48 protein-coding genes and 1 tRNA gene (2 of these 49 cut by a window edge) are annotated in these 57,671 nt (G+C 65.8%); 28 read left to right on the top strand and 21 right to left on the bottom strand.

Going from position 1 to position 57,671, the window contains the following annotated elements:
• Together ACSFA3_RS10215 and ACSFA3_RS10210 are read right to left on the bottom strand one after the other, a co-directional pair.
• Window positions 1–1,297 carry the 5' portion of an ABC transporter substrate-binding protein gene (locus ACSFA3_RS10215; protein WP_435505332.1) on the bottom strand. It extends 290 nt beyond the left edge of the window, so 1,297 of the gene's 1,587 nt are visible here — the first part of the coding sequence; it begins with the start codon at window positions 1,295–1,297; its stop codon lies off the left edge, out of view.
• A 103-nt stretch (window positions 1,298–1,400) separates the two neighbouring features.
• A complete protein-coding gene (locus ACSFA3_RS10210; RefSeq protein ID WP_435505331.1) occupies window positions 1,401–2,513 on the bottom strand; it encodes a porin in 1,113 nt (370 codons plus the stop codon).
• Between the two features lie 264 nt (window positions 2,514–2,777).
• Between ACSFA3_RS10210 and coq7 the strand changes: the two genes are divergently transcribed.
• Window positions 2,778–3,416: a 2-polyprenyl-3-methyl-6-methoxy-1,4-benzoquinone monooxygenase gene (coq7, locus tag ACSFA3_RS10205; protein WP_435505330.1), complete on the top strand. Its 639-nt coding sequence runs from the start codon at window positions 2,778–2,780 to the stop codon at window positions 3,414–3,416.
• Between the two features lie 2 nt (window positions 3,417–3,418).
• Here coq7 and ACSFA3_RS10200 read toward each other — a convergent pair whose 3' ends face one another.
• Window positions 3,419–3,868, bottom strand: a complete 450-nt coding sequence (locus ACSFA3_RS10200; RefSeq protein ID WP_435505329.1) for an OsmC family protein — start codon at window positions 3,866–3,868, stop codon at window positions 3,419–3,421.
• 234 nt (window positions 3,869–4,102) lie between these two features.
• Here ACSFA3_RS10200 and ilvA point away from each other — a divergent pair, with 234 nt between their 5' ends.
• Complete coding sequence (gene ilvA / locus ACSFA3_RS10195) at window positions 4,103–5,647, top strand: threonine ammonia-lyase, biosynthetic (RefSeq protein WP_435505328.1); 1,545 nt, start codon at window positions 4,103–4,105, stop codon at window positions 5,645–5,647.
• A gap of 19 nt (window positions 5,648–5,666) precedes the next feature.
• On the opposite strand, the gene ACSFA3_RS10190 is transcribed toward ilvA, so the two are convergent.
• Complete coding sequence (locus tag ACSFA3_RS10190; RefSeq protein WP_435505327.1) at window positions 5,667–6,161, bottom strand: type II secretion system protein N; 495 nt, start codon at window positions 6,159–6,161, stop codon at window positions 5,667–5,669.
• Between ACSFA3_RS10190 and gspG the strand changes: the two genes are divergently transcribed.
• The 13 genes from gspG (at window position 6,160) to ACSFA3_RS10125 (ending at window position 19,864) form a co-directional block, all read left to right on the top strand.
• Window positions 6,160–6,636: a type II secretion system major pseudopilin GspG gene (gspG, locus tag ACSFA3_RS10185; RefSeq protein WP_435505326.1), complete on the top strand. Its 477-nt coding sequence runs from the start codon at window positions 6,160–6,162 to the stop codon at window positions 6,634–6,636. The two genes, ACSFA3_RS10190 and gspG, sit on opposite strands and share 2 nt — an antisense overlap.
• Window positions 6,611–7,117 (top strand): prepilin-type N-terminal cleavage/methylation domain-containing protein, encoded by a 507-nt coding sequence (locus tag ACSFA3_RS10180; protein WP_435505325.1) that lies wholly within the window; start codon window positions 6,611–6,613, stop codon window positions 7,115–7,117. Before gspG ends, ACSFA3_RS10180 begins: the two co-directional genes overlap by 26 nt.
• Window positions 7,114–7,488 (top strand): type II secretion system minor pseudopilin GspI, encoded by a 375-nt coding sequence (gspI, locus tag ACSFA3_RS10175; protein WP_435505324.1) that lies wholly within the window; start codon window positions 7,114–7,116, stop codon window positions 7,486–7,488. The genes ACSFA3_RS10180 and gspI overlap by 4 nt, the downstream gene beginning before the upstream one ends.
• A complete protein-coding gene (locus ACSFA3_RS10170; RefSeq protein ID WP_435505323.1) occupies window positions 7,488–8,162 on the top strand; it encodes a PulJ/GspJ family protein in 675 nt (224 codons plus the stop codon). Before gspI ends, ACSFA3_RS10170 begins: the two co-directional genes overlap by 1 nt.
• Window positions 8,159–9,229, top strand: a complete 1,071-nt coding sequence (gene gspK / locus ACSFA3_RS10165) for a type II secretion system minor pseudopilin GspK (protein WP_435505322.1) — start codon at window positions 8,159–8,161, stop codon at window positions 9,227–9,229. Before ACSFA3_RS10170 ends, gspK begins: the two co-directional genes overlap by 4 nt.
• A 183-nt stretch (window positions 9,230–9,412) precedes the next feature.
• Window positions 9,413–10,609 carry a type II secretion system protein GspL gene (gene gspL, locus ACSFA3_RS10160; RefSeq protein ID WP_435505321.1) on the top strand — a complete coding sequence of 399 codons (1,197 nt, stop codon included), beginning with the start codon at window positions 9,413–9,415 and terminating at the stop codon, window positions 10,607–10,609.
• A complete protein-coding gene (gene gspM / locus ACSFA3_RS10155; RefSeq protein ID WP_435505320.1) occupies window positions 10,606–11,256 on the top strand; it encodes a type II secretion system protein GspM in 651 nt (216 codons plus the stop codon). The genes gspL and gspM overlap by 4 nt, the downstream gene beginning before the upstream one ends.
• A 4-nt stretch (window positions 11,257–11,260) precedes the next feature.
• A complete protein-coding gene (gene gspN / locus ACSFA3_RS10150) occupies window positions 11,261–12,064 on the top strand; it encodes a type II secretion system protein N (protein ID WP_435505319.1) in 804 nt (267 codons plus the stop codon).
• 2 nt (window positions 12,065–12,066) lie between these two features.
• Window positions 12,067–14,364 (top strand): type II secretion system secretin GspD, encoded by a 2,298-nt coding sequence (gspD, locus tag ACSFA3_RS10145; protein ID WP_435505318.1) that lies wholly within the window; start codon window positions 12,067–12,069, stop codon window positions 14,362–14,364.
• A 10-nt stretch (window positions 14,365–14,374) separates the two neighbouring features.
• The gene (gene gspE / locus ACSFA3_RS10140; RefSeq protein ID WP_435505317.1) at window positions 14,375–15,796 is read left to right on the top strand and encodes a type II secretion system ATPase GspE; all 1,422 of its coding nucleotides are present in this window, start codon (window positions 14,375–14,377) and stop codon (window positions 15,794–15,796) included.
• 10 nt (window positions 15,797–15,806) lie between these two features.
• Window positions 15,807–17,042 carry a type II secretion system inner membrane protein GspF gene (gene gspF, locus ACSFA3_RS10135; RefSeq protein WP_435505316.1) on the top strand — a complete coding sequence of 412 codons (1,236 nt, stop codon included), beginning with the start codon at window positions 15,807–15,809 and terminating at the stop codon, window positions 17,040–17,042.
• 4 nt (window positions 17,043–17,046) lie between these two features.
• Complete coding sequence (locus ACSFA3_RS10130) at window positions 17,047–17,949, top strand: 5'-nucleotidase (RefSeq protein WP_435505315.1); 903 nt, start codon at window positions 17,047–17,049, stop codon at window positions 17,947–17,949.
• 91 nt (window positions 17,950–18,040) lie between these two features.
• Window positions 18,041–19,864: an ABC transporter ATP-binding protein/permease gene (locus tag ACSFA3_RS10125; protein ID WP_435505314.1), complete on the top strand. Its 1,824-nt coding sequence runs from the start codon at window positions 18,041–18,043 to the stop codon at window positions 19,862–19,864.
• Here the strand turns inward: ACSFA3_RS10125 and queC are convergent.
• The gene (queC, locus tag ACSFA3_RS10120; RefSeq protein ID WP_435505313.1) at window positions 19,822–20,544 is read right to left on the bottom strand and encodes a 7-cyano-7-deazaguanine synthase QueC; all 723 of its coding nucleotides are present in this window, start codon (window positions 20,542–20,544) and stop codon (window positions 19,822–19,824) included. The genes ACSFA3_RS10125 and queC overlap by 43 nt on opposite strands.
• Window positions 20,545–20,654: 110 nt before the next feature.
• Between queC and ACSFA3_RS10115 the strand changes: the two genes are divergently transcribed.
• From ACSFA3_RS10115 to ACSFA3_RS10100, 4 genes are all read left to right on the top strand, one after another.
• Window positions 20,655–22,112: an alkaline phosphatase gene (locus ACSFA3_RS10115; protein ID WP_435505312.1), complete on the top strand. Its 1,458-nt coding sequence runs from the start codon at window positions 20,655–20,657 to the stop codon at window positions 22,110–22,112.
• 37 nt (window positions 22,113–22,149) lie between these two features.
• Window positions 22,150–23,691, top strand: a complete 1,542-nt coding sequence (locus tag ACSFA3_RS10110) for an alkaline phosphatase (RefSeq protein ID WP_435505311.1) — start codon at window positions 22,150–22,152, stop codon at window positions 23,689–23,691.
• A 110-nt stretch (window positions 23,692–23,801) separates the two neighbouring features.
• Window positions 23,802–24,536: a hypothetical protein gene (locus tag ACSFA3_RS10105; protein WP_435505310.1), complete on the top strand. Its 735-nt coding sequence runs from the start codon at window positions 23,802–23,804 to the stop codon at window positions 24,534–24,536.
• Between the two features lie 40 nt (window positions 24,537–24,576).
• The gene (locus tag ACSFA3_RS10100; protein ID WP_435505309.1) at window positions 24,577–25,011 is read left to right on the top strand and encodes a DUF1841 family protein; all 435 of its coding nucleotides are present in this window, start codon (window positions 24,577–24,579) and stop codon (window positions 25,009–25,011) included.
• A 49-nt stretch (window positions 25,012–25,060) separates the two neighbouring features.
• Here ACSFA3_RS10100 and ACSFA3_RS10095 read toward each other — a convergent pair whose 3' ends face one another.
• On the bottom strand, window positions 25,061–25,744 hold the full coding sequence (locus ACSFA3_RS10095; protein WP_435505308.1) for a c-type cytochrome: 684 nt from the start codon (window positions 25,742–25,744) through the stop codon (window positions 25,061–25,063).
• Window positions 25,745–25,870: 126 nt separating this feature from the next.
• Between ACSFA3_RS10095 and ACSFA3_RS10090 the strand changes: the two genes are divergently transcribed.
• The 7 genes from ACSFA3_RS10090 (at window position 25,871) to ACSFA3_RS10060 (ending at window position 35,856) form a co-directional block, all read left to right on the top strand.
• Window positions 25,871–26,725: an AAA family ATPase gene (locus ACSFA3_RS10090; RefSeq protein ID WP_435506196.1), complete on the top strand. Its 855-nt coding sequence runs from the start codon at window positions 25,871–25,873 to the stop codon at window positions 26,723–26,725.
• Between the two features lie 13 nt (window positions 26,726–26,738).
• Window positions 26,739–27,335, top strand: coding sequence for a GNAT family N-acetyltransferase (locus tag ACSFA3_RS10085; RefSeq protein ID WP_435505307.1), 597 nt, complete (start codon window positions 26,739–26,741; stop codon window positions 27,333–27,335).
• A 5-nt stretch (window positions 27,336–27,340) separates the two neighbouring features.
• On the top strand, window positions 27,341–28,528 hold the full coding sequence (locus ACSFA3_RS10080; RefSeq protein WP_435505306.1) for a vWA domain-containing protein: 1,188 nt from the start codon (window positions 27,341–27,343) through the stop codon (window positions 28,526–28,528).
• A gap of 151 nt (window positions 28,529–28,679) precedes the next feature.
• Window positions 28,680–29,573 (top strand): 2OG-Fe(II) oxygenase, encoded by an 894-nt coding sequence (locus tag ACSFA3_RS10075; protein ID WP_435505305.1) that lies wholly within the window; start codon window positions 28,680–28,682, stop codon window positions 29,571–29,573.
• A 105-nt stretch (window positions 29,574–29,678) separates the two neighbouring features.
• Window positions 29,679–31,580 (top strand): autotransporter assembly complex protein TamA, encoded by a 1,902-nt coding sequence (locus ACSFA3_RS10070; protein WP_435505304.1) that lies wholly within the window; start codon window positions 29,679–29,681, stop codon window positions 31,578–31,580.
• A 45-nt stretch (window positions 31,581–31,625) separates the two neighbouring features.
• Window positions 31,626–35,741 carry a translocation/assembly module TamB domain-containing protein gene (locus tag ACSFA3_RS10065; RefSeq protein ID WP_435505303.1) on the top strand — a complete coding sequence of 1,372 codons (4,116 nt, stop codon included), beginning with the start codon at window positions 31,626–31,628 and terminating at the stop codon, window positions 35,739–35,741.
• A gap of 40 nt (window positions 35,742–35,781) precedes the next feature.
• A tRNA-Arg gene (locus tag ACSFA3_RS10060) sits at window positions 35,782–35,856 on the top strand.
• 30 nt (window positions 35,857–35,886) lie between these two features.
• Here the strand turns inward: ACSFA3_RS10060 and ACSFA3_RS10055 are convergent.
• The gene (locus ACSFA3_RS10055; RefSeq protein ID WP_435505302.1) at window positions 35,887–36,513 is read right to left on the bottom strand and encodes a glutathione S-transferase family protein; all 627 of its coding nucleotides are present in this window, start codon (window positions 36,511–36,513) and stop codon (window positions 35,887–35,889) included.
• A 42-nt stretch (window positions 36,514–36,555) separates the two neighbouring features.
• Window positions 36,556–39,300, bottom strand: coding sequence for a hybrid sensor histidine kinase/response regulator (locus ACSFA3_RS10050; protein WP_435505301.1), 2,745 nt, complete (start codon window positions 39,298–39,300; stop codon window positions 36,556–36,558).
• 129 nt (window positions 39,301–39,429) lie between these two features.
• Between ACSFA3_RS10050 and ACSFA3_RS10045 the strand changes: the two genes are divergently transcribed.
• Window positions 39,430–40,005: a GAF domain-containing protein gene (locus ACSFA3_RS10045; RefSeq protein ID WP_435505300.1), complete on the top strand. Its 576-nt coding sequence runs from the start codon at window positions 39,430–39,432 to the stop codon at window positions 40,003–40,005.
• Window positions 40,006–40,021: 16 nt separating this feature from the next.
• Here the strand turns inward: ACSFA3_RS10045 and ACSFA3_RS10040 are convergent, their stop codons facing one another.
• The 11 genes from ACSFA3_RS10040 to ACSFA3_RS09990 all read right to left on the bottom strand — a co-directional run bounded on the left by ACSFA3_RS10040 (window position 40,022) and on the right by ACSFA3_RS09990 (window position 50,110).
• Window positions 40,022–40,231 (bottom strand): hypothetical protein, encoded by a 210-nt coding sequence (locus tag ACSFA3_RS10040; protein ID WP_435505299.1) that lies wholly within the window; start codon window positions 40,229–40,231, stop codon window positions 40,022–40,024.
• Between the two features lie 56 nt (window positions 40,232–40,287).
• Complete coding sequence (locus ACSFA3_RS10035) at window positions 40,288–40,473, bottom strand: DUF3606 domain-containing protein (protein ID WP_435505298.1); 186 nt, start codon at window positions 40,471–40,473, stop codon at window positions 40,288–40,290.
• A gap of 107 nt (window positions 40,474–40,580) precedes the next feature.
• Window positions 40,581–44,615 carry a trifunctional transcriptional regulator/proline dehydrogenase/L-glutamate gamma-semialdehyde dehydrogenase gene (gene putA, locus ACSFA3_RS10030; RefSeq protein WP_435505297.1) on the bottom strand — a complete coding sequence of 1,345 codons (4,035 nt, stop codon included), beginning with the start codon at window positions 44,613–44,615 and terminating at the stop codon, window positions 40,581–40,583.
• A gap of 137 nt (window positions 44,616–44,752) precedes the next feature.
• Window positions 44,753–44,959, bottom strand: a complete 207-nt coding sequence (locus tag ACSFA3_RS10025; RefSeq protein ID WP_435505296.1) for a hypothetical protein — start codon at window positions 44,957–44,959, stop codon at window positions 44,753–44,755.
• Between the two features lie 32 nt (window positions 44,960–44,991).
• The gene (locus ACSFA3_RS10020) at window positions 44,992–45,183 is read right to left on the bottom strand and encodes a hypothetical protein (RefSeq protein WP_435505295.1); all 192 of its coding nucleotides are present in this window, start codon (window positions 45,181–45,183) and stop codon (window positions 44,992–44,994) included.
• Between the two features lie 337 nt (window positions 45,184–45,520).
• Entirely contained in the window at window positions 45,521–46,300 is a 780-nt protein-coding gene (locus ACSFA3_RS10015) for a lysophospholipid acyltransferase family protein (protein ID WP_435505294.1), read from the bottom strand.
• A 20-nt stretch (window positions 46,301–46,320) separates the two neighbouring features.
• Complete coding sequence (locus ACSFA3_RS10010) at window positions 46,321–47,625, bottom strand: dihydroorotase (RefSeq protein ID WP_435505293.1); 1,305 nt, start codon at window positions 47,623–47,625, stop codon at window positions 46,321–46,323.
• Entirely contained in the window at window positions 47,622–48,584 is a 963-nt protein-coding gene (locus ACSFA3_RS10005; RefSeq protein WP_435505292.1) for an aspartate carbamoyltransferase catalytic subunit, read from the bottom strand. The genes ACSFA3_RS10010 and ACSFA3_RS10005 overlap by 4 nt, the downstream gene beginning before the upstream one ends.
• Window positions 48,584–49,084: a bifunctional pyr operon transcriptional regulator/uracil phosphoribosyltransferase PyrR gene (gene pyrR / locus ACSFA3_RS10000; RefSeq protein WP_435505291.1), complete on the bottom strand. Its 501-nt coding sequence runs from the start codon at window positions 49,082–49,084 to the stop codon at window positions 48,584–48,586. The genes ACSFA3_RS10005 and pyrR overlap by 1 nt, the downstream gene beginning before the upstream one ends.
• Entirely contained in the window at window positions 49,081–49,518 is a 438-nt protein-coding gene (gene ruvX / locus ACSFA3_RS09995; RefSeq protein ID WP_435505290.1) for a Holliday junction resolvase RuvX, read from the bottom strand. The genes pyrR and ruvX overlap by 4 nt, the downstream gene beginning before the upstream one ends.
• Window positions 49,511–50,110: a YqgE/AlgH family protein gene (locus tag ACSFA3_RS09990; RefSeq protein ID WP_435505289.1), complete on the bottom strand. Its 600-nt coding sequence runs from the start codon at window positions 50,108–50,110 to the stop codon at window positions 49,511–49,513. Before ACSFA3_RS09990 ends, ruvX begins: the two co-directional genes overlap by 8 nt.
• Between ACSFA3_RS09990 and ACSFA3_RS09985 the strand changes: the two genes are divergently transcribed.
• Window positions 50,109–51,614: a cryptochrome/photolyase family protein gene (locus tag ACSFA3_RS09985; protein ID WP_435505288.1), complete on the top strand. Its 1,506-nt coding sequence runs from the start codon at window positions 50,109–50,111 to the stop codon at window positions 51,612–51,614. The genes ACSFA3_RS09990 and ACSFA3_RS09985 overlap by 2 nt on opposite strands.
• Here the strand turns inward: ACSFA3_RS09985 and ACSFA3_RS09980 are convergent.
• Window positions 51,611–57,211 carry a hybrid sensor histidine kinase/response regulator gene (locus ACSFA3_RS09980; RefSeq protein WP_435506195.1) on the bottom strand — a complete coding sequence of 1,867 codons (5,601 nt, stop codon included), beginning with the start codon at window positions 57,209–57,211 and terminating at the stop codon, window positions 51,611–51,613. The genes ACSFA3_RS09985 and ACSFA3_RS09980 overlap by 4 nt on opposite strands.
• 9 nt (window positions 57,212–57,220) lie before the next feature.
• Window positions 57,221–57,671, bottom strand: partial view of a methyl-accepting chemotaxis protein gene (locus ACSFA3_RS09975; RefSeq protein WP_435506194.1) — the end only. Its footprint extends 1,607 nt past the window's final position; 451 of the gene's 2,058 nt are visible here — the last part of the coding sequence; the start codon falls outside the window, past its right edge; it ends in the stop codon at window positions 57,221–57,223.

Here is a 57,671-nt window from a genome sequence, read left to right as displayed (position 1 = left end):
CGTGGGCATCATAGGTACCGGGCGTCCAGCCGAGCATGTAGAAGCTGGTGTCTCGCCGCAGCACCTTGGGGAAGTAGGTCCGCTTGCTCTCGATCGCCAGATTGACCTTGACGCCGACTTTTCCGAGATGTGCAGCCACCGCTTCGCAGATCTGCCAGTCGTTCACATACCGGTCGTTCGGACAATTCAGCGTCACCTCGAGACTATTGGAATAGCCCGCGTCGGACAACAGCTTGCGGGATGCTTCGGGATCGAACGGCAGACGCTTGTCCTGTTCGGCCGTCCAGCCGTTGATGCCGGGGCCGATCAACAGCGCGGTGGGGTGCGAGGCGCCGCGCATCACATTGCGCTGTATGCCGGCGATATCGATGGCCTGATAGAAGGCCTGGCGAACACGCTTGTCCTTGAACGGGTTTTTTCCCTTCACGTTCGAATAGAGCAATTCATTGCGCTTCTGGTCCATGCCCAGAAAAATAGTGCGCAATTCGGGCCCGGCGACGACACGAGCAACGGCACTGGAATTGATACGTGGAATATCCGCGACCGGCACCGGCTCGACCACGTCGACTTCCCCGGCCAGCAGCGCATTGACACGCATGATCGGATCGGCAATCGGAAGAAAAACGATTTCCTGCGCATTGCCTTCTATCTTTCCCCAATAGGTCGCGTTGCGAAAGAACACGGTGCGCACATTGGGTTGCCGCTCGCGGACGCGGTAGGGGCCTGTGCCGTTGGCTCGGAAAGACGCCGTGTTTTCAGTTCCGGTACGCCGGTCCACAGGTAATACGGCCTCGTTTTCCTCGCTCCACTTGCGATTCACGATCAGCAGTTCGGTGATCGAATCAGGCAAGGTCGGAAAAGGAAACTTCGTCTCGATCTCGACGGCGTTGTCGCCGGCTTTTCGAACTTCCTTGATTTCCAGCGTATTGGACTTGAGGTCAGAACTTTCTCCCGCGGCACGCGCGAAGCTGAAGATCACGTCCTCGGGTGTCAGGGGTTTGCCGTCGTGGAACTGGACATTCTTGCGCAGTTCGAAATACCAGACTGTCGTCGATATCTGGCGCCAGCTCGAAGCGAGCAACGGGGCAAGGCTCTGGTCCTTGTTGCGTCCGATGAGTGGCTCATACACATTCGACATCACATTCAACTGGAGCGACTCATTGAGCGAATGCGGGTCCAGCGAAAGAATATCGCCCTGATTGGCGATGCGCAGCATCTGCGCAGCAGCATTGCCTGCCAGGAAGAACCCGGCAGCAGAGATGACAGCTGCAGCAAAGGCGCGGGAAATGGATTTCATGACGAACGCCATTGGCTCCTAGTCAAAAGAAAAAAGCCGCCTGACTCTCGTCAGACGGCTTTTCTTGTTTTCTCAATCCTGACTGGCTTGCGCCAGCGTCAGATTAGAAAGCGTGGCGCAGGCCAACGTCGAAACCGTTGGATTGCAGGCCAGCCTGGCCGCGGGTCACGACACGAGCGTAGTTCGTGTACAGGGCGGTACGCTTCGACAGGTTGTGGATGTAACCAACAGCCAGCTTGCGCGACAGTGGGTCAGCACCAGCCAGATCGCTGCTGTACTTGACTTGCGAGTAGGCAAGGCGAACCAGGCCTGGGCCGACCGGAGCGGTAGCGCCGAGCAGGAAGCCGTAGGCGTTGTTGTTGTTGTTCAGCACGACCAGATCGTTGTTGATCTTGGTGCGCATCACTTCACCGAATGCCTTGGCAACGCCGAAGTCATACGAAGCGCCGAGGTTCAGTTCCTTGACCGAAGTCGTGTCGCGGTTTGCCAGAGCCAAGCCAGCGCCGGTAGCAGCGCCGAGGTCGGTCTGACCGTAGGCAACAGCAACGTCCAGCGGGCCATTGGCGTAGCCGAAGCGGCCGCCGATGTTGCGGTTGGAGTTGTTGGTTGCGAAACCGTCGGTCTTTGGCTGCTCGCCGAAAGCGTACTGAACTTGGCCGTAGAAACCGCCGAGGTTCGAAGGCAGGAAGTAGCTGACTGCGTTGTTCGTACGAACGTACAGGTTGTTAGCCAGTGGGTTGCCCGTCAGCGTGTAGCCAGCGCGCGTTGCGTCCATCAAGCTGCCGCCGATGCCGGTGGTAGCGAACGGGTCGAAGTTGGTGTCGTTCAGGTACGTGGTGTTGAAGTCACGGCCCAGACGGATTTCACCGAAACCGCCAGACAGGCTCACGGTCGAACGGCGGTTGAAGTTGAAGCCGGAGTCAGCAGCTGCGTCGCCGCGACCACCATTGCCCAGACCGGTGTCTGCGTTGTAGCCGGCTTCGAGCCAGAAGCTTGCAGCCAGGCCGCCACCGAGGTCTTCAGTGCCGCGGAAACCGAGACGGCTGGTGGTGATGCCACCCGAAGCGAGTTGCCAGTTCTTGGTCTGGACGCCGTTGACCTTGGTTTCGGTGTAGCGAACACCAGCGTCAACCACACCGAACAACGTGACCGACGACTGAGCCGAAGCGATGCCGGCGACAGCCAGGGCAGCCAAAGCAACTAGGGATTTTTTCATTGCGAGTTTCTCCAAGGTTAAACATAGGGCTCCGGTGCAGAGGGCTCACTGTGCTGCGCACTTTTGTGCTCCCACCGGACCCCGGGCCAACCTCCTTTTGGGAAGTTGTAGCTATTGCACCAGAGCCGCCGAAGCAGAGCAAAAGAATTCAGTTGAAATGTCGATAACGCAGAGAGTTTCGTTGCAGACATGCAACAGAGCCCGGCGTGGTGCTTCTCACGGCTTGCTCCGCCGCCACCTGCGCAGCTCGGCCAGAATGCAGGCATGACCCGCTCGTCCCACCCTCTAGATCCGTTGCTCGTGGCCGCCGATTCGGCGCTGCGAACCCTGTTCGCCCGACCGCACGGGAGTCGCGCCATGCCACCGCCGGCTACGGAGCCGATCGCGCTGAACGAGGCAGATCGTCGCGAAGCCGGCGCATTGATGCGCGTCAATCACGTCGGCGAGGTCTGCGCGCAGGCGCTTTACGTGGCGCAGGCCGCATCGACGCCCGACCCCGCTTTGCGCGCACATTTCATGGAGGCCGCGCGTGAAGAAACCGACCACCTCGCCTGGACCCGGCAGCGGCTCGACGCACTGGGCGCCAAGCCGTCGATGCTCAATCCGCTGTGGTTCGCCGGCGCTTTCGGGCTGGGTCTGGTAGCCGGACGGCTGGGAGATCCGGTCAGTCTCGGCTTCGTTGCCGAAACCGAACGGCAGGTCGAGGCGCATCTGGCCAGCCACCTCGGCCGACTTCCGGCAGGAGATACCGAATCGCGCGCCGTCGTCGAGCAGATGAAGACCGACGAGGCACGACACGCGGCCGAAGCGGTGAGTGCCGGCGCCGCCGAACTGCCGGCGCCGGCCAAGGCGCTGATGCGACTGACCGCCCGCATCATGACGACGGTCGCGCACCGGATCTGATTTCAGCTCTCGATCAGGTCGAAGCTGGTCGTGATTTCGGCCATTTTGCCCAGCATGATGCTGGCGGAGCAGTAGGTGTCGTGACTCAGCGCAATCGCGCGTTCGACTGCGGCGGCCGGAATGCCTTTTCCGGCGACGGTGAAGTGCATGTGGATCTTCGTGAACACCTTCGGGTCGGTTTCCGCACGTTCGCTGGTCAGCTTCACGCTGCAGCGCTCGACGTTGTGGCGACCGCGCTTCAGGATCAGCACCACGTCGTAGGCCGTACAGCCGCCCGTGCCGGCGAGCACCGTTTCCATCGGTCGAGGCGCGAGGTTCTGGCCTCCGTTCTGCGGCTTGGCCGCATCGGGCGCGCCGTCCATCGTCAACACGTGGCCGCTGCCTGTTTCGGCGACGAAGCCCATCGACGAGCGCGCGCCTGCGTTGCCGGTCCAGCTGACTGTGCATTCCATATATCTGTGACTCCGAGGGTGGGGCATGCGGAAATCCGCCAAAATCGCCCCGTTTTGTGTGGGAAAAACGTCAGTGCTTGTTGCAATGCAACAAACAGCCGATATACTTTATTTCATCGCACATCACCGATGTGCACCGGTTGTCTCCTCCACCCTCTCAATTGGTGGATTTAGCCCCGAGTCGCAAGACTCGGGGCTTTTTTATTGGCCGTAACTCGACGTTCGCGATTGCCCATGACCTCTCCGCTCACCCCCGCCGACTACCTCAAGAAGATTCTCACAGCCCGCGTCTACGACGTGGCGGTCGAGTCGGCTCTTGAGAAGGCGAAGGCACTCAGCGAGCGCATCGGCAACACGGTTCTGCTCAAGCGCGAAGACCAGCAGCCCGTTTTCAGCTTCAAGCTGCGCGGTGCATACAACAAGATGGTCCACCTCACGCCGACGCAACTGGCAGCAGGCGTGATCTGCGCTTCGGCCGGCAACCATGCGCAGGGCGTGGCACTCGGCGCGCGCAAGCTCGGCGCCCGCGCGGTCATCGTGATGCCGGTAACGACGCCGCAGCTCAAGGTCGACGCGGTGCGCGCACTCGGCGGCGAAGTGCACCTGCACGGCGACAGCTATTCGGATGCCTACGTCTACGCGCTCGAGCAGCAGAAGCAGAACGGCCTGACCTTCGTTCATCCGTTCGACGATCCGGATGTGATCGCCGGCCAGGGCACGATCGCGATGGAAATCCTGCGCCAGCATCAGGGCCCACTCGACGCGGTGTTCGTCGCCATCGGCGGCGGCGGGCTCATCTCCGGCGTGGCCAACTACATCAAGGCGGTGCGGCCGGAGATCAGGGTGATCGGCGTGCAGATGAACGACTCCGACGCCATGATGCAGTCGGTGGCTGCGCACCAACGCGTGACGCTGCCCGATGTCGGCCTTTTCTCCGATGGCACGGCGGTGAAGCTGGTCGGCGAGGAAACCTTTCGCATCGCCAGCGAACTGGTCGACGAGTTCGTCACCGTCGACACCGACGCGGTCTGCGCAGGCATTAAGGACGTGTTCATCGACACGCGCAGCATCGTCGAACCGGCCGGCGCGCTGGCCGTGGCGGCGATCAAGCAGTACGTCGAAAAACATGGCAAGCGCGGCGAAACCTATGCAGCGATCCTGTGCGGCGCCAACATGAACTTCGATCGGCTGCGCTTCGTGGCCGAGCGCGCGGAGGTCGGCGAAGAACGCGAAGCGCTGTTCGCCGTGACGATTCCCGAAGTGCGCGGGAGTTTCCGCCGCTTCTGCGAGGTGGTCAGCGCGCTGCCGGGCGCGTCGCGCAGCGTGACCGAGTTCAACTACCGCATCAGCGACACCAGCGAAGCGCATGTGTTCGTCGGCCTGACGACCACGGTTCGCGGCGAATCCACGACCATCGCCGATACCTTCGTGCAAAACGGATTCGGCGCCATCGACCTGACGCACGACGAACTCGCCAAGGAGCACATCCGCCACATGGTCGGGGGTCGAACCGGGCTGGCGCAGGACGAGCGCTTGCTGCGCTTCGTGTTCCCGGAACGTCCGGGCGCGCTGCTGAAATTCCTGAGCCTGATGCGACCGAACTGGAACATCAGCCTGTTCCATTACCGCAACCAGGGCGCCGACTACGGTCGCATCCTGGTCGGCCTGCAGGTGCCGGTCGCCGACCATGCGGCGTTCGACGAATTCCTGCACACGCTGGCGTATCCGTTCGTCGAGGAGACGAACAATCCGGTGTACCGACTGTTCCTGCAGAAGTAACGCCGGCAAGAAGAGGCGTCTACCGTGGCGCCATCGCCGGCAGAGGCTGCTGCACCGGTATCGCCATCGGCCGCGCCGGCAACTGGAGAATCATCGCGGTCGGCGCGTCGATGCCGGCTCCGAGCGAGGCCGAGCGCGTCGACACCGACTGCAGCACATAGCCTTCGCCGACCGCACTCCCGACGCGGAACGGCCGTGCCGGCCTGCCGTCGACGGCGATCAACGCCGCACCGCGCTGCATCACATCGGCAACCACGCCCACCAACGAGAAACGGCTAGCGGCGTCAGGAGCGAGCGCGACCTGCGATTCGGCCGAAACCGCGCCGAGCAGCTTGCCGACAGCCACCGGATCGACCGCGGCAGCCGGCGCAGCGACGACGGCAGGAGGCGGTGTCGCGTCCGCAGGCGCAGCCAGGCGAAAGGCCCAGAAGGCGATGCCGGCCACGGCCAGAACCCATATCAGGAAGGTGGTCAGGGCTGCGGGCCAGCGGGCGGACGGAGAAGTGAGCGTCATGAGGGCGGATTATCATGCAGCCATGCTTTCTTCATGCCGACCTCTCAAACGCGTTCTCCGGCGCGGTGCCCAGCGCGGTTTCACGCTGATCGAGCTGATGGTGGTGCTCGTCATCATCGGCGTGCTGGCTGCGCTGATCGTGCCGAACGTGATCGGCCGCGCCGACGACGCCCGCGCCACGGCCGCCAAGACCGACGTCAACAACATCATGCAGGCGCTCAAGCTGTACCGGCTAGACAACCAGCGCTACCCGACGGCCGAACAGGGCCTGCAGGCACTCATCACGCGACCGACCTCGGGTCCTTCGGCGCCGAACTGGAAGACGTACGTCGAAAAGCTGCCGAACGACCCGTGGGGCCGGCCTTACCAGTATCTGAACCCCGGCATCAAGGGCGAGATCGACGTGCTGTCGCTGGGCGCCGACGGGCAGCCGGGCGGCGAAGGCAACAATGCCGACATCGGCAGCTGGCAATAGGCTTCGGCGCCTCCGCAGGCCGCATGCTTTCACGGCGCGCCCGGCGGGATTCACGCTGCTGGAAATGATCGTGGTGATCGCCGTCGTCGCGATCGCCACCGCCGGTGTAGCGCTTTCGCTGCGTGATTCGGGCCAGGCCGGCCTCGAGCGCGAAGCCGACCGGCTGGCTGCGTTGCTGGAAGCCGGACGCGCCCAGTCGCGCGCCAGCGGCGCCGTCGTGACCTGGCGCCCGACCATTCAAGGCCCGCCCGGCTTCACCTTCGAAGGCTTGCCGCGCGGCACGCTCCCGACCGGCTGGCTGACGACCAACATCAACGCACAGCCCATCGGTCCGGGCGGCAACGCCATCGACACGCTGGTGCTCGGGCCGGAACCCATCATCGCGCCGCAGCAGGTGGTGCTGACCGTCAACGGCACGCCGCCGCGCAGTCTGCGACTCTCGACCGACGGCTTGCGTCCCTTCACCGTGACAGCACCATGAAGCAGCGTCATGACAGAGGCCAGCGCGGCTTCACGCTGATCGAAGTGCTGGTCGCACTGGCGATCGTGGCAATCGCGCTGGCTGCGGGAACGCAGGCTACTTCGGCGCTGACGCGCAACGCGCAACGGCAGTCCGATGTGATGCTGGCCCAGATCTGCGCCGAGAACGAGCTGGTCAAGGCACGGCTGTCGCGGCAGATGCCGCCGGTCGGACTCAGCACCTTGTCCTGCACACAGGCCGGCGTGCTTTTCGCGCTGACGATCAACACCGTGCAGACCCTCAACCCGAATTTCCGCCGGGTCGACGTCGGCGTGCGGGACGCCTTCGACTCCCCGGTACTTCAGGTCTCGACGATCGTCGGGCGCTACTGATGAGCATGCGCAAATCCCGGGCCGGCGGTTTCACGCTGATCGAACTGATGGTCGCCATCGCGGCCATGGCGCTGCTCGCGCTCATGAGCTGGCGCGGGCTCGACGGCATGACGCGCGCGCAGTCGCTGAACAGGGACCGTGGCGACGCCGTGCTCACGCTGCAGACCACGCTGTCGCAGTGGGGCGCCGACCTCGACGCCATCGTGGCGCCGGCACAGATCCAGCCGATTTCATGGAACGGTCGCGTGCTGCGCCTGACGCGCCGCAGCACCAACGGCGAAAGGCCTGCGCTGCAGGTCGTCGCTTGGAGCGTTCGTACCGATGCCGGCAGCGGTCCCGGCGCCGGCACGCGCTGGCGCCGCTGGCAATCGCCCGACATCGACACCCGCGCCGGCTGGCAGCAAGCCTGGGACCAGGCCTCCGCCTGGGCGCAGGACGGCAATGGCTCGGCGCTCGGCGGCGAGGTCGCGCTGATGCCGGTCGATGCCTGGCAGATGTTCTATTACAACGGTACGGGCTGGATCAACGCAGGCTCGGACGGCGGTTCTTCGAACTCTGCCTTCGTGATTCCGGAAGGTGTCCGGCTGGTTCTCACCCTGCCGCCGGGGCCTGGCCTCGCCGGCGTGCTGACACGCGACTGGGTGCGACCGACCGCGACAGTGGCGAAATCATGACGCGACGCGACCGCCTTCGCATCGCGGAACGCGGCGTCGCGCTGCTGGCGGCGATGCTGACCGTCACGCTGGTCGCGACCTTCGCGGCTGCGGCGCTCTGGCAGCAATGGCGCGCGGTGGAGGTCGAGACGGCCGAGCGGGCGCGCATGCAGGCGTCCTGGGTGCTGATCGGAGCGATCGACTGGTCGCGGCTGATCCTGCGCGAAGACGGTCGCGGCGCCGGTCAGGCGACCGACAACCTCGGCGAGCCGTGGGCGATACCGCTCGAGGAAGCGCGGCTCACGAGCTTCCTGGCAGCCGACAAGAACGTGTCGAGCGATGCACTGGAAGGTCTGCCGGACGCTTTCCTGTCGGGCCGCATCGTCGATGCGCAGTCGAAGCTCAACGTGCTGAATCTGGTGAGCGGCGGCAAGCCCTTGCCGGCGGCCGTGGCCGCATTCACCAAGCTCTTCTCCATGCTGGGCCTGCCACCGCAGGAACTCTCCGCCATGACATCCAGTCTGGCGCGTGCGCTTCCGGTCCAGTCGACGATCACCAATACGACGACGACCACCACCACGACGACGGGAACCGCGACAGCGACATCCACGGCAACGACATCGGTCGAGAGGAGCAGTGCCACGGCCCCATCCGCCGACGCGCCGCTGCTGCCGCAGCAGGTGTCGCAGCTCGTGTGGCTGGGCCTGTCGAGCTCGACGGTGAAGGCGCTCGAGCCCTATGTCACCATCCTGCCGGTAGCGACGCCGGTCAACGTCAACACCGCCGGACCCGAAGTTCTCTTCGCCAGTATTCCGAAACTCGACATGGCCGGTGCGCAGCGGCTCGTGTCGATGCGGGCGCGTGGTCCGTTCCAGAATCTGGGCCAGATGACCGAAGCGGTTTCCAACGCGCAGATCGTCGATGGCCAGCAAAGCGTCACCACCGACTACTTCGAGATCCTCGGCAAGCTGCGGCTCGATCGCACCTGGGTCGAGGAACGTTCGCTCGTACAGCGAAAAGGCACGGACGTCATCATTCTTTGGCGCGAACGTGGTGCGGGAACGACAGTTCCTCCGCTCCGACCGTGACCGCGACGTGCTGTTACGTTATTCGGTTAAAAGACCTTTTGGAGTGATGCACCGGGCGTTCTTAGCTATCGAATTGATAGCATAAAGCGTCGGTCCGCTCCTACAATGAATTCGATCTGCTGTGGTCTTTAGCATTCCTTTCACTCTTCCCGCCTCCTCCGAGGCCCGTCCCGATTCATGTCGATGCTGCTCGTAACCCTTCCGCTCCCGCCGGCGTCTGCCAGCGGAGAGTACGGCTGGACGCTCTGGTCGGCCGACGGCTCGCTGCGTTCCAGCGGCAACGCGCGCCTCCAGCTGCTTCCCGCCGGCGAGGAGATCACGCTGGCTGTGCCGGCAGCCGCGCTGTCGTGGCACCAGGTCACGCTGCCGCAGGGCAGCATGGGCGGCGCGGTGCGGCTGCGCTCGGTGCTCAACGGGCTGCTAGAAGACCGCGTGCTCGACGAACCCGAGATGCTGCACTTCGCGCTGGCGCCCGACGCCGCCGTCGGTAGACCGGTCTGGGTCGCGGCCTGCAACCGCATCTGGCTGCGCTCGGCGGTCCAGGCCTTCGAAGCCGCCGGTCGGCGGGTCGGCCGCATCGTCCCCGAATTCGTTCCCGCTGCGCCCGATGCGCCGATGTCCCTGTTCGTGACCGGCGAGCCTGCCGATGCGCAGATCACCGTCTGCGATGCCGGCGGCGTGCTGACGTTGCCGCTCAACACGGGCGGCGTGGCGGCGCTCGGACTTTTGCCCGACGACACGCTGGCGCAGGCCGAGCCGGCTGTCGCCGCCATCGCGGAAGATCTTCTGCAGCGGCAGATGCCTATCGTGCTGCCAGCCGAACGCTGGCTGCAGGCCACGCGCTCGGACTGGGATCTGGCGCAGTTCGGGCTGGCATCGACCGGGCGCGCGCGTGCCGGCAAGAAAGCGACTGCACTGCTTCAATCGCTTTGGCTCGGTCCGCAGTGGCGTGCTGCCCGCTGGGGCGTGGCGGTGCTGCTGCTGGCACAGCTGATCGGCGTGAATGCCTGGGCCTGGAAGGAGCAGCGTGCGCTGGATGCCAAGCGCGCGTCCATCGGTGCGATCCTGGTGCAGACCTTCCCGACGGTGAAGCCGTACGAGCCTCAACTGCAGATGGTGCGCGAAGTCTCGATCCTGCAGCAGGCGACCGGCGGCGTCGCGCCGAGCGATCTCGAACCCATGCTCGGCGCGCTGGCGGTGAGCCTGCCGCCCGGCCGCACGCCGTCGGCGATCGATTACAGCGGCGGACAGCTGCGGCTGCGCGGCCTCGGGCTGGCGATGTCGGACATGAGCGGCATCTCGACCGCCATGGCCGCACGCGGCTACGGAGTGCGCAGCGAAGGCGACCTGTTGCTGGTACAGGCCGAGGCCCCACGATGAGCACGACCACACGCACCAACATGCGCCAGAACCTGCAACCGAGGCCCGCGGGCAACCTGCGCGCGCGCGCAAACGCCTGGTGGAAAGAACTCGGCGCCCGCGAGCGGCAGCTGGTCATGGCGGCTGGCGCGCTGGTGCTGCTGGCGCTGCTCTGGTGGGTCTGCCTCGCACCGGCATTGCGCACGCTTGCCAGCGCGCCGGCCGCGCATGCCCAGCTTGACGTCCAGCTCCAGCAGATGGTCACGCTGCAGGCACAGGCCCGCGCATTGCAGGCGCAGCCGCGAGTCAATCGCGACGACGCGCTTCGTGCGCTCGAGAGCACGGTCAGGCAAGGGCTCGGCGCGAACGCGCAGATGCAGGTGGCCGGCGGCAGCGCCGGCGACGGCGTGCTGGTCACGCTCGGCGGCACGCCGCCGGACGCGCTGGTGCAGTGGCTGTCGCAAGCGCGCGGCAATGCGCGTGCCGTGCCGCGCGAGGTTCATCTGACGCGGTCGCAGGTCAGCGTGGCGAGGCCGATCGCCTTCACCCCCGCCGCCGCGCCCGGCGCGATGCCGGGTCTCGTTCCGGCACCTGCCGCTGCAGCTTCCGGTCCGACGCGCGCGCGCTGGGACGGCACGCTGGTGATGAGCCTACCCGCCCCTCGCTGAGCCGATGGTCACGCACAACGCCTTCCGACCTCCCCGGCCGGCCTCCCACGGCTGGCGCTGGGCGCTGCTCGGCGGACTTCTGGGCGGATTGCTGGCGCTCTCGGTCTTCGCACCGGCACGCTGGCTGGCTTCGGGCCTGGCGAGCGCGACCGGCGGCCGGCTGCAGCTGGTCAACGCGCGCGGCACGGTCTGGAACGGAACTTCGGGCGTCGTTTTCTCCAGCGGTGCAGCGGGCGCCGAATCGATTTCATTGCCCGGCGCGCTGGCCTGGACGCTGCGTCCCGGCTGGGGCACGGTGAACGCATCGCTCGACCTGCCCTGCTGCGCAGCCCAACCGCTGCTGCTCAAGGCGCGTCCTCACCTCGACGGCGTCCAGCTCGACTGGGGCGACGGCCGTTCGCGCTGGCCGGCCGCCATGCTCGCCGGCTTCGGCGCGCCATGGAACACGCTCAAGCCCGAAGGCACGCTCGAACTCTCGACGCAGGCCTTCACGATGCATATGCAACGTGCGCAACTGGCACTGGCCGGCCGCGCCACGCTCGACGCGACCGACATCTCGTCGAGCCTCTCCACGCTGCGCCCGATGGGCAGCTACAGAGTCACGATCGAAGGCGGCCCTGCGCCGACCCTGCTCCTCACCACCCTCGAAGGCAGCCTGCAGCTCAACGGCAACGGCCGCTGGAACGGCAGGGCCATGCGCTTCGACGGCGAAGCCAGTGCGGCACCGGGACGCGAAGACGCGCTTTCGAATTTACTGAACATCATCGGGCGACGCGACGGCGCGCGCTCGCTCATCACACTGGGTTGACCATGAAGAACCTGTCTTCTCACGGCGTCCGTCTCGGCATCGCCGCCCTCGCGGCGCAACTGCTCATGACGACCTGCCTGCCTGCCGCACTCGCACAAGACGGCGCACCGCGTCGCGGCGAACCGATCACGCTGAATTTCGCCAATGCCGAGATCGAATCCGTGGCGCGCACGATGGCCGTCATCACCGGCCGCGACGTGGTCGTCGATCCGCGCGTCAAGGGCACCCTCAACCTCACGACCGATCGCGCCATCGCGCCGGCTGCCGCCTTCAACCAGTTCGCAGCGGCGCTGCGGCTCCAGGGCTTCGCCATCGTGCAGGCCGACGGCCTCTACAAGATCGTGCCCGAGGCCGACGCCAAGCTGCAGAGCAGCACCGTCGCCACCTCGACCAGCGGCATGGCGGCCCTGAGCGGCAACCAGATCGTGACGCAGGTCTTCAAGCTGAACTACGAGTCGGCCAACAACCTGCTGCCGGTGCTGCGTCCGCTGATCGCGCCCAACAACACCATCAACGTGAACCCCGGCAACAACTCGCTGGTGATCACCGACTACGCCGAGAACATGCGACGCCTGGCCCGCATCGTCGCCTCGCTCGACGTGCCGAATGCGTCGGACATCGAGGTGATCCCTCTCAAGCATTCGATAGCCAACGACATGGTGCCGCTGATCACGCGCCTGCTCGACGGCGGTTCGAGCACCGGAGCCGGCGGCGTCGCGGGCGGCGTGCCCGGCGCGGTCGATTCGACCTTCCGCACCGCGCTGCTGGCCGACACGCGCAGCAACTCGCTGATCCTGCGCGCAGCCAATCCGGCGCGCGCGCAACTGGTCCGCACGCTGGTCGACAAGCTCGACCGGCCACCGATCGAGGGCGAGAACGGCGCGTCCGGCAATATCTATGTCGTCTACCTGAAGAATGCCGATGCAACGAAGCTGGCGACGACCCTGCGCGCGGCGATCTCGAACGAAGCGCGCGGCGTATCGGCGACCGGCGGGCTGACCGGCGGCACCGGCACGGGCGTGAACCAGAACCAGCAGCAGCAGAACAACAACAACGCGAGCGGCCAGAACAGCTCGGCCGCCACCGCGCCGCTGAACAACAACAACGCCATCTCCACCGGTGGCCAGATCCAGGCCGACCCGACCACCAACTCGCTCATCATCACCGCCGCCGAACCGCAATACCGGCAGATCCGCGCCGTGATCGACCGGCTCGACGGCCGGCGTGCACAGGTGATGGTCGAGAGCCTGATCATCGAAGTCAACGCCGACAAGGCAGCCGAGTTCGGCGTGCAGTGGCAGACCGCCATCGGCGGCACCGGCGCGGTCGGCAACAACTCCAGCCTGGCCGGCACCAACATCTTCAACCTCGCGGCAGGCACGTCGAGTACCGGTGTCGCGGCGCAACCCTCGAGCGGCTTCAACATCGGCCTGGGCACAACCATCGGCGGCGTGAGCGCGCTCGGACTGGTGGCCCGGTTGCTGCAGAGCAACGGCGAAGGCAACGTGCTTTCCACGCCCAACCTGCTGACGCTCGACAACGAGGAAGCCAAGATCGTGATCGGCCAGAACGTGCCCTTCGTGACCGGCCAGTACACCAACACCGGCAGCAGCAGCACGGCAGTCAGCCCGTTCCAGACCATCGAGCGCAAGGACGTCGGCCTGACGCTGCGCGTGCGCCCGCAGATCAGCGAGAACGGCACGGTGAAGATGCAGATCTTCCAGGAGGTGTCGAGTGTGGTTCAGTCGACGGTGAACAATTCGAACGGCCCGACGACCAGCAAGCGTTCGATCGAATCGAACGTGCTGGTGAACGACGGCAGCATCATCGTGATCGGCGGCCTGCTGCAGGACCAGTATTCACGCAGCGACGAGAAGGTGCCGGTGCTCGGCGACGTGCCGATCCTGGGCAATCTTTTCAAGAGCGAAGTGCGCACCCGCAGCAAGACCAACCTGATGGTGTTCCTGCGCCCGGTGGTGATGCGCGACGCTGCGGGCAGCGAAGCCGTCGCCATCGACCGCTACGACTCGCTGCGCCTCTTGCAGCAGACATCGCAGCCGATCAACGACAACCCGATGCTGCGCAACGTCGGCGAGGCGCCCGTCATTCCGCCGATCACGACCACGCTGCCCGCACTGCTGGCCGTTCCGCCCGCAGCCGACGGCAGTCGCCGCATCATTGGCACGCAGCTGATTCCGCCGCCGATGATCGACAGCGTGCCGCCGGCGCCGCCAAGCCCGATCAAGGGTGCGCCGCCGCCGACCGGCGATCCGATGAGCCGGCGCGAATTCGTCAACTGAGGTCATTGCCGTGCGCTATCCCCTGCCCTATGCGTTCGCGCGTACACAGCAACTGCTGCTGGAACAGGCCGACGACGGCAGCTGCACGCTCTGGATGCCGCGCTCGCCGCCGCGCAGTGCGCTGAGCGAAGTCGCCCGCCGGTTCGACGTCAAGGCGTTCGAGGCGCTCGACGGACCGCAACTGGCCCAGCGCATCAGCGCGGCCTACGCGCATGGCGAATCGAATGCCGCCGCGGTCGTCAGCGAAGTCCAGGGCGAAGCCGACCTGTCGCGGATGATGCAGGAGCTGCCCGCCGTCGAGGACTTGCTGGAATCGGCCGGCGACGCGCCGATCATCCGCATGCTCAACGCGCTGCTGACGCAGGCGGCGCGCGACGGTGCGAGCGACATCCACATCGAGCCCTACGAGCGCACGTCGTCGGTGCGCTTCCGCATCGACGGCACGCTGCGCGAAGTGGTGCAGCCCAACCGGGCGCTGCATGCGGCGCTGATCTCACGGCTGAAGATCATGGCCGACCTCGACATCGCCGAAAAGCGCCTGCCGCAGGACGGCCGCATTTCTCTGCGGATCGGTACGCGCGCGGTCGACGTGCGCGTTTCCACTCTGCCAAGTGCCCACGGCGAACGTGCCGTTCTGCGACTGCTGGACAAGAACGAAAGCAAGCTCACGCTCGAGGCCGTCGGCATGCAGGGCGACACGCTGGACCGTTTCGAGACGCTGATCGGCCAGCCGCACGGGATCATCCTGGTGACCGGCCCGACCGGTTCCGGCAAGACGACCACGCTGTATGCGGCGCTGAGCCGGCTCGACGCCGGGCGCAGCAACATCATGACGGTGGAAGACCCGATCGAGTACGAGCTGCCGGGCGTCGGCCAGACCCAGGTCAACGCGAAGATCGAGCTGACCTTCGCCAAGGCGCTGCGAGCCATCCTGCGGCAGGACCCGGACGTGATCATGATCGGCGAAATCCGCGATTTCGAGACCGCGCAGATCGCCATCCAGGCCTCGCTCACCGGCCATCTCGTGCTGGCCACGCTGCACACGAACGACTCGGTCAGCGCCGTCACGCGGCTGACCGACATGGGCGTCGAACCCTTCCTGCTGAGCTCGTCGCTGCTGGGCGTGCTGGCGCAACGGCTGGTGCGCAAGCTCTGCCCGGTGTGCGCGGTGCATTCGAGCGTCGAAGGCGAAGCGACGCCGGTCGGATGCGATGCCTGCGGCCAGACCGGCTACCAGGGCCGGACCGGCATCTTCGAACTGCTGGTCGCGGACGATGCGGTGCAGTCGCTGATCCACAGCCGCGCACCCGAGAGCCAGATCTTCACGGCCGGCGAACGCGGCGGACTGCGCTCGATGCGCGCCGACGGCGAACGGCTGGTGGCGGCCGGGATCACGTCACGCGCCGAATTGCTGCGCGTGACACGCGACTGAGCGGGACGCGATGCCCGCCTATTCCTTCGAAGCGATCGACGAACAGGGCCAGGCGCGCAAGGGCGTGCTGGAGGCCGACACCGCCCGCGCCGCACGCGGCATGCTGCGCGCGCAGAAACTGATTCCGCTCGACGTCGCGGTGGTCGGCCAGCCGGGCGTGCTCAAGGCGGACGGCACGGCAGCCAGACGCCCGCTGTTCAGCCGCGGACGCGCCTTCAATTCGACCGGCCTCGCCGTATGGACACGGCAGATCGCAGGACTGGTTTCCGCCGGCCTGCCGCTCGAACGCGCGCTGACCGCCCTCACCGACGAAGCCGAAACCGAGCCCCAGCGCGACCTCATCGCTTCGCTGCGCGCCGAAGTCAATGCCGGTTCGCCTTTCGCGCGTGCGCTGGCGCAGCATCCGCGCGAGTTCTCGCCGATCTACACGGCTGTGATCGGTGCCGGCGAGCACAGCGGCAATCTCGGGCTGGTGCTCGACAAGCTGGCCGACGACCTCGAACAGCGCCAGGCGCTGCAGCAGAAGCTGGTCGGTGCCGCGCTGTATCCGGCCATCGTCACGCTGGTGGCGATCGTGATCGTGATCTTCCTGGTCAGCTACGTCGTGCCGCAGGTGGCGAACGTTTTCGCCGGTACCAAGCGCGCGCTGCCGGTATTGACCGTCGCGATGCTGGCGCTTAGCGCTTTCGTGCGCAGCTACGGCTGGCTCGCGCTGATCGTGCTGGTCGTCGGCGGCTTCGCGATGCGCGTCGCGCTGGCCCGCGACGCCTTCCGCGAGAAGTTCGATGCCGCCTGGCTCAACCTGCCGCTGATCGGAAAGCTGGCACGCGGCTACAACGCCGCGCGCTTCGCCAGCACGCTCGCGATGCTGGCGACCGCCGGCGTGCCGATCCTGCGTGCATTGCAGGCGGCAGCCGAAACGCTGGGCAACCGCGCGATGCGGGCCGATGCGCTCGACGCGCTGGTGCTGGTGCGCGAAGGCGCGCCGCTGGCCTCGGCGCTGGCGCAGAAGAAGCGCTTCCCGGGCATCGTCTCGATGTTCGCGCGGCTCGGCGAGCAGACCGGCACGCTGCCGCTGATGCTGCAGCGCGCATCGAACCAGCTCGGCGCCGAAGTGCAGCGCCGCGCACTGCATCTGGCGACGATCCTGGAGCCGCTGCTGATCGTGGCGATGGGCGGCGTCGTGATGCTGATCGTGCTGGCCGTGCTGATGCCGATCATTCAGCTGAATCAATTCGTCAAATAGACAGATGGCCGTCTCGCTCGACGACAAGCTGGTGGTGGCGATCTCGTCGCGAGCGCTGTTCGACTTCGAGGAAGAAAACCGCATCTTCGATGCCGCCGACCCGAAGCCCTACATGCAGCTGCAGCAGCAGCGGCTGAAGGAACCGGCCAAGCCGGGCGTGGCTTTTCCGCTCGTGCACAAGCTGCTGCGCTTCAACACAGCCACAGCGCGCCGTGTCGAAGTGGTGCTGCTGTCGCGCAACGACCCGGTCACCGCACTGCGCATCTTCCATTCGGCGCAGGACGCCGGACTGGAATTGCAGCGCGGCGTGTTCACGCAGGGGCGCGATCCGTTCAGGTACCTGCGGCCGCTCGGCGCGCACCTGTTCCTTTCGGCCAACGAGCAGGACGTGAACGAGGCGCTGCAGCTGGGATTTCCAGCGGCGCGCGTTTTGACGGCTTCCGTCGCTGCCGGCATGAACTATCCCGGCGAACTGCGCATCGCGTTCGACGGCGACGCCGTGCTGTTTTCCGACGAGGCGGAGCGCGTCTACCAGACCGACGGCCTCGCCGCGTTCCAGTCGCACGAGAGCGACAAGGCTGCGCTGCCGCTTTCGGGCGGCCCTTTCAAGCCGCTGCTCGCTGCGCTCTATCAACTGCAGCAACAGGCCGGCATCTCCGGCATGCGCATCCGCACGGCGCTGGTCACTGCCCGAAGCGCACCGGCCCACGAGCGCGCCATCAACACGCTCATGAACTGGGGCCTCGCGGTGGACGAGGCGATGTTCCTCGGCGGCCTCGAAAAAGGCCCGTTCCTGCGCGAGTTCGAGCCCGACTTCTTCTTCGACGACCAGACCGGGCATGTCGATTCGGCGTCGCGGCACGTGCCGTCGGGTCATGTGTCGAGCGGCATCAGCAACCTGCGCTGACGGTTTCAGTTTCGTCTAAGGCTGGCGGAGGTTCGGTGGCTAGGATGGCGAGATCCACGACTCCCTGGCGCGCAACTTGCGCGGTGCCTGCATGCCCTCCACGACCGACACGACCGACACGACGACACCGAAAAAGCCGCCACTCATCGAAACCATCCGCCGCGTCGCCTCGCTGACGGCGCCGTATTTCCGCTCGGAGGAGAAGTTGAAGGCGCGCGGCATGCTGCTCGCCATCGTGCTGCTCAACCTCGGCGCGGTCTACATGCTGGTGCAGATCAACGAGTGGTATCGCGTCTTCTACGATGCGCTGCAGAACAAGGACCAGGCAGTGTTCTGGCAGCAGATCGTCCGTTTCTGCTGGCTGGCGCTGATCTACATCGTGATCGCGGTCTACAAGTTCTACCTGACGCAGGTGCTCGAATTGCGCTGGCGCGCCTGGATGACCGACCACTACCTGTCGCGCTGGCTGGCCCACAAGGCCTTCTACCGGATGGAGCTGGCGCGTTTCACGAACGATTCCAACCGCAGCCCGGACAACCCGGACCAGCGCATCCAGGAAGACCTGAACCTGTTCACCAGCTACACCGTGACGCTGAGCATGGGCATGCTCAATTCGCTGGTCACGCTGCTGAGCTTCGTCGGCATCCTGTGGTCGCTGAGCGGGTCGCTCGAATTCACCGCGCCGGCATTTCTCGGCGGCGGCGCATGGACGATTCCGGGCTACATGCTGTGGGCGGCGGTCGCGTATTGCGGCGTCGGCAGCGTGATCGCGCACTTCATCGGACGTCCGCAGGTCAGGCTCAATTTTCAGCAGCAGGCGATGGAAGCGAACTTCCGCCATCACATGGTTCGGGTGCGCGAATACAGCGAATCCATCGCGCTCGACGGCGGCGAGCCGGTCGAGCGTCGGCAGCTCGACACACGCTTCGGTGCCGTGATGGGCAATTATTTCAAGCTCGTCAAAAGCCAGAAGAACCTCACCTGGTTCAGCAGCTTCTTCGGTCAGGCTGCCGTGATCTTTCCGCTCATCGTCGCGTCGCCCCGCTATTTCAGCGGCGCGATCCAGCTGGGGCAGCTGATGCAGATCAACTCGGCATTCGGCCGCGTGCAGGATTCGCTGAGCTGGCTGGTCGACAACTACATGTCCATCGCGATCTGGAAAGCCACCACCGACCGGCTCGCCGGCTTCGAGGAAAGCCTGAGTGCCGAGTCGCGCGAAAACCCGGCCTTCGCTTCGCAGCGCTCGGGCAACGCCATCGATGCGAACGGGCTGACAGTCGATCTGCCGGACGGTTCGACGCTGCTCGCGGGCACCGATCTGCATGTCGCACCGGGCGACACGGTGCTGGTCCATGGTCCGTCGGGCAGCGGCAAATCCAGCCTGTTCCGCTCGCTCGCCGGGATCTGGCCGCATGCGCGCGGCAACGTCGCCCTGCCCGTCGACACCATGTTCATCCCGCAACGACCGTACTTTCCGGACGGCCCGCTGCGCGATGCGCTGGCCTATCCGCAGCCGGCCACGGCGTTCGGCGACGCCGCACTGAAGCAGGCGTTGCGCGATGCGCTCCTGCCGCAACTGATCGACCAGCTCGACCGCCCCGACGCCTGGAGCCAGAAGCTGTCGGGAGGCGAACAACAGCGCCTGGCCATCGCCCGCGTGCTGCTGAAGAAGCCGGCCTGGGTGCTGGCCGACGAAGCGACCAGCGCGCTCGACGAAGACGCCGAAGCCACGCTGTACGAGCGGCTCGTGGCGCAGGCCAAGGAACGCGGCGGCGCCATCGTGTCGATCGCGCATCGCTCGACGCTGGGGGCGTTTCATGGCCGGCGCTGGCAGTTCAGGACAGCCGCCGCACGAGGCGACGCCGCTCCGGGTCAGCCGGCGTTCAAGCTCGAAGACGGCGCCGCTTCCACGTAGCGCGCCCAACCATTCGCCCGCAGTTCGCACGCCGGGCACGTGCCGCAGCCGTAGCCCCACTCGTGCCGGTGCACCCGGTCGCCGAGGTAGCAGGTGTGGGTTTCCTCGACGATCAGGTCGACCAGCGCCTTGCCGCCGAGGCGCTCGGCCATCGACCAGGTCTGCGCCTTGTCGATCCACATCAGCGGCGTCTCGATTACCAGGCGGCGCTCCAGCCCGAGCGACAGCGCGATCTGCATCGCCTTCATGGTGTCGTCGCGGCAGTCGGGATAGCCTGAATAGTCGGTTTCGCACACGCCGGTGACGATCACCTGCAGCCCGCGCCGGTAGGCCAGCGCGCCGGCCAGCGCCAGGAACAGCAGGTTGCGACCCGGCACGAAGGTGTTGGGCAGGCCGTCCGCCTGCATCGCGAAGGCGACTTCCTCGGTCAGCGACGAACCGCCGAGCTGCGACAGCGCATCGACGGTCAGCAGATGGTCGTCGCCCAGGCGCGGCGCCCAGTGCGGGAAACGTTCGCGCAGGCGTTCGCGCACGGTGTGGCGGACGTCGAGCTCGATGCGGTGGCGCTGGCCGTAGTCGAAGCCGAGTGTCTCGACGCGTTCGTATTTTTCGAGCGCATCGGCGAGACAGGTGGCGGAATCCTGGCCGCCGGAGAACAGGACGAGAGCGGTGGTGTGCATGGTTGCATTTTCGCAGCGCCGTCACGGCAGCGTCACAGCACCTTCCTAGAGTCCGCGCTGTCCCGAAATATCAAAGTGCGCCGCCGCGCGGCTGCCCCTCAGGAATCTTCATGAAGAACAAACTCTTTTACCCGTCCGTACTGAGCCTGTCGCTGGCCTTGGCGGCCTGCGGCGGCAACTCGAACGACGTGGTGAACACACCGACGACGCCCGCCACGCCGGCGACGCCGGTCGCATCCGCAAAGAACGTGATCTTCTTCCTCGGCGACGGCATGGGAATCACGACCATGACCGCGTCGCGCATCTACAAGGTCGGCGAAGACGGCGAACTGACGATGGACACGCTGCCCGAGACGGCCTTCATCCACACCTATTCGAACGACGGTCAGGTCACCGACAGCGCACCCTCGATGGCTGCCTACATGACCGGCGTGAAGATGAACAACGAGGTGATCTCGATGTCGCCCGACACGCAGGCGACCGACGCCGCCGGCAAGGCGTATCACGTCAACTTCGACAGCACCTGCCCGGCGACCGGCAACGGCACGCCGGCAGCGACCCTGCTGGAAATCATGAAGGCCGGCGACTACGCAACCGGTGTCGTGAGCACCGCGCGCATCACGCACGCCACGCCGGCCACCACCTATTCGCACGTCTGCCACCGCGACGCCGAAAACACCATCGCCGCCGCGCTCGTGCCCGGCGGCAGCGGCTACAACGCCAAGCTGGCCGACGGCGTGGACGTGATCCTCGGCGGCGGCAGCAGCTACTTCACACCCAAGGAGTCCGGCGGCCTGCGAAACGACAAGCGCGACCTGGTCGCCGAACTCAAGGCGGCCAAGTACAGCTTCGCGGCCAACAGGACGGAATTCGACAAGCTGCCCGTCGACGGCACGACGAAGATCGCCGGCATCTTCACCAAGAGCCACATGGCCTACGACCTGGACCGCGATCCCGCCAAGGAGCCGAGCCTGGCCGAAATGACCTCCAAGTCGATCGACGCACTCGTCGCACGCAAGAAGAAGGGCTTCTTCCTGATGGTCGAGGGCGGCCGCATCGACCACGCCCTGCACGCCACCAACGCCCGCCGCGCGCTGCAGGACACCGTGGCCTTCGACGACGCCGTCAAGGTCGCGCTCGACAAGATGAAGGTCATCGACCCGGACCTGAAGAACACGCTGATCGTCGTCACCGCCGACCACGACCACACGCTGCAGATGAACGGCTATGCCAAGCGCACCGGCAAGACCGAAGCCGGCAAGCCGGGCGTGCTCGGCCTGGTGAAGAACTACGTCGACGGCGCGTCCTCGAAGGACGTGGACGGCAATCCGTACACGATCCTCGGCTTTGGCAACGGCCCGCGTCGCCTGGCGACGCGCGGCCCGATCGACTCGACCGAACTCGAAAGCGCCGACTACCTGCAGGAAGCCGTGGTGCAGATGGGATCGGAGACCCACGGCGGCGGCGACGTGTTCCTGGGCGCGCAAGGCCAGGGCGCGGAGAACTTCGCCGGCTCGCTGACCAACAACGAAGTGTTCGGTCTCATCAAGAAGGCCGCCGGTCTCTGAGCCCGCGACCGCATCCGAACACAAGGAAAACATCGACATGAAAACCATCTTCCGCAACACCCCGTTCGCATCCCTGACGCGCGCACCGCTGGCGCTGGCACTCGGCTGCGCCCTGACCGGTTTCGGCGGCACGGCCCTGGCCGCTGGCGAAGCCAAGAACGTGATCTTCTTCCTCGGCGACGGCATGGGCCCGGTCACCGTGACTGCAGCGCGCATCTACAAGGGCGAGAAGCAGCTTGCCGCCACGCCCGGCTCGCTGGTCACGAGCGAACGCGCCAAGCTCACGATGCAGTCGCTCGCCTATGCGGCGCGCGTCAAGACCTTCTCGAACGACGGCCAGACCACCGACAGCGCGCCCTCGATGTCGGCCTACATGACCGGCGTGAAGGCGAACAACGAGGTGATCTCGATGTCGTCCGACACGCTGGCCTACGCAGCCGACGGCACGCAGTTCATCAACGGCGAGGACACCACCTGTGCCGCCACCAACGGCAAGCCGGCGCAGACGCTGCTGGAATTGTCGAAAGCCAAGGGCCGCGCCGTCGGTGCCGTGTCGACCACCCGTGTCGGCCATGCAACGCCGGCCGCGACCTACGCCCACATCTGCAACCGCAACGGCTACAACACCATCGCCGAACAGTCGGTGCCCGGCAATCCGCGCTACAACACGCTGCTCGGCGACGGCGTCGACGTGCTGATGGGCGGCGGACAGCGCAATTACCTGCCGAAGTCGGTCAATGCCAGCAGCAAGCGCACCGACGATGCGAACCTCGTCACCGCGATGCAGGCCAAGGGCTACAGCTACGTCGACAGCGGAACCAAGCTCTCGGCGCTGGATGCGACCAAGGCGACGAAGCTGCTCGGCCTGTTCTCGCAGAGCGAGATGGCCTACGAACTCGACCGCGTGAACCAGAAGCTCGACCAGCCCAGCCTGTCGCAGATGACGGAGAAGGCACTCGACGTGCTGAGCCGCAACGACAAGGGCTTCTTCCTGATGGTCGAAGGTGGCCGCATCGACCATGCGCTGCACGGCAGCAATGCCAAGCGCGCGCTGGAAGACACGCTGGCGATGGACAAGGCCATCGACACCGCGCTCGCCTACATGGAAAAGAAGGACCCGGGCCTGAAGAACACGCTGGTCGTCGTCACGGCCGACCACGACCACGCCATCGCATTCAACGGCTACACGCGCATCGGCAATCCGATCCTCGGCAAGGTCCGCGACTACCAGACCAACGAACTGGCCAAGGCCGCCGACGGCAAGCCGTACACGACGCTGGTCTTCGGCAACGGCGGCCGCCCGAACGCGACCGCCGCCAGCCAGGTGAATACCGAAGACGGCAACAAGCCGTGGGTCGCGCCGGCACGCGGCGCGGTGCGCGACGACCTGACCAACGTCGACACCACCCAGGACAACTTCCTGCAGGAAGTCGGCATCAACCTGGGCACGCCGGGTTCCGAGACGCACGGCGGCGGCGACGTGATGCTGTTCGCCGGCGGCGCGGGCGCGAAGATTTTCAAGGGCACGATGGACAACACGCGGGTGTTCTCCAAGGTGAAAGAAGCGGCGGGCCTGTGAGACAGCTCACCCCCAGTCTTCGCGCACTTCGTGTCGCTTCGCTAACCCCCTTCCAGGGGGCGACACCAGAGGCCCGGCGAAGCCGGTTCCTCGGTGTCTCCGGAATTTCGTTGGCAACCTGTCTGGTTTTGGCAGGCGTCTGGGCTCCGGGTGCGCAGGCGCAATCCGGTGCTGCAGTCAACGCCGCTGCCGTCGCTGCAACCACCGCTGCCGTCGAAGCCGCGCCGGCCATCGATCTGCGGCTGACGTACTTCAATCGCGTGGTCGGCAACGACGGTGTGCAGCGCGAAAGCCGCTACACCAATCTGATGTACCGCCGCAAGGGATCGGTCTGGACCGAGCGCGAATTGCCGGCGGGTTTGCGTGAAAGCCTTGCGCACGACCATTCGCATGCGCACGGTCCGCACGCCGGGCATGCGCACGACGAGGCGCAGGGCGCGCCGCTGCGCGTGAGCCGCGCGGCGGACGGGCAGGAGCGCGTCGAAGTCGTTCTGAACGAAACGCGGCGAATCATCGAGGTCGATCGCGCGCATCACGGCAACGTTGGCTATGGCGGCTCGTGGGATGCCACCTACTGGCTGATCACGCCGGCCAGCCTGAAGAAGATGGAGCCGGTCGGCACCGCGAAAGCCGGCGTGCAGCGTTATCGCGCGCGCCAGGCAGAGCAGACGACCCTGGTCGACTGGGACGTGGCCGGCCAGTTTCCACGCCGCATCGAGCGCACCGGTGCGCATGGCCTCAGCTATGACCTGCTGACCGCCTCGCGCCTGCCGGCTCCGCTGGCTACGCCGTGGGCTGCGAGCGAGAAATTCGATCGGGGCGACTACTCGGACCTGCTGGACTGACCAGCCGCCCTGCATGTCGGCGGATGCTAAATTCGTCCGAATGTTCAATCCCACCCAGGAAGAAGTGCGGCGCTTCTTCTGCAACGTCTACGCCAAGTCCCGCAACGGCCAGCCGATGGAGGCGCTCGAGACCATCGCCGCCGGCTGGATCGACGCCCATCCCGAGTACGCCACCGATCTCGCGGATGCCGATGCCGCAGTTGCGCGGGTCTATGACGGCAAGGATGGCCGCGAAAATCCGTTTCTGCATCTGTCGATGCACCTGTCGATCAGCGAACAGTGCTCCATCGATCAGCCGCGCGGCATTCGACAGGCGGTCGAATTGCTGGCTGCCCGACGCGGGTCGCTGCTCGATGCGCACCACGATGCGATGGAATGTCTTGGACGGATGATGTGGGAGAGCCAGCGCGCCGGACGTCCGCCGGACGGCGACGCCTACATCGACTGCGTGCAAAGGCACGCAACGCGGGACTGAAAGACCGGCAGGCCTCGGCGGCCTGCCCTGCCTTGCCCTGCCCCTGCGCTTACTTGCTGCTGTGGAACGGCGACTCGGTCACCGTCTTCACTTCGCCGGGCAGCGAGCCGATGTAGCTCGCAAGTTCCTTCATCTCGGCGTTGCTGTATTTCTTGGCCTGCCCGCCCATGATGCCGTTCGCACGACCGAGCCTGGCATGGTTCTCGACCTTGTACGACTTGAGCGCCACGAAGAGATAGTCGGAATACTGGCCGGCGAGCTTCGGCACGGTGCCGTCGTTCGGTGTGTTGAAGTTCGCGCCGTGGCACTTGGTGCAGGCGTTTTCCTTGTCGCGGGAAATCAGCGCCTGCACGCGCTCGCTCGGTGCCTTCGCCGCGGTGGCTGGCGGCGCGTCTTCGGGCTTCAGGCCGAGTTGTGCGTAATACGCGGAGAGATCGGCGATGTCCTGTTCGGTCAGCGAATCGGAGATGGCCCGCATCGTCGGATGCTTGCGGTCGCCGGTCTTGTAGGCGGTCAGCGCGGCACTGATGTACGTGGCGCTCTGACCGGCGATTTTCGGTACCTTGTGAACTTCGGGAAAGCTGGACTGGTAGCCGACGATGCCGTGGCAGCCGATGCACATGGCGTTCTTCTTGCCGCCGTTTTCGACACTGCCTGAAGGTGTCTGTGCATGGACCGAAACCGTCACGCAAGCGACAGCGAGGGCAAACATCGTGGTCTTCAACTTGTTCATTTTGCGCGCACAATCTCGTGGAGAAACAGTTTCAAATTCACATTTGATTATATGCGGGGGCCCTCTTCAGCCCTGTGCCGGGGACCCATCGCAAACCCGATCCATCCACCCAGCTCGATGACATCCATGAAATTCAAGGGTTCGGACAATTACGTCGCCACGCAAGACCTGATGCTTGCGGTCAATGCGTCGATCACTCTCAAGCGCCCGTTGCTGGTCAAGGGTGAACCCGGCACCGGCAAGACGATGCTGGCCGAGGAAGTCGCCACGGCACTCGGACTGCCGCTTCTGCAATGGCACATCAAGTCGACGACCAAGGCGCAACAAGGCCTCTACGAATACGACGCGGTAAGCCGACTGCGCGATTCGCAGCTGGCGGACGTCGACGGCGGCGAGCGCGTGAAGGACATCCACAACTACATCGTCAAGGGCGTGCTGTGGCAGGCCTTCACGGCGGACGAGCCGGTGGCGCTGCTGATCGACGAGATCGACAAGGCCGACATCGAATTCCCGAACGACCTGCTGCGCGAAATCGACCGCATGGAGTTTTACTGCTACGAGACGCGCGAACTCATCCGCGCGAAGCACCGGCCGGTGGTCTTCATCACGTCGAACAACGAGAAGGAGCTGCCCGACGCGTTCCTGCGCCGCTGTTTCTTCCACTACATCAAGTTTCCGGACGCGGAAACGATGAAGAGCATCGTCGCGGTCCACTTCCCGAACCTTAAGCAGGAACTGCTGGCTTCGGCCATGAAGACCTTCTACGACGTCCGCAACCTGCCCGGGCTGAAGAAGAAGCCGTCGACATCGGAGTTGCTCGACTGGCTCAAGCTGCTGGTGGCCGAGGATATTCCGCTCGAAGCGCTGCACAGCAAGGAAGACAAGGTGGCCGTGCCGCCGCTGGTGGGCGCGCTGCTCAAGAACGAACAGGACGTGACGCTGTTCGAAAAGCTGGTGTTCATGCAGCGCAACAACCGCTGAGGCATCGACAAGCATGGCTTTTGTCGAACCCGTCACCCTGAAATCGCGCGGAATTGCGCTGGTTCCCTTGTCATTTGCGCATGAGGATGGCCTTGCCGCCGCCGCGGCCGACGGCGAACTCTGGACGCTCCGCGTCACCTCCGTTCCAGAGCCGCAGGAAACGCATACATATATAGAGATGGCGTTGCAGGGCCGCGAGGCCGGCCACCGCTTTCCGTTCGCCGTCACCGACGAGGCGACCGGCACCGTGCTCGGCACCACCAGCTTCCACGACATCGTGCCCGCGGCGAAACGGGTCGAAGTCGGTTTCACCTGGTACGCCAGACGTTGCCAGCGCACGCACGTCAACACCACCTGCAAGCTGCTGATGCTCACGCACGCATTCGAGGTGCTCGGCTGCAACATCGTCGGCTGGCGGACCGACAACTTCAACTTCGCCTCGCAACGTGCCATCGAACGGCTCGGCGCCAAAAAGGACGGGGTGCTGCGCGGCCATGCGATGCGGCGCGACGGTACGGTCCGCGACACCGTCATGTACAGCCTCTCGGCAGGCGAATGGCCGGAAGTGAAGGCGCAGTTGAACTATCTGCTCGCACGGCCGCGAGACTGACCGTCATGCTGATCGACTTCTTCTACACGCTGCGCTCGGCGAAGTTGCCGGTTTCGGTCAAGGAATTCCTCACACTGCTGGAAGCGCTCGAAGCCGGCGTGGTCGGGCCGGAATCGGACGGCGCCTTCGGCATGGACGACTTCTATTACTTGAGCCGTACGACTTTGGTGAAGGACGAAAAGCACTTCGACAAGTTCGATCGCGCTTTCGCCAGCTACTTCAAGGGCGTCGAGATGTTGAACGACTTCACCAGGGAAGTACCGCTCGACTGGCTGCGCAAGACGCTTGAGCGCGAGTTCAGCCCCGAAGAAAAGGCGCGGATCGAGAAGATGGGATGGGACGAGCTCATGGAAACGCTGAAGAAGCGTTTCGAAGAGCAGAAGGAACGGCACGAAGGCGGCAACAAGTGGATCGGTACCAACGGCACTTCGCCGTTCGGTCACGGCGGCTACAACCCGCAGGGCGTGCGCATCGGCGGTGCCGGCAAGAACCGGAGCGCGGTCAAGGTCTGGGACCAGCGCGCCTACAAGGATTACGACGACACGCAGGAATTGGGCACGCGCAACATCAAGGTCGCGCTCCGTCGGCTCCGTAAGTTCGCCCGCCAGGGTCATGAGGAAGAGCTCGACCTCGACGACACGATCCGGTCGACGGCGGCCAATGCGGGCTACCTCGACATCAGGATGCGTCCGGAGCGGCACAACAACGTGAAAGTGCTGCTGCTGATGGATGTGGGCGGCACGATGGACGAGCATGTGCAGCGCATCGAGGAGCTTTTCTCGGCCGTGAAGACCGAATTCAAGCACCTGGAGTTCTATTACTTCCACAACTGCGTCTATGACTTCATGTGGAAAAACAACAAGCGGCGCTTCGCGGAAAAGTTCGCGACCTGGGACATCCTGCGTAAATACAACAAGGATTACAAGCTCATCTTCGTCGGCGACGCGACCATGAGCCCCTACGAAATCCTGCAACCGGGCGGCAGCGTCGAATACAACAACGAGGAAGCCGGGGCCGAGTGGCTACAGCGGCTGACCCACGCTTTTCCTCACTTCGCCTGGATAAATCCGGAGCCACAGGGTGTGTGGCAGTACCGCCAAAGCATCTCCGTGATCCAGCAACTGATGTCGAACCGCATGTACCCGCTGACGCTGCGCGGCCTGGAAGAAGCGATGCGACTACTTTCCAAATAAGTCACACTTTGGATGACTGTGCGAGCTATGACTTAAGGGTTATAGGAAAAAGGGTTACTTTTTATAGAACTTTCAGTTACATTCGCCTCAGAGGATTTGTAAAGAATAAGAAGAAGGTCCTACTTTACTCGTTGCCCTTGGAGGTAATTTCATGTCTGCACTGCTCTCTTTCCCGCCGTCTTCCCCGCAACTTCGCGTGGTTTCCGACAACGCATCCAGCAGCATCGTCACGATCCGTGGCGTGCGCCTTGCAATGGACGAGTTGGTCGACCGGTCGCTTTTCACGTCGGAAGGCCGGCAACGTCTGCACGACCAGCTGATGGTCGCAGCACCTTTCCCGCATCTGGTGCTGGAGAACCTGTTTCACCCGGCCCTGCTGGAACTGGTGCTCGAGGAGTTCGACATGCGCGCCGAAACCGGCTGGTGCGACGTCCAGAGCAGCTATGAAAGCACCCGGCGCTCGACGCTGGGCGCCAATCTCGGCCCGGCTTCGCAGCTGTATTTCGACACGGTGAGCGCCGGCTGGTTCACGGCCTGGCTGTCCGACGTGACGGGCCGCCCCTACCTCCTGCCGGATCCGCAGCGATTCGGCGGCGGTCTGCACGAAAGTCGCACGGGCGGATCGTTTGCCGTGCACCGCGACTTCAACCTGCATCCGCATAACGGCCTGAAGAACGAGATGGTTTTCATCACGTACCTGAACCGCGGCTGGCAGCGTGAATGGGGCTCGACGCTCGAACTCTGGGATGCCCGCAAGGAAAACTGCATCACCCGCGTGATGCCGGAATTCGGCCACACGCTGCTGATGCCGCACGGCCCGGCAAGCTTCCACGGCCATCCCGAACCGCTCAATGCGCCGGACGGCCGCCCTCGCCGCTCGGTGGCCGCGTACTTCTACACCAGCCCGACGGCAGGAAAGCATGGCATGGAAGAGTCGATTTCGCTCTTCATGAAGCCGCGCCGCATCGATCGCGCAAAAGCTGCCATCCGCGCGCTTACGCCGCCGATCGCATGGAATATCGCGCGCAAGATCCGCGATCGTTGAGCTGCTGCAACACCGTTCGCGCGTCTTTGTAGGACGTGGCCGGGCAAATCCCGATTGCCATGCTCGCTTGAAAAAGCAAGTCAGGCTTGCTGGCAGAATGCCCTGATGTTCAGGGTGGCTCCCATATCTCTCACGCCGGCTTTCGTGCCGGCGTTTCTTTTTGCGGCAAGCGTCCTCCTTCTCGGAGGCTGCAGTCTGCTGCCGAAGCAGGATTCGACGGAAACCGGCGCGCAGCCGGTGGCCGACGCATCTTCCTCGGACCGCGCGACCGGCGATGCCTTCTCACTCAAGGTGCAAGGTCCCGACGCCGTTCGCGACTACCTCACGCAGCATCTGGAAATCCAGCGTTACCGTCAGATTCGCGATCTCGGCGCAACGGAGCTGTCACGTCTGATGGTCGCTGCAGAGTCCAACGCACGTGAACTGCTCGCTACGCTGGGCTATTTCACGCCCACGCTGACGCTTGAGCTGAAAGAAACGCCGGGCTCGAAAACGCCGCGCGAGGTAACGGTGACGGTCGAACCCGGCGAGCAGACGCGAGTCGGACCCGTGGATATCCGCTTCAGCGGCGCCATCACACGCCCCGGCGATACGGTGGCTGCGGCACGACAGGAGGCGATTCGCTCCGCCTGGACGTTGCGCACCGGGCAGCTGTTCACGCAGCCCGGCTGGGACAGCGCCAAGACCATCGGCCTGCGCAATCTCACGGCCAAGCGCTATGCGACGGCCAATATTGCCAGCAGCCGCGCCGAGATCGACGCCGATCGTGGCGAGGCGACGCTGGGTGTGACATACGAATCGGGTCCGGCCTATCGTTTCGGACAGATCAAGGTCAACGGCGCCGACCGGTATTCGGCCGATGGCGCCCGCCGCATCGCGCGCGTGCCGACCGGCACCGATTACGACCAGCAGAAACTGCTCGATGCGCAGCAGCGCCTCGCCAGCAGCGGTTACTACGACTCCGTCTTCCTGACGCTCGATACCGAAGGAACCGACCCGGAGGCTGCGCCGGTGATCGCCCAGGTTCGGGAGGCACCACTGCAGAAGGTGGTGCTCGGCGTCGGCTTCACGACCGACGGCGGGCCGCGCGTATCGCTCGACCACGTGCACAACCAGATGCCGCTCCTGGGCTGGCGCGCGGTATCCAAGCTTTCCATCGACCGGGTGACACAGTCGCTGACCACCGAATGGAACGGCATACCGGACGACAACGGCTGGCGCAATTTCGGTTCGGGCCGCCTACAGCGCCAGAACGCCGGCACCTACGACGTCGACAGCGGACGGGTGCGCGGCGGTCGCGCAAAGATCGGCGACCACATCGACCGCAGTTATTTCCTGCAGTACGACTATTCGCAGAACCGCGGCGACAACGCACCTCCGTCGGCCGCGGCAATCAGCGCGAACTGGGGCTGGACGGGTCGCTATTTCGACGATGTCGCATCGCCGACGCGCGGCCAGGGGCTGGCGCTGGAGCTCGGCGTCGGCCAGACGCTCATCGGCGAGAGCCTGCCCTTCGTCCGAAGCTACGCGCGCTATCTCGGCCTGCTGCCGATCGGCCAGGTTCGCGGTACCGACGGCGGCATCGCCCGCAGCAGCCGGCTGCAGTTTCGCCTCGAAGGCGGCGCGGTCATTGCCAGCGACAACGCCAAGGTGCCGTCGACGCTGATGTTCCTGACCGGCGGCGACACCACCGTCCGTGGCTACAGCTTCCAGCAGATCGGCGCGGTACGCGCCGACGGAAGCGTCGTCGCCGGGCGCTACATGAACGTGGCGAGCGTCGAATGGCAGCGGCCGGTGGTCTGGAACGGCAAGCTCAGCGATTTCGAAAGCACCGTCTTCGTCGATGCGGGTTCGGTGGCGGACAGCATCGGCGCGCTCAAGGCCAAGGTCGGCGTCGGCGTGGGTACCCGCTGGCGCAGCCCGGTCGGCCCGGTGCAGGCCGACATCGGCTACGGCGTCGACACCAAGAGGTTCAGGCTGCACCTGCGCTTCGGCTTCACGTTCTAGTTTCCAGACAAACGCATTCAACGCACGCAAAGACGATCCTGACCGATGGAGCCCACCGAAACGCCTTCGACACCGCGCAATCCCGGCCGTAGCCGCACCCGTCGCGTGCTGCGTGCGATCGCGTGGACGTTTGGGTTGCTGCTGGTGCTCGTGATGGCGCTCGGAGCGGGCGCATGGTGGTGGCTAGGCTCGAATCAGTCGCTGGGTTTCGCGCTGACCAAGGCCGCGCAGTACATGCCGGCCGGCCAGACGCTGCAAAGCCGCGACGTGACCGGCTCGCTGCGTACCGGCGGACGCATCGGTTTCCTCCAGTGGCAGAGCCCGACGCTGTCGGTCGAGGTGCATGACGCAGACATCGGCTGGTTGCTGAAACCGCTGTTCGACCGCAAGGTGCAACTCGGCGAAGTGAGGGCATCGCAGGTGCTGCTGGAACGTCGCGGTCCCGTCGAGGAGAAACCCTCGGAACCGCTGGCGCCACTGCAGCAGATCGTGCTGCCGGTCGATGTCGACCTGTCCTTCCGCATCGACACGCTGCGCTGGGCCGGTCCGCCGGTGCTCGAAGCGAAGAATCTTGCCGGCAACTACCGCTACGTGCGGGCGCCGTCGCTGCACACGCTGGTCGTCGACGGCGTCGACATCCAGGACGGTCACTACAGCGCGAAGGTCGCGCTGCAGGGCGACGGTTCGATGGCGCTCGACGCCGGCATCGACGGCAGCGTCAAGGCGCCGCTTACCGAAGGTCGCAGCATCGACCTGATCGCCAAAGCCACAGCCAAGGGCAATCTGGCCGGCGCCGACGCGCGGCTGGCCGTGACCGCCGCGATCGACCCCGCAACGCCGGACGCCGCAGCGCCGATGCAGGCCCGCCTGCGCGCGAACATCGCGCCGTGGCAGCCGCAGCCGGTGATCGACGCCGATGCCGATCTGCGCAACATCGATCTGGCCGTGCTCCTGCCGACCTTGCCGTCGACACTGCTGACCGGCAAGGTCAAGGCCGGTCCCGCCACCGCAACGGCAGGTGCTGCGCCCGCCGCTGCGACCGTCTGGGAAATAGCAGCCGACATCCGCAACGGAAAACCCGGACCTTGGGACCGCGGCGGCCTGCCGGTCGAGCGGATCGAAGGCCGGGCCAGCTTCGACGGCAAGACCTGGACCGTGCCCGAAGCCATCGTGCGCGCGGGCGGCGGCCGCATTGAGGCCGAGGGCGAATGGAGCCCGGCGCCGGAGCCATGGCGGGTCGACGCCACCGTGAGCAACGTGCAGCTCGGCGCCATCCACACCCAGCTGGCAGGGGCGCCGGTGAGCGGCCGTGCCAGCGTCGAGCAGAAGAGCGATGCCGCGCTGCTGTTCGATGTCGCACTGCAGGCGCAGGGGCAGGCCGGTTCCGCGGCGCTGCAGGGCATACGGCTGGACCGCGCGCTGGCGCAGGGCCAGTGGAAAGACCAGATCCTCGATCTGCGCGCGCTGCGCATCGAGGCCGCGCAAGCCAGCGTTCAGGGTCAGTTGCAGGTGCGCGTGGCCGATCAGGCAGGAAGCGGCGATCTGAAAGTCGTTGTGCCGGGCGGCAACGCGCAGGTCAAGGGCAGCATCGCGCCGAATACCGGCGGCGGCGAATTCAGGGCGCGGATCGACGATGCATCGGTCGCACAGCGCTGGATCGAACGTCTGCCGGGCCTGTCCAAGGTATTCGCAGGCGCTACTGCAGATGGCAACGTGCAACTCGACGCAAGCTGGAAAGGCGGCTGGCAGGCCGTGCAGCGACGCCTGCAGAATGCAACGACGCCGGCACCGCGCGGCACCGTCGAGCCGACCGTGCAGGCGACGCTGACGGCGCCGCGACTCGACATCCGCCTGCCCGCTGGCCTTCCAGCGGCCGGCGCAGCAGCTCCGGTTGCCCAACCGATCCTGCTGCGCGGCGTGAATGCCGAACTTTCGGGCAGTCTGGCGCAAGCCACGCTGGCGCTCCGAGGCGAAGCGACGCGTGGCACGCAGAAGATCAATCTCACGACGCGCGCGAGCGGCGCCCTCGAAAGCGCCAACCGCTGGCGTGCGGCTGTCGCGAGCCTGCAGTTGCAGGTCATGGACAGCACGCGGCCCGGTCCGTGGAAGGTGGCCTTGCGCGATCCGCTGTCGGCGAACGTGCGCACCTCGCCCGGCGGCCTGGAAATCGACACTTCTGCCGGCGGCGTGACGCTGCAGGGTCCGGTACCCGGCACCGTGCGGCTCGACTGGGAGCCGGTCCGCTTCCGCCAGACCGGCAGCGGCGCGCAAGGCGGCATCCGCGTGCAGTCCAAGGGCCGCATGCAGGGCCTGCCGATGGCCTGGGCCGAAGCGATGGACGCCAGCAAATCGCTCGGCACGCTGGGCATCACCGGCGACCTGATCTTCGACGGCGAATGGGACATCGACGCCGGCGACACGCTGCGCGCCAGCGCGAAGCTCGCGCGCCGCAGCGGCGACATCCGCGTACAGGCCGGCGAGGCTGCACTGGTCACGAAGATCGTGAGCCGAGGCACAGGCACCGCCAGCGAAATCACCATGGATTCCGCGGCCGGTCCCGGCAACAGCAATCCGAGCACTCCCGCCGGATTGCGCCAGGCCGAACTGAGGCTCGATGCGCAGGGCGACGCAGTCACCGCCCGGCTGGTCTGGGACAGCGAACGCGCCGGCGTCATCCGCGCCGAAGCAGGAACCCGCTTCGCGCAGCGCGACGGCGGCTGGCAATGGCCGGAAGATGCGCCGCTCAACGGCACCGTCAAGGCCAGCATGCCGAGCCTGGGCGTCTGGTCGATGCTCGCGCCGCCGGGCTGGCGCATCGCCGGAACGCTCGATGCCGACGCCACGTTGTCGGGCAATCGCGCCGCGCCGCGCTGGAACGGTACGCTCGGCGCCGACAAGCTGGCACTGCGCGCGCTCGTCGAAGGCCTGGACCTGCGCGACGGCAGGCTGCGCGCCACGCTGTCGGGCGACCGCGTCGATATCACCGAATTCACGTTCAAGGGCGGCATGGGCAGCGGCGCGCGCATCGCGGGCCAGAGCGGCAACCTGAGCACCACGTCAAGCGAAGCGGCTCGCGACGGCGGCACGCTGTCGGCGCGCGGTGAGCTGCGCTGGGGTTCGGCTCCGGCTGCGAGTGCCGGCGGCGCAGGCTCGGGCATCCGGATGGCGCTGCAGGCTCAGCTGCGCAGCTTGCGCGTGCTGGTGCGTTCCGACCGTCAGGTCACACTTTCAGGCGATCTGCAAGCGCGGCTCGACGACGGCCAGTTCAGCCTGCGCGGCAAGCTGACCACCGACCGCGCCGTCATCATCCTGCCCGACGAAACCGCGCCGAGCCTCGGCAGCGATGTCGTCGTGCGCTCCGCAGCCAAGGAACGCGAGGCAGCGGCCAAGGCGCAGAAGGAAACCGAGCGCACCGACGCGCAAGCCGCCCGCCCGCAGACAGCCAAGCCGCCGGATGTAGCGATCACCTTCGACCTCGGCAGGGATTTCGCGGTGCAGGGACGCGGCATCACCACGCGGCTGGAAGGCGCGCTCGACATTCGCAGCACCTCGATGAACGCGCCGCCGCGCATCACCGGCGAAGTCCGCACCGTCAAGGGCCAGTACCGCGCCTACGGCCAGCAGCTCGATGTCGAAACCGGTCTCGCGCGCTTCAACGGTCCGTACGACAACCCGTCGCTGGACATCCTCGCGATCCGACCGAACATCACCCAGCGTGCCGGCGTGCAGGTCACCGGCACCGCGCAGGCACCGCGTGTGCGGCTGTATTCGGAGCCGGCGCTGTCGGATGTGGAAACGCTGTCATGGGTGGTGCTCGGCCGCGCGTCGGCCAGCAGCGGCGGGGAATCGGTGCTGATGCAACAGGCGGCGCTCGCCTTGCTTGGCGGACTCGGCAAGGGCGGCTCTGGCGGCAGCCTGGCAAGCAAGCTGGGCCTGGACGAAATCGGCTTCAAGGGTCCGAGCGGCGGCGACCTGCGCGAATCCGGCGTCACGCTGGGCAAGCGGTTGTCGAAGGACTTCTACGTGACCTACGAGAGCAGCCTGGCCGGCGCTCTGGGAACGCTCTATATCTTCTACGACCTGACCCAGCGGCTCACGTTGCGCGGCCAAGCCGGGCAGTTAAGTGCGATGGATCTGATCTATACGGTGAAGTACGACTGAGGTAGCTGATAAAGTCGCGGCTTCGCGAAAGTTGCCTTCGGTCCTCGTAGTTCAATGGATAGAACGGGGTCCTCCTAAGACTCAGATACAGGTTCGATTCCTGTCGAGGGCACCAGCACCAGCACCAGAGCCACCACAAAAGCCCTCAGGACTTCGTGCTCTCGTAGCTCTCCAGCCCCTGCACCGCTTCCCACCAGTCCCCGAATCCCGCAATATCGGTCAAACCGCCCATGTCCGGCGTCATCGACACATAAGCCACGATCGGTGCGAGATAAAGATCCGCGAGACTCAATTCGCCGGCGATGAATTGCGAGTCTCCCCTGATCTTCATCAGCAGTTCGACGAGCTTGCGGGCGTTATCGATGCCGTCTTCATGCATCGCTTCGTTCTTGCCACCGACGAAATCGGGGAACAGGTAGTAGGCGGCGATGCCACCCACCATCGCGCCATACCCGTAGGAATCGACGAGCCCCATCGTCATGTCCATTCGCGCGCGATCCTTCGGATCGGCAGGCACCAGCGCTTTTCCCGGCACAACATCGTTCAGGTATCGGACGATCGCCGATGTCTCCAGGATTCTCACGCCTGCATGGTCGAGCACCGGCACCTTGCCGAACGGATGCCGCGCCAGGTGTTCGGGCGTTTTAGGCTCGCCCTTCAATACGTTCAGCGGCACCTGTTCGTAGTCGGTAAATTGCTTTTCAGCCAGAAGCATCTTGACGGTGCGTACGTAAGTCGAACCGTCAAAGCCCCAAAGAGTCATCTCTGCCATGAATAAATCTCCAGATCGAATTTCAATCGAACCGGAGAATCTTCACCGGCTCGCCACAACTCCCTTTTCGCCAGCCAGAGCCTGTGCCACCGCTTCGGACAGCCGTCTCAGCGAAATCGGCTTTGTGACGTAAGCCTGGAAGCCGGCGCTCAGGCCCGCGAGCCGATCCGATTCCATGGCGAACGCCGTCAGCGCCACCGCAGGGAGATACCGCATGTTCGGATTCCTGCGCACCTGCCTGATCAGCATCAGGCCGTCCATCTCGGGCATGCCGATGTCGGAGACGAGCACATCGAACCGGCTCGACGACGACTCCAGGATCTTCAGCGCTTCGGCGCCCGAAGCCGCGACGCTCACCAGCGCGCCAAGGCTGTTGAGCGCGACCTGCGCCATCTCGCGTGCGTCCGGCTCGTCGTCGACCAGCAGGATGCGGCATCCGAGCAATTCGATGACGTCGGCATCCTCGCCGACGGAAGGCGACGGCCGGCCGACGATGCCGCCGACGGTGTCGAGCGGAAAGCGCAGGATGAAGGTCGAGCCCTGCCCGAGTCCCTTGCTGAGCGCTGTCACCGATCCGCGATGCAGTGCCGCAAGACCCTGGACGATGGAAAGTCCCAGGCCGAGCCCGCCGGCGCGGCGCGTCTTCGAAGAATCCTGCTGACGCATCTGCTCGAACACATGCGGCAGGAAATCGGGATCGATGCCGCGGCCGGTGTCGTGCACGAACACACGGACTTCCGACTGCGAGATCTGCACCTTGACGTCGATCGCGCCGCCGGCGTCGGTGAACTTGATGGCGTTGTCCATCAGATTGGCGAGCATCTGCGTCACGCGACGCTGGTCGCCCTGGATGATGCAGGGCGGCGACTCCGAATGGTTCAGCGCCACGCCCTTGGTCTGGGCCGCATGCAGATGAGCCGCCACGGCGTCGGCCGTTGCCTGGGAGAGATCGGTGGGTTGCAGATTGAGCACGAGTTTCCCGGCCGCAACGGCGGTCGCATCGAGCAGATCGTCGATCAGTGCCGCCTGCTGCCGCGCGTGCGTGCGGATGACTTCGGCGGCCTTGATGGCGGTCGGATCGTTCTGGCCCTTGCGCCGGAGTATTTCCGCCCAGCCGGAGATCACGTTCAGCGGCGAGCGAAGCTCATGCGAGACGACGGCGAGGAAGTCGTCTCGCAACTTGCTCATTTGCTCGGCCTCCTCGCGCGCCGAGCGTTCGACACGCAGCGCCTGGCGCGCGGTCTGGGCGTCCAGCACCACCTGATGCACGTCGACGAGCGTGCCGACCCAGGCGGTGGTCGTGCCGGCCTCGTCCGAGACCGGGCGCGCGGTGATGTCGTACCAGTGCGATTCGGTCTGGCCGTGCGGCATCAGAAGACAGCGCATGTTCAGCGGCATGCCGGTCTTGAGGCTGGCCGGCCAGGACTGCAGCAGTACGGCGCCGGTGTCCTGCTCGAAAAGCGTCTCCAGCGGCCGTCGCAGCAACTGCTCCGGCGTCGAGGAAATCCGCAGCCAGGCCTGGTTCACGTACTCGACCCGGCCGCTCGCATCGGTCTGGAACACGCGCTGCGAGATCGAATCTGCCAACGCTGCGAACTGCTGCTCGCTCAGGTGTCGCGCCGCGGCCTGCGTGCGCGTCGTCCGGGCCATGCGCTCCATGGCGCGCTGCACGCCGGCGACTTCGCTCAGCGATCCCGACGCCGATCTCGAATCGGGTCCTTTTTCGAACGCCGATATCGCCGATATCGCCGCCATCCGCGTGTCGTCACCACCCTGCGCAAGCTGGCGGATCGGGCGCAGGAATCGCCCGGTAGCCCACCAGGCCAGCAACGCCCCGACGAGTCCGAGGACGATGGCGCCGAGCAGGAAAGCCGTCCGCAGGTTGCTGGCCGCCTGCGCAGCCATTGCCAGCGGCTGCCTGGCGATCACGCGCCAGCCGAAGCCGGGAAAGTCGCCGTGCGCCGCGGTCGACGAGACGACGGTGAGGTAATCGCCGCCGCCCGGCCATTTGACGACCGACGCCGACCTGTCCTGCAGGGCGACGAGAGCGCGCAGATCGGTACCGATCGGAAGGTCGGACGACGCGGCCAGAACGACCTTGTCCTCGGAGTCGATCAGAACGGCATCGACACCGAAACCTTCCTTCAGCGGCCCGAAAGTGCTCGAGCGGATGTTATCGGTCCATTGCCACGCGATGTGCGTCGCAAACACGCGGATGATGTTGCCGGCCGCATCGCGGACCGGCGCGCTGACGTCGAGGAACCGCAGCGCTTCGCCGTTGGCCGGCTTGGGCAGGAGCTCCGCCAGGCGGACGGCCTTGTGGACATCGCCTACGAACAGGCCCCGCTTGCCCTGCTCCAGCACGGGCCTGCCGGTCGCGCTGCCGCCTTCGAAGATCCCGCCGTTGGCTGCGACCACGATGTCGGTCTTCGCATCGATGATCGAGACGAACGCAAAGTCGCTGTTGGTGCGTACGAACTCATCGAGCGCCTCGCGCATGGATGCCGCCGTGGCGGTCGGGTCCCTGAAGCGATCCCGGTAGGTTTGCGTGATGACGGCCTGCGTGAATCCGTTCATGCCGGCCGACAGTTCGCGCGCGAGTTGCCGCGACAGCACTTCGAGGTTGGCACCGCTCTGACGGACCACCTGGGTCTCGGCTGCCCTGGAAAGCAGGAGCGCGAGGGAAACACAGACGACGAGCACGAGCACGCCGAGCGCCAAGCCGAGCCGGGCCTGAATGCTTCCGAGACGCGGCCTCAATCGTGGCCAGACGGCTTTCGAAGTCATCTGTGTCTATTCCTTTGTTGAGAGCGGGAGCATTTCTGCCGATATTAGCTCTACACACAAAAGTGGATGCTGTTGGCGAAATTAGTTAGTAAGTGTGAGAATTCATTACCGAGAATTTCAAACATCTCCATGAAACCGAGCGATTTTCATCTTTCCACGTCATACATCAGCGCTTCGGTGGGCCACGACGAAGAACCGCCGCTCGACGAGCTTGGCGAAATCGCCAAGGCCTTTCTCGTCTACACCGCAGACAGTCCACCCGACAAGACTAATCCGTCGCTCACCGGCCTGCTGAAGGACGTGCGGCAACTGCTGCAGATGGACATCGCGTTCGTCGCCGAATTCGTGGACGGAATGTGCGTGATCCGAAAACTGGACACCACCGACATCGAGGAGCACATGCCGAAGGTCGACCAGGGCACACCGCTGGAAAAGACCTACTGCCAGCGCATCGTCGACGGCAGGCTTCCTCTCGCCATTCCGGACACATCGGCGATTGCCGAGTCGAACGCGTTGGCGGCGACCAGGCTACTGGACATCAAGGCCTATCTGAGTGCGCCGGTCCTGCTGAAAGACGGACGCGTGTATGGAACGCTCTGCTGCATCAGTCACCAGCGCAGGTCGGCGCTGGGCATTCGCCAGTCCGACGCCTTGCGCAAGGTTGCGGCGCTGGTCGCTGCGGAGATCGAGCGCAACCGGCCCTGAGCGGCTGGAACGGTAATCACCAGAACTTCCACCACGGGCGGCCAGGGGCCGGACCATCTCGCCCGAGTTCCATGCGCCTCGACGGCGTGGGCCCAAGCCGCCGATGCAGCTCGGCATCGAGTTCGTCCGCCACGCGCGACGCATGCCTGTCGCCCAACTTGCCCTTCTCGCGCCAGATGTAGGCCGTGGCAGCGAGTTCCTCATCATCGAGATGCTGTGTCTCCATCGATCGCTCCCGACATCGAACCTGCCCTCGCAGGCGCTGCCGGACGCCTGCCGGCGTTACAGAGGCGCGCGCCCGAGATGGTCGCTGACAGCGGCCGTCGAGACGCCCGCCTCTGCAACCGCGATCCGAAGCGCCTGCTCCGATACGCCGAGCGTGTCGGTCCAGTATTCCACCGACCCGGACTCCGTCACGTCGATCTGCGTGCGGTCCTGCGGAATGTGGTTGTCGACGACTTGTGCCATGGGCGGGGTCCTTATTCTTTAAAAAGATGATTTGCAACTGATCGCAATCTCGTCCCTTTCAAAGGTTCGTCTGCCGGAACGCCATGGCTTTGCGTGCAGGAAAGCGACTACCCGACGCTCATCAGGCTCGCATTGCCGCCGGCGGCAGCCGTGTTGACGCTCAGGCTGCGTTCGATTAGAAGCCGCTCCAGCACGATGCCCGCTTCTCCTGGCGCCAATCCCTGCAGGCCGACGATCGGACCCGGGCGCTCGGCGAGCCTCTCGCTGACGGCACGCAGCTGATCGGAGTCGCCATGGTGGATCACGGCCGTGAAATCGCCGTCGGCATCGCTTTCCGGTGTCGCACCGTCGGCCGAAGCCGCCCAGCGGACCCAGCGGATCGCGTCGCGCACCTTCATCGGCAGTCTGGCGGCCAGCGCACGCGGCGCGGCAGCATCGGGCCAGGCCGGACGCGCGCCCACCGCGAGCACGGCGGCCAACTGACACAGCAGATCGGCGTCGGCGGCTGCGAGGCAGAGCACTTCTTCGCGCGCCGAAAGCCGGTAGACGTTGCGCTCGCCGGTCGGGCCGTCGAGCAGCAGTTCGATACCGCTCGGCGACAGCGCGGCGAACTGCGTGCAAAGCGCAACCAATGCCGGAGCGGCTTGCGCCGACTCGCGCCATTGCCGGAGTTCCGCCAGCAACGGCGGCATCGAACGCGCGGGAACCGTCGTTCCCTCGGCCAATGCCGGCGTCAGCACAGGCGCCGGGCCGCTCGACAACAGCCGGTGCAGATACAGCGGTCCGCCCGCTTTCGGTCCGGTGCCCGACAGCCCTTCGCCGCCGAACGGCTGCACGCCGACCACGGCGCCGACCATGTTGCGGTTCACGTAGAGATTGCCGACCCGCGCTCGCGTCACGACCCGCTGGATCGTCTCGTCGATGCGCGAATGAACGCCCAGCGTCAGCCCGAAGCCGGTCGCGTCGATCTGCGCCAGCAGCGCGTCGAGTTCGTTGCGCTCGTAGCGCAGCACATGCAGCACCGGGCCGAAGACTTCGCGCGTCAGCTCGTCCATGTGCTCGATCTCGATCAGCGTCGGCGAGACGAAGGTGCCGAGCGACGCATCGTCCGCCACGGCGCCTTCCGCCGAATGGCCGCGCGCGATCTGGAAAACGCGCCGGCCCTTGGCGCGCATGGCGTCGATGTGGCGTTCCAGCGACTCCTGCGCTTCGCGGTCGATCACCGGGCCGATGTCCACGCAAAGATGCTCAGGGTTGCCCATCGTGCATTCGGCCATCGCGCCCCGCAGCATCTCGATGGTGCGCTCGGCGATGTCCGACTGCACGCACAGCACCCTCAGCGCCGAACAGCGCTGGCCCGCACTGTCGAAAGCCGAGGCGACGACGTCGTTGACGACCTGCTCGACCAGCGCCGACGAGTCGACCACCATTGCGTTCTGCCCGCCGGTCTCGGCGATCAGCGGCACCGGATGGCCGAACGAATCGAGTCGCCCGGCGATCGTGCGCTGGAGGATGCGCGCCACCTGCGTCGAGCCGGTGAAGAGCACGCCCTGCACCCGTGCGTCGGCCACCAGCGCGGCGCCGACGGTTTCGCCGGCACCCGGCAGGAGCTGCAGCACGCCCGGTGGCAGCCCGGCAGCATGAAGGATTTCGACGGCCTGCGCCGCGATCAGCGGCGTCTGCTCGGCCGGCTTGGCAAGCACCGTGTTGCCGGCGGCCAGCGCTGCGGCGATCTGGCCGATGAAGATCGCCAGCGGAAAATTCCACGGGCTGATGCAGACCACCGGCCCGAGCGGCCGGTGGGTGTCGTTGCCGAAGCTGGTGCGGACCTGCGCCGCGTAGTAACGCAGGAAATCCACCGCCTCTCGCACTTCGGCGATCGCGTTCGCCAGCGTCTTGCCGGATTCGCGCACCAGCAACCCGAGCAGCGGCTGCATGCGGCCTTCGAGCAGATCGGCGGCGCGGTCGAGCATGTCGGCGCGGTCGCCGGCCGGCGTGGCCTGCCAGATCTGGAAGGCATCCTGCGCCGCATTCAGCGCACTTTCGACGTCTTCGGCGACGGCTTCGCGGACGTGGCCGACGATATCGGAATGCCGCGCCGGGTTGCGGACCGGCTGGCGCAATGCCGGCGCGACCTCGATCGCCGCTTCGGCGACCCGAGCCAGCATCGGCTGCGCGGTCCAGGCTTCGGCGGCGCTGTGCAGCAGCGCGCCCGACAGCGAAGCCAGCCGCTGCTCGTTCGACAGGTCGAGCCCGGCCGCGTTGCTGCGCCCGGACGCCTTGTAAAGATCTTGCGGCAGCGGAATGCGCGGATGCGGCTGGCCGACGTTGCCGGTGTCAGCGCCGGCCGCTTCGACCACCGCCACCGGATCGGCCACCAGCGACGCGATCGACAGCGTCTTGTCGGCAACGCGGTTGACGAACGACGTATTGGCGCCGTTCTCCAGCAGCCGGCGTACCAGATAGGCCAGCAGCGTCTGGTGACTCCCGACCGGCGCATAGATGCGGCACGGACGGCCGAGCTTTCCTTCGGAAACCGGACCGACGACCTGGTCGTACAGCGGCTCGCCCATGCCGTGCAGGCACTGGAATTCGTACTGGCCTTCCTGGTAATCGGGGCCGGCCAGGTGATAGATCGCTGCCAGCGTGTGCGCGTTGTGCGTCGCGAACTGCGGGTAGATCGCCTCCGGTGCGGCCAGCAGCTGACGTGCGCAGGCCAGATAAGACACGTCGGTGTGGACCTTGCGTGTGTAGACCGGATAGTCCTCCAGCCCGTCGAGCTGGGCGCGCTTGATTTCGCTGTCCCAGTAAGCGCCCTTGACGAGGCGGATCATCAGCCGGTGGCGGCTGCGGCGCGCCAGATCGACCAGGTAGGTGATGACGCTCGCGCAACGTTTCTGATACGCCTGGATCACGAAACCGATGCCGTTCCAGCCAGAAAGCGCCGGCTCGTGGCACAGGCGCTCCAGCAGGTCGAGCGAGATTTCGAGCCGGTCGGCTTCCTCGGCGTCGATGTTCAGGCCGATGTCGTAGCGACGGGCGAGCAGCGTCAGCGTGCGCAGGCGCGGATAGAGCTCGTCCATCACGCGCGCGTGCTGGGCGCGGCTGTAGCGCGGATGCAGCGCCGACAGCTTGATCGAGATGCCCGGCCCGCGATAGATGCCGATGCCGGCAGACGCCATGCCGATTGCATGAATCGCCTGTTCGTACGACGCCATGTAGCGCAGCGCGTCGGCATCGGTGAGCGCGGCCTCGCCGAGCATGTCGTACGAATAACGGAATCCTCGCGCCTCCAGCTTGCCGGCATTGGCCAGCGCCTTGCCGATGGTTTCGCCGGTGACGAACTGCTCGCCCATCAGGCGCATCGCCATGTCCACGCCCTTACGCACCACAGGTTCGCCGCCGCGCGTCAGCACCCGGCCGAGCGAGCTGCTGAGCCCCGATTCGTTGTGCGTCGACACCAGCTTGCCGGTCAGCATCAGACCCCAGGTGGCGGCATTGACGAAGAGCGACGTGCTCTTGCCGAGATGCGGCTGCCAGTTGCCGGTGCTGATCTTGTCGCGGATGAGCGCGTCGCGCGTGCCCTTGTCCGGAATGCGCAGCAAGGCCTCGGCCAGACACATCAGCGCCACGCCCTCCTGCGACGAAAGGGAAAACTCCTGCAGCAGGTTCTGCACGACGCCGGCCCTGCCACCGGCCTGGTGGTCGCGCAGCTTTTCCGACAGTTCGCAGGCCAGCGTGTGGGTGGCGGCGGCCATGCCGGCGGGCAACCGTGCCTGAGGCAGCAGCATCGCGACCTGCTCGGGCTCGGGACGGCGGTAGGCGGCGGTGATGGCGGCGCGCATCACGCTCTGTGGCAACAGGTGCTCGGCGAAATCCACAAACGGCTGGCGGTCGCGTTCGGCCTGGGAATCCGCGCTGCTGGCGACGCTGAGTGCGGTGGACGTCAAGGCAGCCGTCGAATCGGAGGGAACCGTGCCGAAAACCTCGTGGAGCGGAAGCCCACGTTCAAGCATTTCCAGGTGCGAATGGATCGCCTGCTTGATGAGCCAGTGCGGCGTGCGTTCGACCTTGATGGCGGCGGACTTCAACCGCTCCCGGACGCTGTCATCGAGCTTCACGCCCACGGTGGTCAACGACATGATTCGCTCCAGGCACAAGTTGAGTTGCGCCGGATCGTACGTGAGACCACCCGAAGGTGCAACCCGTTTTACATGACAGGTGCAACCTTAAAAAATCCGAGCAACCGACCGGTTGCACCTCGCTCTACAAACGAAGCTCAGGCTCGCGCAACAGCCCATCCAGCCACCCGGCGCAGCACCCGCTGTACGCGAACGGCAGGTGAACGCTGCCGGATCACATTGGCGTCGCAACGGACGCGAATCACCGATTCGACGGCGTCTGCGATGGCGCCGGCGGTCATGTCACCGTCGTGCGAACGATTGCGAAACGATTGGGCAATGTCGCTCAGGTGCGATTCGCTCAAGCGCGCAAAGCTGGGTTTGACGCCGGCCATCATCACAATGTCGCCACCAGACGGACCAGGACGGGAATGGCGACGAGCACACCGACGCGCACGAAGTTGCGGCGCCAGGCGGCTGCATATTCGAAATGGCGGACGGCGCGGAGAGCGGCGAGACGCTCCCGGCGTTCGTTCTCGCCGAGACTGTCTTTCCACCATTCGTGTGTTTGTTGTATAGATCTGCTCATGTAATCAATTGTGATTATTTGAGCGAACTTTTACAAGTGCATACCAGCCCGAAAGTTCACACTTTTTCTCACATTGAGTACTAAAGGCCGCTATGAAGTACTACTTTTTCGATGTTGGCGATTCATCGGGGTGTAAGTCGAAGGTACGTAGGCATAGAACTACTCGATCGCCTTGTTTTCTCCCGCAACGCGCCGTTGCACTGCCGCCTTAATCTACGGTCATTCAAAGCGAAAAGGATTGCGCATCATGAAAAGCATCATTCTCTGGCTCTGCGGTGTGCCAATCGTTGCCATCATCGCGCTGAAGATTTTCGGCATCCTCTGACCTCATTCCTCCTCACGATGCCTTCGGGCGTCGTTCTACAGCGCCCTTCGGGGCGCTTTTTTTTCGCAATGTGAGGACGTCGGCATTCAGCGTCTCGGCCCAGGCGCGACGATCGCGTCCCTCGGATGGCTGCGGATCGCCGAAGCGGACGATCGCCAGCAGCGGCGGCGCCTTGAGCGTCTGCCAGAGCGAGACGAACAGGTTGTCGTCGCCGATGTAGCGCGGCGCCTGGCTGTTCTGGCCGGTGGCATCGTCGACGAAACGCAGCGCCATCGGCTGGACCGGCGCGCCGGATGCGATGGCTGCCTGCAGCAGGTTCGCATGAAAAGGCAGCAAGCCCTGGCCATCGCTGGTGGTGCCTTCGGGAAAAACCGCGATCAGGTCGCCGTCGCGCAACGCCTCGGCCATGTGGTGCACCACGCGCAACGCATCGCGACGCCTCTCGCGCTCTATATAGAGAGACCCCGCGCCGTCGGACAGCGTACCGATCACCGGCCACTGGCGGACACCCGATTTCGACACGAACCGCACATGCCGCGCCGCATGGATGGCCAGAATGTCGAGCCACGACAGGTGATTGCAGACCAGCAGCACCGGCCCTTGCGCCGGCGGCGTGCCCTGCACTTCCAGGCGGATGCCCATCAGCACGAGCATCCGCTGCGCCCATTGCTGCACCCGCGCCTCGCGTTCGACCGGCGTGAGCTTCGGAAAATGCCTTCGGATCGTCCACCAGCCGCGAAGTATGTGCGCCGAGGCGCGCATCAGCTTCGCAGCAGCGTGGAACGTCGACATCGCGCAGGTAACGGACGCTGTCAGGCCGAATGGACGATTCGACCGGCGATCAGCGTGTGCCGTGCGGCGCCGCGCAACGCGTAGCCGGAGAACGGCGTGTGCTTGCCCTGGCTGCGGAGCGCGTCGGGCAGGACCTGCCATTCGAGATCCGGATCGATCACGCAGAGATCAGCTGGTCCGCCGACGGCGAGGCGTCCGATCTGCGTCAAAGTGGGCGCGACCTGCGCGGCGGGCCCGGAGGCGATCAGCCGTGCAGGCGCCGAAGTCACGACCTCGATCGCGCGCGCCAGCCCCGCTCCGCTCTGCACACCCCACTGCAATGCCAGCGGCAGCAGCAGTTCCAGACCGGTCGCACCCGGCTCGCTTTCGGCGAACGGCAGCGTCTTGGCGTCGGCTTCGACCGGCGTGTGGTCGGACACCAGCGCGTCGATGGTGCCATCGGCCAGCGCGGCCGAGAGCGCATCGCGGTCGCGCTGCTGGCGCAACACCGGATTGAGCCGCGCCCGGCTGTCGAAGAAGCCGATGTCGTTCTCGGTCAGATGAAGAGAGTTGATGCTGACATCGCAACTCACCAGCAGGCCTTCGGCCTTGGCAGCGCGAACCAGCGCGACACCGGCCGCGCTCGAGAGGCGGCACAGGTGCACGCGTGCGCCGGTGCTCTTCATCATCTCGAAGATCGTGAACAGCGCAATGGTCTCCGCCGCGACCGGCACGCCGGCCAGCCCGAGCCGGGTCGCGAGCGCGCCGCTGGCGGCAACGCCCTTGCCGAGATCGCGGTCCTGCGGCCGCAGCCACACGGTGTAGCCGAAGGTGCTCGCGTACGACAGCGCGCGCTGCAGCACCTGCGTGCTGCCGAGCGGCACGTCGGCCTGGCTGAAGCCGACGCAGCCGGCATCGGTCAGCGCCGCCATCTCGGTCAGCACTTCTCCGGCCAGATTGCGCGTGAGCGCGCCGAGCGGGAACAGGCGTGCGCGACGCAGCTTGCGGGCGCGGAACTGCAGCATCTCGACCAAACCCGACTCGTCGAGCACCGGATCGGTATCGGGCGGGCAGACCAGGCTGGTCACGCCGCCAGCAATTGCGGCGGCGAGTTCGCTGTCGAGCATGCCTTCATGCTCGTAACCCGGTTCGCGCAGCCGCGCCGCCAAATCGACCAGACCCGGCGCCACGATGCAGCCCGCCGCATCGATGGTGCGCTCGACATTGAAATCGGCTGGAACATCGCCGATGGAAAGAATCCGGCCGTCGGCAATGGCGACATCGCACTGGCGGTCGAGGCCCGAAGCCGGATCGACCACGCGGCCGTTGACGATGAGGATGTTCATGCTTCGTTGCCCGCCACGATGCTCATTACCGCCATGCGGACTGCGATGCCGAAGGTCACCTGCGGCAGGATCACGCTCTGGTTGCCGTCGACGACAGCCGAATCGATCTCGACGCCACGGTTGATCGGCCCCGGATGCATCACGATGCAGTCCGGCTTGGCGAGTTGCAGTTTTTCCGGCGTCAGGCCGTAGGTCTTGAAGAATTCCTGGCTGGACGGCAGCATCGCGCCGCTCATGCGCTCGTTTTGCAGCCGCAGCATGATGATCACGTCGCAGTCGCGGATGCCTTCTTCCAGCGTATGGCAGACCCGGACGCCCATGCCGGCCATGTCGGTCGGCACCAGCGTCTTCGGGCCGACGACGCGCACTTCGGCGCAGCCGAGCGTCGTCAAGGCATGGATGTCGGAGCGCGCGACGCGCGAATGCACCACGTCCCCGACGATGGCGACGGTCAGGTTGCTGAATTCCTTCTTGTAGTGCCGGATCGTGAACATGTCGAGCAGCCCCTGCGTCGGATGCGCATGGCGGCCATCGCCGGCATTCACGACATGGACATGCGGCGCGACGTGCTGCGCGATCAGATACGGCGCGCCGGACTCGCTGTGGCGCACGACGAAGATGTCGGCCGCCATCGCGCTCAGGTTGGCTATGGTGTCGAGCAGCGATTCGCCCTTGCTCGCCGAGGAACGCGCGATGTCGAGATTCAATACGTCGGCGGAAAGTCGCTTGGCAGCGATCTCGAAAGTGGTGCGGGTGCGGGTCGAGTTCTCGAAGAACAGGTTGAACACGCTCTTGCCGCGCAGCAAGGGCACTTTCTTCACCTCGCGGTCGTTCACGCTGGTGAACTTGGCTGCCGTGTCCAGGATGTGCGTGACGATGTCCTTGGGCAGACCCTCGATCGACAGCAGATGCATCAGCTCGCCATGCTTGTTGAGCTGCGGATTGCGCTTGTAGAGCATCAGCTGCTGGCCTCCACCTGGAAGCTGAGCGCGCCGTCGCCGGCGCGTGCAAGCGCGATCGACCGGGCGGCCGGCAGCGTCAGGCGCGCAGCCGCGAAGTCCGCAGCCATCGGCAGCTCCCGAGCGCCTCGGTCGACCAGCACGGCCAGCCGCACGCAGGCGGGTCGGCCGAAGTCGAACAGCTCGTTCAACACCGCGCGGATCGTCCGGCCGGTGTAGAGGACGTCGTCGAGCAGCAGCACGTCGGCGCCGTTGACGTCGAAGGGCAGGACGGTCTGCGCGCTGGCGGACATACCTCGGCGAGCGAAGTCGTCGCGGTGCATGGCCGAAGAGATCACGCCCGGCGCACCGGCGAGGCCCAGATCTTTCTGCAGGCGCTCGACCAGCCAGGCGCCGCCGGAGGTGATGCCGACGAGATGCGTGTCGTCGCGCATCAGCGCTTTCACGCCGCGCAGCAGATCGCCGTACAGCGTCTCGGCTTCAGGGATTTCGGTATTCAAGGGAGACTCCGTAAGAATTGCTCGAGGATGATGCAGGCCGAAGCCGCATCGGCGTCGCGCGCGCCGGAAGCGATGGCTTCGGTGGTGCTGTAGCGCTCGTCGACTTCATACACCGGCAGCCTGAAGCGGCCGTGCAGCTGGCGCGCGAACTTCTGCGCCTTCACGGTGTTCTCGTGGCTGGCGCCGTCTGGGTGGTACGGCACGCCGATGACCAGCGCATCGGGCTGCCATTCCTTTATGCGCGCCTCGACCTGGGCAAATCGCGCATCGCCTTCGGCCTTTATCGTGGGCTGCGGGGAAGCGGTGCGCAGCAGCCGGTTGCCAGTGGCGACGCCGGTGCGCTTCTGGCCGTAATCGAAGGCCAGGAAACTCTGGAAATGCGACGGAACAGGCGAAACGGGTGAAACGGACAAAGAACCGGTCACGTCAGGCATGTCCGGCATCGGGAGACAGGGTCCAGGCTTCGAGCCCCAGCAGCATCAGCGCCTTGTCGTAACGCTGCGCGACCGGCGTGTCGAAGATCACCGCGGCATCGGCACCTACGGTGAGCCAGCTGTTCTCGGCCAGTTCGGATTCGAGCTGCCCTTCGCCCCAGGCCGCATAGCCGAGCGTCACCAGCACCTTGCGCGGACCGGCGCCGGTCGCCAGCGCCTCGAGCACGTCCTTCGACGTCGTCATCTCGAGCCCGCCGGGAATCGTCATGGTCGAGGCGTAGACCGATTCTTCAGGCCGGTCGGCATCGGCAAAGACCGGCTCGTGCAGCACGAAGCCGCGTTCGGTCTGGACCGGGCCGCCCTGGAATACCGGCGAAGTGCCGAGTTCGGGGCGCGAGAGATGGAGATCGATCTTTCGGAACAGCGCGGCGAGGTCGATGTCGCTGGGCTTGTTGATCACAAGGCCGAGCGCACCGCGTTCGCTGTGTTCGCACAGGTAGATGACGCTGCGGTTGAAAGTCGCATCTTCCATCCCGGGCATCGCGATCAGAAAATGATGCGTAAGGTTCATCGGGGCAGAATCGGCAGACATGCCTCCGATTTTACTTGCCGTCGACAAGACATATCCCAAGGGCCTGATGTGGTTCCGCCGCGATCTTCGCGTCGACGACAACGCAGCGCTCTGGCACGCCCTTCGAACCTGTCGCGAAGTGGTCTGTGTATTCGTATTCGACAAACACATCCTGGACCCGTTGCCGCGCGCCGACCGGCGCGTCGAATTCATCCGCGAATCGCTGGTCGCGCTCGATGCCGACCTGCGCACGCTCGGCGGCGCGCTCGTCGTGCGCCATGCGGTCGCCGAAGAGGAACTGCCCGCGATCGCCGCCGCGCTCGGTGTGCAGGTGGTTTTCGCCAACCGCGACTTCGAGCCCGCCGCGATCGCGCGCGATGCCAGGGTCTTCGGCGCGCTGGCCAACGCCGGCATCGCCTTCCACACCTCGAAGGACCACGTGATCTTCGAGCGCGAAGAAGTGCTGACCAAGGTCGGCCAGCCGTATTCGGTCTTCACACCGTACAAACGCGCCTGGCTAGCGAAGGTCGACGACTTCTTCGTCAAGCCCTACCCGGTCCGCGGCCATGCAGATGCGCTGATAAAGCCGCCGAAATCGCACGATTCGCCGGTGCCGACGCTGAAGGAACTGGGTTTCGAGCCGACCAATCTGGCCGAACTCGAAATTCCGACCGGTGCGCAAGGCGGCGACGCGGTGTTCGAAGACTTCTTCGAGCGCATCGAGCGCTACGACGAGGCCCGCAACTTCCCCGCCGTGCGCGGCCCGAGCTATCTGAGCGTACATCTGCGCTTCGGCACCGTGTCGATCCGGCATCTGGCCGGCGTCGCGCGCAAGCTGTCGCTCGGCGGCGATGCGGGCGCGTCGACCTGGCTGAGCGAGCTGATCTGGCGCGATTTCTACATGCAGGTGCTGGCGCACAACCAGCAGGTCGCCGAGGGCAAGAGCTTCAAGCCCGAATACGACAAGATCGTCTGGCACCACGGAAAGCATGCCGACGGGCTGTTCGCGGCCTGGTGCGAGGCGCGCACCGGCTACCCGCTGATCGACGCGGCCATGATGCAGATCAACCAGACCGGCTACATGCACAACCGCCTGCGCATGATCGTCGCGAGCTTCCTCTGCAAGGACCTCGGCATCGACTGGCGGCGCGGCGAGGCGTACTTTGCGACGCACCTGAACGACTTCGAGATGGCGTCGAACAACGGCGGCTGGCAGTGGGCAAGCTCGAGCGGTTGCGACGCGCAGCCGTATTTCCGCATCTTCAACCCGGTCACGCAGAGCGAACGCTTCGACCCCGAAGGCAAATTCATCCGCCGCTACCTGCCGCAGCTGAAAGGCCTGTCGAACGCCGCGATCCACGCGCCGTGGGATGCGAAGCCGGTCGAACTCGAAGCCGCCGGCGTCAGGCTCGGCGACAACTACCCCAAGCCGGTCATCGATCACGCCGAAGCGCGCGACCGCACACTGGAGCGCTACGGCGTGGTGCGCGCGCCGGCGCGGGAAGGCAAGACGGCGAAGTCCTAGAGCGGTTCGGCGTGCGCATGGCTGCGCACCAGCCGCACCAGCTCATCTTCCGAATACGGCTTGCCCAGGTAGTGGTCGACACCCAGCTGCATCGCCAGTTCGCGGTGCTTCGCGGCGATGCGCGACGTGATCATGATCACCGGCAGGTCGGCCAGCAACTCGTCGGCGCGGATGTTGCGCACCAGGTCGAAGCCGTCCATGCGTGGCATCTCGATATCTGAAAGCACGACCGCCGGACGCTCCTGCTGCAACCGCTCCAGCGCCTGCAGGCCGTCGACGGCAAGCGCCACGCGGTAGCCCTCGCGCTGCAGCAGGCGCTGCGTGACGCGTCGGACGGTGATCGAATCGTCCACGACCAGCACCAGCGGCGCCTCGACCGGCAATGCCGCCGCACCGGCCGTGTCGCCGTGCTGCGCCCATTCGGCCCTGGCGATCCGCTGCGCCTCGCGCGCCGCCTCGCCGTGCACCGCGGCCAGTGCCACCGGGTTGTAGATCAGCGAAACCGCACCCGACGCCAGCACCGACACCGCAGCCATGCCCGGCAGCCGCGAAAGTTGCGGACCGAGGTTCTTCACCACGACTTCCTGGTTGCCGATCACGTCGTCGACATGCAGCGCCAGCCGTTGCGAGGCGCTGCGCACGATGACGATCGAATGGCCGCGCGCGGCCGGCTGGTCGCTGCGCGCCGACGATTGAAGCAGCGCGCCGGCCCAGTACAGCGGCACGTCTTCGTCATTGAAACGGTGCTGCTGCGCGACATAGGCCGCATCGAGCTCGTCGGCGGTCACGCGCTGCACCACTTCGACCAGATTCGACGGAATGCCGACCGTCAGGGCGCCAGCGCGGACCATCACGACGTGCGTCACTGCAGTGGTCAGCGGCAGCACCAGTGTGAAGGTCGTGCCCTGGCCCGGCGCGCTCAGCGTTTCGATACGCCCGCCAAGCGCGACGACGCTCGCGCGCACCACGTCCATGCCGATGCCGCGACCGGCCAGCTCCGACACCTGCTCGGCCGTCGAGAAGCCCGGGTGGAATATCAGCTCGGCCGCCTCGTCGCGCGAGATCTGCTCGCCATAGTTCAACAAGCCCATCGAAACCGCGCGGTCGGCGATGCGCTGCACGTCGAGTCCGGCGCCGTCGTCGCGGAAGCTGACCGATACGTCGTTGCCTTCCTGCCGCAGATCGATGGAGATCAGCCCGCTGGATTCCTTGCCGGCCCATTCGCGCGCCGAGCCGTTCTCGATGCCGTGCGCGACGCTGTTGCGCAGCAGGTGTTCGAAGGCCGGCGTCATGCGTTCGAGCACGCCACGGTCCATTTCGATCGAGCCGCCGGTGATGTCGAGCCGCACCTGCTTGCCGGCGTCCTTCGACGCCTGGCGTACGACGCGGTAGAGGCGCTCGGAAATGCCCTCGAACTCCACCATGCGGGTGCGCAGCAGTCCACGTTGCAGCTCGCGCGCCTGACGCGCCTGTGCGCTGAGGTCGTCTTCGGTCGCCTGCACGGTTTTCTGCAGCGTGCGCTGCACGGTGGCCACGTCGTTGACCGATTCGGCCATCATCCGCGTGAGTTCCTGAACCCGCGTGAAACGGTCGAATTCGAGCGGATCGAAGCCCTGCTGCGAATCCTTGGCCTGCGCGAGGCGCGACTGCATCTGGCTTTCGGCCTGTACTTCGACGTCGCGCAGTTGCTGGCGCAGGCGGTCGAGGTTGCCGGTCAGGTCGCCGAGCGAACTGCGCAGCTGGCCGAGCTGGGTTTCCATGCGCGAGCGCGTGATGATGATCTCGCCGGCCTGCGCGACCAGCCGGTCGAGCAGGTGCGTGCGGATACGCACGGCCTGGCCGGCCAGCGCGCGCAGCGGCGCCAGCAGCGACGGCATCGGCATCGCGACGCCCGGTGCGGCCACGCCGCGCGGACGCTGTTCGGGCTCGGCTTCCTGCGCAGGCGCGGGAGCAGCCGTCGTCGGCTGCCAGGTTCGTTCCGGCACGGGCGTAACGATCGCGGAAATGCTCGCTGCACTGCTCGCGCCAGCTCCCGCGTCGGCCTTACCGCGCAATCCGTCGAAGGTCGACTGCAGCGTGTCGAAGCGCCCCAGCAGCCGCTCGATCGCCTCCCGGTCGACGCCGCCGTGCGCGCGGCCGATGGCTTCGATCTCCGACTCCATGCGATGCGCTCGCTCGCCAAGCTGCATCGCGCCGGCCAGCCGGGCGCTGCCCTTGAGCGTGTGCAGCGTGCGAAGGATCGATGCGCGCGGCGCCGTCGCGTCCGGCTGCCGAGCCCATTCGCGCAGCGCACCACCGAGGCTGGGCAGCAACTCGGCCGCCTCTTCCTCGAAAACCGGGAACAGGTCGACGTCGAGCGCATCGGCGACATCGAAGCTCTCGTCCGCATCGTCGAGCGTCACGTCGGAGGCGAAACCTTCCTGGCGTCGCGATGTCCACGGCGCGGACGGCCACGCCTCCAGCGGAGCCGGTCCGGTCGGCAATCCCGGCGCTTCGGCGACTTCGCGCAGTGCGTCGAGCGTCGACTCCAGCGGATCGCGCAGGAAGCCGGCGGCGAACTGGTGCAGCAGATGACGCAGTTCGTCAGCGGCCGCCACCAGTACGGCACCCTGGCCCGGCGTGCCGCGACCCTGGCGTTGCAGATGCTGCAGCGCCGTCTCGATCAGCCGCGCCATGCCCGACAGGCTCTGGAATCCGACCGTGGCCGAACTCCCGGCCAGCGAATGCGCGAAGCCGATGGTCGAATCGGACATGCGCTCCTGCGTTTCGAGCGCCCATTCGCCGACTTCGCCCACCAGCTGGCGGGACCACTCGTCGGCCTCATTCAGATAGACGTTGTAGAGCTGGATGCCGATCCGCAACGGCCCGATGGCCTTGACCGGATCGTCCGCACTCTGGTTGCTCGCCACCAGCGTGAGCAGAGGCGACACCGACGAAAACGACGACATCGGCACCGGATGCTCGGGAGCGGCGTCGAAACCTGGGTCCGGGTCCAGATCGAACTCGAGCTCGAACGCCATGTCGGGCTCGGACGGCCGCTGCGGCAAGTGCGCAAATGCGGCGTGCGCCGTCTCGAGAAAGTCGATGTCGTCGCCGGTCGGTGGCAAGGATTCCGCCGAATCGAAGGCCGACAGCGGTTCGGGCACGCGATCGGGCTCGAGTTCAAGTTCGGGGAAATCGGTTGCGGCAAAGTCGTGCCCGATCGCCGCTTCTTCGGCAGCGTCCGAAGTTTTGTCGTCGATCGCCTCTCCGTTGCGCAACGCGTCCGCGACACGCGTAAAGGTGCTCGCCTCCCAGTCGTGCGTCCGACCCTCGGCGATGGCATCGACCCATTGCGAGAAATCTTTCAGCGCACTTTCGGTGGCGGACAGCAGCACCGGTGTCGCCGGGCGTTGTTCGGCCAACCAGATGTTGAACAGCTGCTCGAAAGCCGATGCCGCCTCGCCATACGCGGTGAAGCCGACCATCCGCGCGCTTCCCTTGAGCGTGTGGAAGGCACGCCGCAGCACGGTGAGTTCGTTGCCGCCCGACGTGCTGCCGGCCAGCGTCGCGACTGCGGCCAGACCGTTCTGCAGCACTTCCCGTGCTTCGTCCAGGAAGATGTTCTGGAGATCGTCGTCTTCGAGTTCGGTGACCTCGGTATCGGCGACCGGCGGCTTGTCGGCGCCAATGTTCACATTCCAGCTGTCGGCCGCCAGGCTGAAAGCCTCGATCGGCGCGGCGGCGCGGCGTGGCGCGGCGAGCGCGGCGACCTTGGTCGCGATTTCCGCGTCGATTTCTGCGGCAGTGAGTGCGGGCGGCAGGGTTTCGAGGTCGAGCGGTTCGACTTCCTTTCGGCCCATCAACGGCTTGAGTTCGCCAGCCGCCTCGTCGTAGACGAACAGGCGTTTGGCAAGCGCCGGCTGGTAGCCGAGCATGTCGATCAGGAAGCCGAGCGCGCCGAGGTTGTTGCCCAGTGCGTCGACGTCGGCGGTCACTGCTTCGGCGGTGCTGGAAAGCATCAGCCGGTCGACGTTCTCCCGCATGTGCTGCACGGTCTGCGCCGCCTGGTCGAGGCCGAGCACCGAGAAGACGCCGCGCATCTGCATCAGCTGGCTCGGCACCTTGCTCAGCAGGCCCTGATCGACCGGATTGCGGAAGAACTGGTCGAGCGATTTTTCCAGCTCCAGCAGATGACTGTGCAGTTCGTCGACCACGGTGCCCATGCTCTGGTGATCGCTCATGCGCCGGTAGAGCTCTTCCATCCACGGTTCCAGCGGCTCCGACTGGCCGCCTTCGCGTGCGCGCTCGATGCGTTCGGCGAGTTGCACGGTGCGGAGCGTGAGCTGGCGGTCGTGCGGATCGAGATCTTCGAAGGCAGCTTCCAGGTACAGCACCGAAGTCGCGACTTCGAGCGAGAGTTCGGTCGTCGGCGGCGTGCCGGACTGCAGCGAGGCATCGACCGCATCGTTCAGAGCCTTGGCCATCGGCAGGCTCGGCGGATGCAGCTTCTGAAGCGATTCGCCGAGCTGCGCGAACGCATCGACGACCTGGCGGGTCCGCGACACGTCGCCTCCCGAGAGCGCCGTCCACATTTCCTTGGCCGTCTCGATGCGCTTGCGTGCCTGCGCGAGCGCGAGCGGATCGAAACGCCCGAACTGCTCGACGTTGTAGTCGACGCCCGCATGCGCGCCGACGCCCCAGGCGCCGCGCACCGCGCGCAGCGCCTCGGCCGGATCCTGCTGGCGCGGCACGGCCTGGGCACAGAAGAAAAGCAGATCCTGCCCGAGCCGGTCAGACACGGCCTTGTCGCTGCGCGACAGCGTCGCGTACTGGATCAGCGCACGCGAGGCAGCGCGCTTGACATACGCATCCACCGGCAGCAGGCCGAGACCGATGGCCTCGAAGAATGCGCCGGCAAGCATCCAGAAGCTGGCGACATGCGGCGTCGAGGCGCCGCTGGCCAGCCCGAGCGACAGCGTGTGCAGCCGGCGGGCCGCTTCATGGTCGCCGGCCTGCACCAGACGGAGCACGTCGCGGTCGAAGCGCGAACGCACGGCCGGGTCGTTGACGAGCGCCGGCTCCGCAGGCAGCGGTGCGACGTCGGCCCAATGCCAGGCGTGATTCCAGAGGTCCGCCGGATGCACGCGGTCGCTGCCGGCCATTTCGAGCACGTCGCGGTACTGCGGGAAAAGCGCCAGCGCCGACACCGATTTGCCGACCAGCACCGCGTTCAGGAAATCGCAGACGGCGAAGCCGGCGCGCTCGATCTTCCGTACGGCCGCTTCGTTGCAGCGCGCGGGTTCGAGCAGCAGCGACTGCACGGAAAACTCCATCGCGCCGACCATGACCGCCGCCGACGGCTGGCCGACCATCGTCAATGCGCCGACGGTCTGGTGCAGCTGCTGGGCAGCCAGGCGCAGTGCGCCGGTGTCGGGCTCGGAAGCCGATGCGGACACGGCGGCCGGCTCGCGCACGAAACGCCGCAGCGACTTGCCGACGCTGTCGAGCGTCTTCTGTATCTCGTCGAGCACCCAGGCCAGCGGCCCGAGGTCCTCGTCGGCCGCGGTCGAAGCCCGATCGGCGGACTGGCTTGGGCTTGGGCTTGAGCTTGAAATGGACACGGGTCAGGCAATCTTGAACCGTGCGACCGACTGGCGCAGTTCCTCGGCCATGCGCGAGAGCTCGCGCACCTGCTGGGCCGTGGTGCGGGTGCCCTCGCCGGTCTGCTCGGTGACGGCGAAGATGTGCTGGATGTTGGCCGCCACGACGTTGGCCGAGTCGGCTTCGCGCGACGCCGATTGCGAGATCTGCTCGATCAGCTCGGCCAGCCGACGCGACACGCGGTCGATCTCCGACAGCGCCGTGCCGGCGGTATCCGACAGCCGCGCACCTTCGACCACGCCCTGCGTCGAGCGCTCCATTGCGCCGACGGCATCCTGCGTGTCGGTCTGGATCGCCTTCACCAGCGCCGAAATCTGCCGCGTCGCATCGGCCGAACGCTCGGCCAGCCGCTGCACCTCTTCGGCCACCACGGAGAAACCGCGACCGGCCTCGCCCGCGGACGCGGCCTGGATG

The organism is Variovorax glucosi (genome assembly GCF_051216695.1).
In the GTDB taxonomy this organism is placed as follows: domain Bacteria; phylum Pseudomonadota; class Gammaproteobacteria; order Burkholderiales; family Burkholderiaceae_C; genus Variovorax.
This window is presented reverse-complemented; position numbering and strand designations above follow the sequence as displayed.

Coding starts and splice junctions, on each gene's coding strand:
- ACSFA3_RS10125 (WP_435505314.1), top strand. CDS start 18,041: ATGCCCTCCACGACCGACACGACCGACACGACGACACCGAAAAAGCCG.
- gspG (WP_435505326.1), top strand. CDS start 6,160: ATGAGGGCGGATTATCATGCAGCCATGCTTTCTTCATGCCGACCTCTC.
- gspD (WP_435505318.1), top strand. CDS start 12,067: ATGAAGAACCTGTCTTCTCACGGCGTCCGTCTCGGCATCGCCGCCCTC.
- ACSFA3_RS09990 (WP_435505289.1), bottom strand. CDS start 50,110: ATGTCTGCCGATTCTGCCCCGATGAACCTTACGCATCATTTTCTGATC.
- ACSFA3_RS10180 (WP_435505325.1), top strand. CDS start 6,611: ATGCCGACATCGGCAGCTGGCAATAGGCTTCGGCGCCTCCGCAGGCCG.
- ACSFA3_RS10210 (WP_435505331.1), bottom strand. CDS start 2,513: ATGAAAAAATCCCTAGTTGCTTTGGCTGCCCTGGCTGTCGCCGGCATC.
- gspK (WP_435505322.1), top strand. CDS start 8,159: ATGACGCGACGCGACCGCCTTCGCATCGCGGAACGCGGCGTCGCGCTG.
- gspI (WP_435505324.1), top strand. CDS start 7,114: ATGAAGCAGCGTCATGACAGAGGCCAGCGCGGCTTCACGCTGATCGAA.
- gspL (WP_435505321.1), top strand. CDS start 9,413: ATGCTGCTCGTAACCCTTCCGCTCCCGCCGGCGTCTGCCAGCGGAGAG.
- ACSFA3_RS10085 (WP_435505307.1), top strand. CDS start 26,739: ATGGCTTTTGTCGAACCCGTCACCCTGAAATCGCGCGGAATTGCGCTG.
- putA (WP_435505297.1), bottom strand. CDS start 44,615: ATGTCGTTGACCACCGTGGGCGTGAAGCTCGATGACAGCGTCCGGGAG.
- gspF (WP_435505316.1), top strand. CDS start 15,807: ATGCCCGCCTATTCCTTCGAAGCGATCGACGAACAGGGCCAGGCGCGC.
- ACSFA3_RS10200 (WP_435505329.1), bottom strand. CDS start 3,868: ATGGAATGCACAGTCAGCTGGACCGGCAACGCAGGCGCGCGCTCGTCG.
- gspM (WP_435505320.1), top strand. CDS start 10,606: ATGAGCACGACCACACGCACCAACATGCGCCAGAACCTGCAACCGAGG.
- ACSFA3_RS10090 (WP_435506196.1), top strand. CDS start 25,871: ATGAAATTCAAGGGTTCGGACAATTACGTCGCCACGCAAGACCTGATG.
- ilvA (WP_435505328.1), top strand. CDS start 4,103: ATGACCTCTCCGCTCACCCCCGCCGACTACCTCAAGAAGATTCTCACA.
- ACSFA3_RS10010 (WP_435505293.1), bottom strand. CDS start 47,625: ATGAACATCCTCATCGTCAACGGCCGCGTGGTCGATCCGGCTTCGGGC.
- ruvX (WP_435505290.1), bottom strand. CDS start 49,518: ATGCCTGACGTGACCGGTTCTTTGTCCGTTTCACCCGTTTCGCCTGTT.
- ACSFA3_RS10115 (WP_435505312.1), top strand. CDS start 20,655: ATGAAGAACAAACTCTTTTACCCGTCCGTACTGAGCCTGTCGCTGGCC.
- ACSFA3_RS10035 (WP_435505298.1), bottom strand. CDS start 40,473: ATGGCACAAGTCGTCGACAACCACATTCCGCAGGACCGCACGCAGATC.
- coq7 (WP_435505330.1), top strand. CDS start 2,778: ATGACCCGCTCGTCCCACCCTCTAGATCCGTTGCTCGTGGCCGCCGAT.
- ACSFA3_RS10055 (WP_435505302.1), bottom strand. CDS start 36,513: ATGGCAGAGATGACTCTTTGGGGCTTTGACGGTTCGACTTACGTACGC.
- ACSFA3_RS10110 (WP_435505311.1), top strand. CDS start 22,150: ATGAAAACCATCTTCCGCAACACCCCGTTCGCATCCCTGACGCGCGCA.
- ACSFA3_RS09985 (WP_435505288.1), top strand. CDS start 50,109: ATGCCTCCGATTTTACTTGCCGTCGACAAGACATATCCCAAGGGCCTG.
- ACSFA3_RS10065 (WP_435505303.1), top strand. CDS start 31,626: ATGGAGCCCACCGAAACGCCTTCGACACCGCGCAATCCCGGCCGTAGC.
- ACSFA3_RS10015 (WP_435505294.1), bottom strand. CDS start 46,300: ATGTCGACGTTCCACGCTGCTGCGAAGCTGATGCGCGCCTCGGCGCAC.
- queC (WP_435505313.1), bottom strand. CDS start 20,544: ATGCACACCACCGCTCTCGTCCTGTTCTCCGGCGGCCAGGATTCCGCC.
- ACSFA3_RS10170 (WP_435505323.1), top strand. CDS start 7,488: ATGAGCATGCGCAAATCCCGGGCCGGCGGTTTCACGCTGATCGAACTG.
- ACSFA3_RS10190 (WP_435505327.1), bottom strand. CDS start 6,161: ATGACGCTCACTTCTCCGTCCGCCCGCTGGCCCGCAGCCCTGACCACC.
- ACSFA3_RS10005 (WP_435505292.1), bottom strand. CDS start 48,584: ATGCTCTACAAGCGCAATCCGCAGCTCAACAAGCATGGCGAGCTGATG.
- ACSFA3_RS10040 (WP_435505299.1), bottom strand. CDS start 40,231: ATGGAGACACAGCATCTCGATGATGAGGAACTCGCTGCCACGGCCTAC.
- ACSFA3_RS10100 (WP_435505309.1), top strand. CDS start 24,577: ATGTTCAATCCCACCCAGGAAGAAGTGCGGCGCTTCTTCTGCAACGTC.
- gspN (WP_435505319.1), top strand. CDS start 11,261: ATGGTCACGCACAACGCCTTCCGACCTCCCCGGCCGGCCTCCCACGGC.
- ACSFA3_RS10080 (WP_435505306.1), top strand. CDS start 27,341: ATGCTGATCGACTTCTTCTACACGCTGCGCTCGGCGAAGTTGCCGGTT.
- ACSFA3_RS10070 (WP_435505304.1), top strand. CDS start 29,679: ATGTTCAGGGTGGCTCCCATATCTCTCACGCCGGCTTTCGTGCCGGCG.
- ACSFA3_RS10050 (WP_435505301.1), bottom strand. CDS start 39,300: ATGACTTCGAAAGCCGTCTGGCCACGATTGAGGCCGCGTCTCGGAAGC.
- ACSFA3_RS10045 (WP_435505300.1), top strand. CDS start 39,430: ATGAAACCGAGCGATTTTCATCTTTCCACGTCATACATCAGCGCTTCG.
- ACSFA3_RS10020 (WP_435505295.1), bottom strand. CDS start 45,183: ATGAGCAGATCTATACAACAAACACACGAATGGTGGAAAGACAGTCTC.
- ACSFA3_RS10095 (WP_435505308.1), bottom strand. CDS start 25,744: ATGAACAAGTTGAAGACCACGATGTTTGCCCTCGCTGTCGCTTGCGTG.
- ACSFA3_RS10075 (WP_435505305.1), top strand. CDS start 28,680: ATGTCTGCACTGCTCTCTTTCCCGCCGTCTTCCCCGCAACTTCGCGTG.
- ACSFA3_RS10130 (WP_435505315.1), top strand. CDS start 17,047: ATGGCCGTCTCGCTCGACGACAAGCTGGTGGTGGCGATCTCGTCGCGA.